The organism is Pseudoflavitalea rhizosphaerae (assembly GCF_003991355.1).
Classification (GTDB): domain Bacteria; phylum Bacteroidota; class Bacteroidia; order Chitinophagales; family Chitinophagaceae; genus Pseudobacter; species Pseudobacter rhizosphaerae.
This window is the reverse complement of the sequence record NZ_RCSU01000002.1, coordinates 115,344-173,014: the sequence shown is the minus strand read 5'-3', so window position 1 is coordinate 173,014 and position 57,671 is coordinate 115,344. Positions and strand designations below refer to the sequence as shown.

Sequence of the window (57,671 nt, the reverse complement as noted above, 5' to 3'; positions counted from 1 at the left end):
TAGCCCGCGAATTGCATGATGGACTGGGCGGGATTCTTGCCGCGGCTCAAATGCATATGAGCAATGCACAGAAATCCGACGCACCATCTGCAAACAAGAGTAATGAAATGGTGGCCGACCTGATTAGTAAGGCTGCTGTGGAAAGCAGACGCATAGCCCATAATCTCTTGCCGGAAACCTTATTGCGATTTGGACTTGAAGAAGCGCTGCAAAAATACTGCGAATCGGTTTCCGGTAGTAAAATGCTGAACCTGGAATTCCAGTCTGTAGGGTTGCAGGAGAGGCTGGAACAATCGGTTGAATTAAGCATTTACAGGATTGTACAGGAATTGGTCAACAATATCATCAGGCATGCAGGAGCTTCTGAGGCGCTGGTTCAGCTACACCGGGATAAAAATCGATTGTCCATCACCGTGGAAGATGACGGAAAAGGTTTTGCTCCTTCCAAAAAAGAAGGCATTGGACTCAGTAATGTAGCATCAAGGGTTTCTTATCTGAATGGATCATTGGATATCCGGTCAGACAATGAAAAAGGAACTTCAGTTTTTATTGAAATACAACTGGAAAAAAATGAAGGCAATGGATAACAGGATTGCGGTACTGGACGATCATTCTTTGATCACGGAAGCCATTAGTAGTATAGTAGGCAGCAATAGTGCCTATTCATTTGCCGGGGGATTCAGTTCATCAGCTGAGTTAGTGTCATATATTGAAGAGCATACCGCACCTTCTTACCTGCTCCTCGATATTCACCTGACAAAGGAAGACGGGATTGTGCTTTGTAAAGAATTCTCCAAACGCTACCCGGAGATGAAAGTGATCATGCTCACAGGCATCAGCGAGCCGGCAGTTATCAAAAATGCAATCAAGAATGGATGTGCAGGCTTTCAGTTGAAGAATATGAAATCAGAGGATCTGTGGGAATGTATAGATAAAATAAAAACAGGAGAACTATATCTTCACAGGGAAGTGGAGCGGATCATGCTGCGAAGCGCTATTGAAAGCAGGAGCCCCTCCACTGATTATATCCCCCGTTTGTCAAAGCGGGAGGCTGAAATATTACAACTGATAGTAAAAGAGCTAACAACCCATGAAATTGCTTCCACGCTTTTTATTTCTGTCAATACCGTAGAGACCCACCGGGCTAGTTTATTGTCAAAGCTCGGAGCACGCAATACTGCAGGCCTGGTAAAAGCTGCACTTGAAAAAGGGTTGGTAAAATAGAATTTTGTTCGAGTATAGTTGAATGTGTTTCATTTTATACATAGCATGAAATATCCGTGACTATGCGAATATTACCGAACTGATATGCAGTGAGTATATTACAAGACCTTGAAAAAGGAAAATATTGAAATAACCAGACATTGCACCCACAGCTTTATTCGCAAACGGACGAAGCCGGGAAACCAGCATTTCGGAATTGGTGGATAATCCCCCCGGATCTGGTCATCTTTAAGCGGTATATATATCCTTCATTAATTTTCAATGGATTATATTTGCTATATGACAAGGAAATATCCCATTGGCTTACAGTCATTTCGAGAAATACGGGAAGGCGGCTTCGTATATATCGATAAAACGGAAATAATTCACCAAATGGTGAATTATGGGAAGTATTATTTCCTCAGTCGTCCACGTCGTTTTGGAAAAAGTCTTTTATTGGACACTATAGCCGAGCTTTTCAGTGGTAGTGAAGAACTTTTTAAAGGATTATGGATCCATGATAAATGGGATTGGGAAAATAATAATCCAGTTATCAGAATTTCTTTTTCAAATATCGGTACAGGTACAATTGGATTACAAAGTGCTATTGAAGGCGCATTACAAGAAAATGCACGCCGTTTGCAGATTGAGCTATCTGATGGTGCATACGATCAGTTATTTAAAGAATTAATAGTCAAAGTTGCTCAAAAAGGCAAGGTTGCTGTCCTGATCGACGAGTACGACAAACCTCTCATCGATTACCTGGATGATATTCCGAGGGCGCAAGAGAATCGGACTATTTTAAAAAATTTGTATTCTATACTAAAAGATGCAGATAAATATATTCGCCTCTTAATACTTACCGGGGTAAGCAGGTTTTCTAAAGTGAGTATTTTTTCTGACCTTAATAATTTGGAGGATATAACCTTAAGCAAGCATTTCAACAACATAGCAGGGATTACCCAGTATGAATTGGAAACAAACTTTACAGATGAACTGGAGTTATTACCGCGGGAGCTGGGATTGAATAAGATTCAATTGCTTGAAAAAATTAAGGACTGGTATAATGGTTATAATTGGGGTGGAACTGAAACGTTGTACAATCCGTTTTCGTTACTCTCATTCATAAAAGAAGAGGCGTTCAGGAATTTCTGGTTTGCCACTGGATCACCCTCTTTTTTAGTGAACCTTCTTAAGAAGAAGAAAGAATATAATTTCGAAAACGTCCGAGAGTCTGATATATCGTTGGGAAGTTTTCAAATTGAGAATCCGGTTTCAGGCCCTCTCTTATTTCAAACAGGTTATCTGACGATCAAAAGCTATAACCCGGATACCCAATTGTATACGCTTGACTACCCAAACCGGGAGGTGAAGGTTAGCTTGCTGGATAATTTGCTCAGTTCCTACCGTGAAGTTTTTCCCGGTACTTCAATGACCGTCACTGCTGATCTCAGGATTGCATTCGAAGAAGGAAACATAAACTGTATTATCAACGAATTAAATGCGGTAATCGGAAGTATTCCGTATGATCTCTGGCGTGCAGATACAGAATCTATTTTTCATGTTATTACCCTTCTGACATTTAAAAATGTTGGTATAGATCTCTCAGCAGAAGTCCATTCCAGTAGCGGCCGGGCTGATGTTGTCGTAAAAACAAAACAGTTCATCTATGTGCTTGAATTGAAACTTGATGTTTCAGCCGATGAAGCACTGGGGCAAATCTTGGAAAAAAAATATTTACAACCATATGCGGCTGATGAGCGTAAAAAAATTGCCATAGGCATTGCGTTTTCCTCTGAACATCGGAACATTGCTGACTACCGCATTAAAGTAGCATAATCGTCACTAAAATGCCTCCTCTTTCTGCAGAACAATATATAAAATCACGGTCACGAACACTAAAAATAGAGCGATGCCTGATAACTGCCGATTGGGAAACGAGCAGGATTGCCCAGGTAATTGTAATTCGCAAACACACAAATGGAAACTTTACTTATGCAGGGTACCTCGTAGATTTATTATGTCTTGGTGTAAAAGATACCTTTTATAGATTCAATGAGGATGAAGATCAAATGGAGGATAAATTAAGCGCTTATGATCAGGAAATAGAAATGATAGAGGTCGATTACCCTCTGGCTCATAACATCATATTTGCCGGGAACGATCTGGCTACGGAGTATAATATTTCACAGCATCCGGATTTCGTTAACATAACCCGTTATTTACTTGAAGAAGATAATGAAAAAACACCTTTGATCGAAATACATACCGGAGATGAAGATGGGTTGCCGCATTTAGTTGTTTATCCTGATAACAAGCAAACATTAGCACTTGCCCGGTTGAAAGAACATGCCGGCGAAGGCAGGTTCCGCTACACGGTAGTTACAGAAAACAAATTCCAGGAAGATAGAGATCATTTGCATGAAGGAAATGATCGGGAAGTCGATCAGGCTCTTTTTTATTTTTGGAATAGAAAAGAATGGGAGTCTTTTATCAGAGGTATTTCCGAGGATAATTTTCATCAGCTTGCCAGAGAAATATCCTATATCTATTTTAATGCTTCGACAAAACCCGAATTAGAGGAGCGTGGCCTTGATTTTGACAAAATGTTTGTAGATGCTCGTAAGGCAGTGAATTGGGAAGACTCTGCCGAAGAACAGGCTTGGATTCACAGCAATGAAGAAAAACTGGAGTTACGGAAACTGTATGATCAATTATTCATGCAAGAAGTTTCTGCAAATCAGATAAATTCAACCATAATCGCGCTTCAGGAAGATATCAGACGATGGCCGCACAATCCCATATTCAGGAATTACCTGTATAACGCCTTTTTACTTTTAGAAGATCATAAAAGCGCAGAGGCTGAAATGTTTGAAACGCTAAGGCTGTTTCCCGATTACCTGTTTGCAAAAACATTATATGTAGAATGGCTGATTAAAAACAACCGGCTTCAGGATGTACCCTCTGTCTTAGACTCGAAAAGAAACTTGTCAGAACTATACAGTCATCGTTCCACTTTTCATGTCAACGAGTTTATGCACTTTAATTCCGCATGGCTCTATTATTATATTTATAAGGCGGATTATTGTATGGCTGATTTTTATGGCAAATTGCTGGAAAGCTTGCCTGATCCGTTACTAAGGGGGCTTCAGCGGAAGTTGTTAGACCTGCTGGTGACCAGACGTATTTTAGATGGACTTAAAATAGTTAGCCTTGCTCAAAACAGCTCCACTGAAATGGATTATTTAACCAGGCTGTTGGTGGATGCCTGAATTATTTAATTACTTAGTATTTTTTAAGGAGAATCTAAAAAACAGTAAACCCGCTCTGAGAGCGGGTTTACTGTTTTTGTCGGGATAATAGGACAATCGTCTAACCTTTTTGCTCCTGAATTATTGGAAATCAGTGTTTATTCAGAATAGATCCAATAGATAAAAGTAAAAATGTTTTTTAAGCCTTAATCATCTTAATACAGTGAATAATCTTTGAATAGATCCAGCAATATTAGCGTACTTTTGATAGTATCAAATGATACTATCAGTTATGCAGCCTCCATACAATATCACCTCTGCCATTCTCCAGCTAGTAGCTACTATATCTGAAAAAATAGGAGAAATAAATGCAACGCATTTACACAAACCTCCTGCAGAATTAAGAAAATCAAACCGAATTAAAACAATTCAGGCTTCGTTAGAAATTGAAGGGAATACACTTTCTATTGAACAAATAACAGCAATTGTAGAGAACAAGAGGGTACTTGGTCCGCAAAAAGATATTCTCGAAGTTAAAAACGCTATTGTAGTTTATGAAAAATTAAATGAATTCAATCCCAATAGTATTCAATCTCTCCTTCATGCTCATAATCTTCTTATGAAGGGGTTAATTGATAAATCAGGAAAGCTCAGAACGAAGTCAGTGGGGATTGTAAAAGGAAGTGATATTACTCACATTGCTCCTCCTGGGGAAATGGTTAAACCTTTAATGAATGATTTATTTGGGTATCTAAAATCTTCCAAGGATCTGGCATTGATAAAAAGTTGTGTGTTTCATTATGAACTGGAATTTATTCACCCGTTCATGGATGGTAATGGACGGATTGGAAGGCTTTGGCAAACAGTAATTTTAAAACACCAGTATCCTGTTTTTGAGTATTTACCTATTGAAACAATTGTTAAGCAGAGACAGCAACAATATTATGAGGCCTTAAGCAAATCTGACAAGTCCGGAAATTCAACAATTTTTATAGAATTCATGTTAGGGATAATTTTAGAATCCCTGGAAGAGCTATTATCCCAACAAAATAGAACATTGCTAAGTTCAGACAGGGTACTGGTGTTTAGTTCAATTGCAGGGAAGAAAGCTTTTACACGGAAAGAATATCTAAGACACTTTAAAGAAATTTCACAAGCTACAGCCAGCCGGGATTTAAAGGAGGCAGTGGAAGAAGGTGTATTGAAAAAAACGGGGGAGAAAAATAAGACAAACTATACTTTTAAATAAAAAGCAAAAGCCCTGGTTAATAACCAAGGCTTTTGTTAGAATTGTCGGGATGGCAAGTCAAAAATCTAACTTATGGCATCATAATATGCATACTTTGTCAGAATTGAGTATGTGATATTATCTTAATACCAGTTTTTGAGGTTGTAATTTTTTTCTAGATTACTAGTAATCAAGAATCATTATTCAAAAATTCCATTGTTTATATGGCTTATTAAGCTTTCATGTGTTTGAATATGCACTACTCTGAGATCCGTCAATAATGGTTAATTTATTCGAAGTGATTTTATATTTACTTGGTAAGTTGCCATATTAACATATCTTAGGTTATACTTAATAAACGAAAATGGCTTTAGAAGAATCCTTCGATCAAGAAAACAAAAAATTGTATGATTTCTTAACTGAAAAGGGAGCTTGTATTTTATTTGAAGAGAACTCAGGAATTCCATGTTGGCGTGTTCAAACTTGTTATAAAATAAGTGCACCTACTAATATTCCAGATCCTGCAGCTATGGCACATGAACTACTTCATGTTAAGTTGAATCTTATGGGATTTACTGACGATATATATACTTATAGTCATTTTAATGTTCGAAACTCTCCATTCAGTATTGAATTTATTGGGCACATGAACAATGATTTAGGTCACTTTAAAATGTTGGACGAGTTTCTCACAATGGGGTATAGTGTTGATGAGTTTTTACAGGATACTCCTAAGGATTATTTTTTAGGTGGAATGTTTATGAAGGTAGTTGTTTTGCAAACGCTAAATAATGCAGGAACTATTGATCTATGCAAGGAGATTTTAGGAATTATTCAGCTAATATCTGGAGCTAAGTTATTTGAGTTGTATAAAATTAAAGATCCCTCAACTGAAAATGGATTACACCCAGATCTAATTTTATCACCCTTGAAAGAAATCAATAATGAGTTAACGTCTGAAATTGAAAATCTATTCCAGCAATGGCAAGTGAGCGATACTTTAAATAATTTATGGTTTTATGCAAACTTGGACGCTATTCTCAAAAAGTACGGTATAGTGAATTTTAATGATTGTTATGGAATTAAATAATCTCGATGTTATTTACTTATAATTAGATTAGCAATGTATGCTACGCATATGATTCCTAAAACATTTTGAAAACCTACCCATATTGCTATCCTGAATTTACCCAACTGTAGTTTCTCTATGTTTAACTTTATTCCAACTTTCCATCAGGAATTACCTACAATTTTAAAAAGAACATTTCTAATAAATAAAGTAAATCCGGATTTCGCCTGTATCGCAGACCTGGCAAGTATTACAGAAGGTCCTAAAAAGAAAATATTATAACAGGATGTAAAACATGCGCATTGCAGAATATGAGATAAGCAACTAGTGAGTGCGCAAAAGGCTTTAGCTAATTATAAAGCCATTAATTCTGAATAAACAGTAGTATCTACTCCTGATGCGAGCACTAGAAATTGAACAATATCTTGTGCGAACTTTCGTGTTAGATCGGGATATTTTTTTAAGGTCGCTGAAGTTATAGATATTTTCTTATCGTAAAAGCAGTTTTCACGAATATCTTGAATAAGGGTAGGTATTTGAGCAGCAGCAAAAGGCGATAGTGCTAACCTGGAAGAAATAGTTACAAAAGCCGACTGCCATTCCGGCTCTAGGCTCAAACTTTCTCCAGTTGCAATATTAACCATATCTGCAATTCTGCGTCGTTCGTGCAGTGACTCAGCACCTCCAAACAATGAAATCACAATGGAATTATCTACATCCGAATAGTTAATCATCATCGCGTTACTAATATTCTTCAACAACGAGAAGCTAAATAGTTCAAGAACATAATAATAAGCGTGCTTAATGCTAACTTCACTGACTTCCTTAGAAAACAGACTCAATTGCGCTTCCTTTCGATGTATTAAATGCACTATATTGTGAATATTCCTCCAGTTTTCCTTGTTCCAGTAGTCTAAGTTAATATAGTCATGTAATTTTTCATTTGCAATTTTGAGAGCTTTCATTGAATCCTGATGCCTCCTAAATTTTGCATGTTCAATTTTGATATTTTTGTCAATGTCAATACTAAATCCTAGAAGCAGCTTTCGCAATTCCGCTTCAGAAAAACACCTAAAATTGTTTTTGGCACTAATTTCTCTGGCATTTTGATGAATTTTGCTTTTCATTAAGTATCCAGTACCAATATTGAAGTAATCCACAATTCCCATAAATTTAAATGCTTCCTCTAACGCGTTAGATTCGCCACTTTTACATTCTGCCCCTACTGTGTTTAGAGAAAGATCACCCAAGAATTTATATCCATAGACATCAATATCAGAAATATCGTGTGTCTTATATGTTTGCACATAGCTTTTACTTCTCAGTTTGACTTCAAAATGAGTGCTAAATCCCATTAGTTCAAATAGAGTTTTCGTAAGCAGCTTTAAGTCTAAATCTTTATTTTCCATATTACTCAATGCCTCTTAATAAGTCATTAATTCTTTTCATTGTTGCTTGCGATTTGGTCGTGGTTACTGCTTTTAAGGTGTGGCTTCTGGTTTGAGTTGGATGTAAAGCCGCTCCCGGAAGCAACAGCTTACCCGCTTCTACTTTAGAGCTGTCAAACCTCGTCGTGTCTCCAAATTTAATCATATCTAATGCCATTCTCGCAACTAATCGATTTTCTTCGTTATCGATGAAATGAACCTCGTACCTATCGGTGTATGATGGAATTATTTTAACTAACCCTAAGTTTCTTGCAGCTTCGTACTGCATCAGACTTTCAGAGTGGGCCTTAAGGAACCCACGGTTCACTAGGAGTGTCATCAACCTCTCTGGATACAAAATCTTGGTTATCCCAGCAAAATTTTCGCCATAACGAACACAAGAAATCAGTACCCTCGCCTTATATAACAAATTCTTTTCTATTGGCCCAACTCCAGTCCTAGGCGTAAAAATAAATTTTTTTAGCCCATTTGTTGAAGTTACAGAAAGAGTAGGTAAACAGCCAATCGTAATAGCAGTATTTAATACCTCATCGTTTTGAAATTTTGAGTCAGGAAGTCCCTGGTACTCTTTAATAGTATCTACGGCTAATAGGAAGTCATTTGTTGAATATTTTTTTAAGAGTTCAAATACTTGTTTTGGGTTATCCTCCCAATACAACGGCGAGAAAATAATTGATTGAGAATCTGTAGGCGAAACATAGGTACCAACCAATGATGCAGTTGTACACACATCTTTAATTTGGTCATATACTCTTGGGTCGATATTAAGTGCTCTAACGATTTCTTGCTCTTTGTGCGGAATATCACTTAATTTTTCAAGGACCTCAATAGTCTTGCCAGCAAGCTCACTTTTATTTTCTGCAAGAAAATATTGACCGAAGTCCGTATATATCTTCTGAGTATCTGGAATTACAATATCAATTCTCGCAATTTCGGATTTACCCGTAGAATATTTTAATCTTACATAGCCTAGCTCCTGAAGCTTTTCAAGTGATTCCTTGGCAAGCGGTCTGGAGATTTTTAGTTCTCCGGCTGCTGCATAGAGAGACTTGGTATCAGAAATCGTCTCATGATCCTTTATCGTGGTGGCTATTTGAATCGCAGAACCTAATGTTTTCAGTTGATCATATTCGGTTTCAATTATGGCTCCGGTGCTTTGAATCAAGCCGTGATGAATATCATGTATACGTACTCCGATTGAGGTATTTGCGTTCATTTTAGCTAGTTTATGTATATCATTCTATTATATATATCAGTTACATTATCCTAATATAATATTTTTTGTCTCTTCCAGCAACCGCTCGCTCAATATCTCAATTGTGTAAAATATACAACATATATCATTGTAGCACACCTGCCGAATGTCAAAAGATGCTACCTCTAGAATTTAAGTACTTGTTCTATTTAGTTATTCAGTAGCGTGGATATCTGTTGGCAACGCATAGTATTTTGTATCTTTAATTGCCTCCAAAGTTTAATCGTGCACTATTTTTCAAGACTTACGCCCTAACTATATATTCCTTCGCTGAAAGATCGGTGAGAAAAAATAGGAAGTTGTCATAGTTTGTTAGAAAATATGTCTCTCAAGGTTTCTATTGCTTTTTCTACAGTTAAATCAACTTCATCTATTTCATGCAATTCTTCTGTGAATGAAGGCATATTATTAGAGATTGTTAAACAAAAAATTGAGTGTTGGCACGGTAACGACTAAAATTATACGTTAGATTCTATCTTGTTAAATGCCTTGATTTCTCCTGATAGTCAATACTCGTTTGAAGGCTACGTTAAATCGTATATGGTTGATTTTCATTAATATAATACAGTAGCGGAATTGGCTTCAAATGATAGCTACTTTTTATACTAAAATGGCTTATATTTGAAAATGTCCCATAACTTCCTGTATACCAAGCTAATTCAAGAATTTAAGTCTCATCCCATACTTACTCGGAAGGAATTACTTACCTTTTTTAGGCAATTTGAACCTCAGCTTAATGAAAACACTTTCACTTGGCGTTTATTCGAATTAAAAAAGCGAAACTTAATCGGTGATATTGGACGCGGAATTTATACAATTAAGAATAAAAGGATGTTTGAGCCTATACTGGACTCTTGTATAACTCATATAAATAGTCTCATAAATTCGAGTCAATTCGAACCGTCTTATTGCATTATGGACACAAATTGGTTATGCTCAATATCGGATGGTAATTTATTAAAAAGTATAATTGTTATCGAGGCAGAAAAAAGCTCATTGGAAGAAGTGTTTACCCTCCTTTTGAAAAACGGGGTAAGGGAATTATTTCTAAAACCAGATAGAAAAACAATATTAAGGTATGTTGCCAATGCAGAGCGTCCAATTATTTTGAAACCCCTCTTAGGGAGATCTCCTTTGCAAATTTTCGATAATGTATATATGCCCAGCTTGGAAAAAATAATTGTTGACTTATGGTGTGACTCTAATGTTTACTTCGGTATTGAAGACAGACTCGCTACTTTTTATAAGAGTATTATCATGAATTACACAATTAACTTTTCTAAACTTATGACCTATGCAAAACGCAGGAATCAAGAAAATGAAATAAAAGAGCAATTACTAAGAGTTGTTGGCCCAGAATTAAAAATGATTATTAAGAAAAACAATTCATTAGTTAATGCTACTCTTTAGCAAGTCAACTGGATGGACCTTCAACAATAAATCTAAGTACAATTATAACTGATAGAATAGATGAGTCTAAGTAACAAGATTACATACATTAGCTTGTTTTCCGGATGTGGAGGATTTGATGCGGGCTTTAATACCAGCGAATTTGAGTGTTTAGGAGCATATGATATTGATCCAGTTGTAACAGATGTACACTCCAAGAACTTAGATGTCCCTACATACATTCATGATTTAAATAATCTAGAATTACCAGGTAATTTACCTAGTAATATTGATTTTGTTATTTCTGGTTCACCCTGCCAGGGGTTCTCAACAATTGGTAAAAGAGTAGTAAATGACCCAAGAAACAGTTTGCTGTTAGTTGGTGGAAAAATTGCTATTCAATACAATGCTAAGGTTTTTGTTTGTGAAAACGTGCCAGGGTCGATTTCAGGTGAACATAGAAAATACTGGATAGAGTTACAAGCCCTACTAAAAAAAAATGGGTATTCTACAAGGATGATCAAATATGAAGTATCCGATTTTGGGGTGCCACAATTAAGAAAGAGAATAATATTATATGCTTGGAAGGGGGAGGATGGAGAAATTGAACTGCTTTCTCCTCCTAAGCAGAAAGTATTATTAAGAGATATACTCAATGATTTGAGTACAAAAAACAATCACAACTTAAATTTTATTGAAAACAAAGACGATTTAATTATCGCTAATAAAATTAAACCAGGGCAAAAGCTATGCAATGTGCGGGGGGGAGAAAGATCAGTTCACACATGGAATATTCCAGAAGTTTTTGGTCGGACAAATAAAAGTGAAATCCAGTTTCTTGTGACATTAATGAAGTTAAGGCGACAAATTAGACGACGTTCTAGTGGAGACGCAGACCCGGTGGAAAAGAAAATACTCAAGCGTCATTTTAATGGGAAGACTGACTCCCTTATTAACTCATTAACAAAAAAGGGGTATATCAAAATAGTGCAAAAAAAATATGTTGAACTTACAAATACCTTCAATGGTAAGTTTAAACGATTGGATTTGTCTACTTTGTCTCCAACAGTTGATACAAGATTTGGGAATTATAAAAATTTCCTACATCCCCTTGAGAATAGGTCTTTGTCTGTTCGTGAGGCAGCAAGAATTCAAGGATTTGGGGATGATTTTATTTTTCATGGCCCTATTCAAAAACAATATGAAATGATTGGGAATGCCGTACCGCCTCCATTATCTCGCTTCATTGCGAAAAATGTTAAAAAAATAATTGCAAATGAGCAATTTAAATGAAGCGTTGATTAGATGGTCGACCGAGGAAGATGGCAATGAGTTAATTGCTATTAATAATTTATTAGAATACCTTGGAGAAAACCTATACCATGATTATGAACCTGCCAGTGGCCCAGCATTAGAATATTATGCGAGGTTAAAAAAGTGGGTTTTTAATATATCGGATGATGCAAGCCAGCAAAATTTGCTGCGCATCGCACAACGTATTTTTTATGTAGGAAGAGAAGAATTTGGTTCACTTTATAGAACCGCGTTTAATAGTATCGTAACGAGATGGATAGTAGACCAAGAAAACATCAGTCTTTTTGATACAGATTGGGAAAGTCGCATTGCAGGAGGGATCAATTATTCTTGGTTTTGCCCTGTAACTGATAGTATGAGAATAAGTCAATTTTACCATGTAAATAACATCAGTTCAACTCATGAGTATCGGCCGGACTGGAGATCGCTTCATCGATTTGGCGATCCTGATAAAATCAAAAGTTATATTAAAAAAAGGAAAATTAAGTATATAGTATTATTAGAGGACTTTGTTGGCTCAGCAACACAGTCATTTGACTCCATTAAATTCGCATGTGGGATTGATGATAATGTTAAGGTGCTTTTTATTCCCTTGATTATTTGTAAGTCAGGAATAAAACGAATTATGGATGGGACTAGTGAGTTTGATCATTTCACAATGACTCCAGTAATGGTATTGGAAGATAGTTGTTTTGTAACCAAAAATCCGATTGCTGGTGAAGATAACCGAAATTCTGATTTTAGGAATTTGATTCAGTCATCAGTTCCTGAATATAAAGGTCAAAAATTCGGATTTGATGAAACTGGAAGCTTGTTGGTAATGTATACGAATACTCCAAACAATACACTTCCGATAATCCATTATGAGGCTGATCAAGTTTGGACTCCATTATTTAACAGACATCATCGTTCGAAGAAATGATCAATAACATTAATCCATTTCACGAATTGTATTTCACAGAGTCGATCGACTCTGATGATTTTGTGAAGCTATTTAGCGACGTATTGGTGGAGCCTGCTCTTCCGCTTTTCAAGCCTGGTAATGTAATTCTGAAAGGCTTACCAGGAAGTGGGAAGTCCATGATGCTAAATTTATTGAGGCCAAGCATAAGATTGGCATACAAAAAAGCTGGAATGAAATTCCCTGTCCCTGCTAGATACAATAAGTTTATTGGAGCAGGAATTAACTTAATTCGAAGCAGCATAAGTGATTTTGGCCAACGTCCTATTAATGGCAATAAAGAAGATGACATCAATGAACTATCCATCTACTTTGGGGATTTCCTAAACTATTGGATCTGCAAAGATATTATCGATTCAATCGAAGAGTTAGCTCCCGATTTATCAGAGGAAATAGGGATCAACTGGAATGCAAATTGCGTTGACTTATTTGTGTCGTCCCTGATCAAAGACGACTGCTGGTTCAATTATTTGGAAGGAGTAAAAGGTATAGCAGAGCTAAAAGACAGACTAAAGAGCAGGACAAATACTTATAGAGCTTATCTAAATTACAACCTTTCCGAATTACCTATAAATGTTCGTGAAACCAAAACTTCAATAGGAATACCTGTCATTTCGCTGGTACAAAAACTAAGAGAGTCAGGTGTTCTTAATAAGGATGTACAAGTATTTGTTAGAATTGATCAATTTGAAGAATTGACATGGCTTGATTATAGTATTGCTGAGTTAGGAAGCATATTTCAATCAGTGATACATAAACTACTTGCAATGAGGGACGCAACAGTGTCTTATAGAATTGGAACGCGTCCTTTTGATTGGCAACAGGGGTCTCAAAAAATCTTTGGAACTTCTGCTCAACTTGAAGCATTAAGAAATTATAAGGAGGTCTCAATAGAAGATATTTTTAGGAGGTCAGAATCCCAGAGAGGATATATATTCCCTGAATTTGCTGAAGATATTTTTGCTCGACGATTAGATTTTTCATTTCTGCCTTTCATTAAACATTCAAATAGTTTAATCCGACAAATTTTCGGACCCGGATTCTCTGCAAAAGAGAAAGCTACTCTTATTGTGAAAACTTCACGAGAGAAAATTATAACCCCTAAAAAAGAGTGGAACAAAAAATGGGTGGACTTTCTTCAAAGATTAGCTGTTGAAGACCCATTTTCTGCTAAGCTTGGAGAAGCTTGGGCTCTTCAACAAGGAAAATCTGAAATCACAAAAAACATCCCAACTAGTAGGCCTTACCCATGGGAGATTAAGCGATACTGGGTAAAGGAGCGTGCTGAGCAGGCAATAATGCAAATAGCCTCCAGAAGTAGGCAGGGTCTAATCTGGAGCGGGAAAGATGATCTACTTAATCTTAGCGGAGGAAATATTCTTGCATTCTTAAGTTTATGTCAACATATTTGGGAAGTATGGATGAGAGACCAAAAGATACAGTTTGAAAATCATATCCCTGAAATTGATTACTCTGTACAGACTCTGGGAGTTTTAGAGGCTAGCAGAAGGTGGTTTGAAAACATTAGTTCAACTAATGACGGAAAAGAAACAAAATTGTTTATCCTATATATCGGCAGCTTATTCTATAAGAACTTAACTGATGATGAAACTATGTCTTATCCTGGCGAGAATGGTTTTTCCATTGTTATCGAAGATCTAGAAAGTAATCATAAGGTTTCTAATTTTTTGAAAAGTGCTGCGGACAAAGGTAATTTGATAGTTCGACCTCATACTTCAAAAACAAAAGGAAAAAATAGAATGAAGTGGTATTTGAACCCAATACTTTCTCCTTACTTTAAAATACCTGCAATTCATACCAAGGAACCAATGTATATTACTATTGATATCCTTAACGAATGGCTCTTAAAATCAAAGGCATTTGAAGCTCCTTTAGTTAAGCAGAGTAGTAGTAGTAGTAGTAGTAGTAGTAGTCCCAAAAAGAACAAAGGAGATAATAACAAAGGTCAGATTAGAATTTTCGATTAATATGGCTAAATCAGTTTTTCGCCCATGGGGAAACCTTAATTGGTTGACCTCTAAATTGTCTGAAACTCAATGGTGTTTATATGGATGTCTTTCCACCGAAGAAAGGTGCCGGGCAGTATTTCAAAGTTTGGTTGAAAACAAAATTTTAGCGAGGGAGTTATTCGTTGAAATTAAAGATCCTGAGGAGACTGAAGAACATGAAATCCGCAGAACTGAAAACAAGGAGTCTTTACAGCAAATCAATCAGGCGTTAGAAATTGAAAGTCATTTTCTATTAGAGCCCTTGAATAAAATTGTAGATAGTATAACATTATTTTTGAAGCGTTCAAATGGTAATATTATTTTGGACATAAGCTGTTTGCCTAAGAGATTCTTTTTCCCCATAATTAAGTTCATTTTAAGGGAAAAGGAATTAAAGAACTTTATTGTGTGTTATACATCACCTGGCACATACCCTGAAACAAACCTTTCAGATAATCCTCAGCCTTGGATGCCTATCCCTAGTTTTAGATCTGATGACGAAGATGGAACTGAGGTCGCCATTATTGGCGTTGGCTTTATGCCTTTGGGCTTGCCAGATGTTCTTGGAAGTGATGGCAATAGAAAGAAGCAAGTCAGTTTGTTATTTCCATTCCCTCCAGGTCCTCCTTATTATCAAAGAACTTGGAACTTTGTTAAGGAAATTAATGAGTATCGTCCAATTCAAGCTAAAGAGTTAGTAAGAATAGATGCCAAAAATATCTCTGAAGTATTTGATAAAATCTGCGCAATTTCAGAAAACGGAAATAAAAAAGTACTGTTTGCTCCATTTGGCCCTAAGACATTTTCTCTTGCAATGTGCTTACATGCATGTCAAAGTAATTCATCAGTATATTACACTCAACCCATGTACTATAATCCTAACTATAGTGAAGGATATGGAGAAACTCTAGGTTATTCGATTGTATTGAATGGACAAAATTTGTATTCGCTTTAGTTCAGCAGCTCAATATTTTGCTTCATACCTTTCGTCTACAAGCTTTTGAAAAGTAGTAAAAAGTGATTGATCAGAAGTTTCGATACTATTCATCATAACCTTAAGTAAATCCGAAACATAATAATATCTCCAGTAATTGACTTTATTCGCTTCTTTAGAAGCATCATACATTTGACTAGTTGCAATCTTTATTAAAGTGTCAAATAGCTTCTCATAAAGTTTTTTGAGTTCTTTTCTCTCTCTTAAATAGGTGTTTCCAAACCCTTTTTGCATGATTCCGGTTATTTGGTAAATGTGGTTTCTTAAACCTTCATTTGCCTCCCCCGCAATACTGTCATCGCCATAAATAAGATGATCAATTAATGCCCCTTTCAAAACTATGATAGGCCTTATGTCTTCAAGAATTGCATAGAGTCTTCTTTTGTCCACTTCTAGCATCAAAATGCTCTCTTTCTGAGAATCAAAATGCTCTGCTAGATTAAGATTTAGTTGGGAATTTACAGCATTTGCAGTATTTGTCGATTGAAGTAAGTCAATCCTCATTAAATGCAGTTGAACTTGTTGAAGAGCTAATAACGAATCTAATTTTTCTAATTCATGTTCATGTTTTATTACAATTTGTCCTATTTGGGATAATACCGAATCTTGCTTTTTGTCATTTCTTGCAGCTTCCCAAGTGGCATCAGCAATCTGGCAGGATTTTATGCTAACCCAAATTCCAATAACAGTAAGTGTAAACATCATTGAATTAGTGCGAAAACAATAACGGACACATGAGTAAGCTTTTTTTCTAAAATGTCTAAGCCTTAGAATATTCTGTGGATTCATTCTTCATACTTAAACCTGCTCAAAATTGAAGCAATTGAAAATAATATTAGGCGACCTATTTCTTTCCCTGAATTATTAGCCTTTCCAAAAGCGAAATTTTTTCTTCCTTCTCCTTCAAAAGAGCTTCATATAACCTTTTATTTTCTTCCATAGCCTCAATCCATTTTTCTATCGGATTGAAATGACATTTATAGTTCTGTACATATGCAGCAGACTCATCCCTAAATGTGTTTGAGATAATACTGATCGTCGCATCCTCATTGAAATTCTTAATCGCATCGACCGGCACTTTCAATGTCTTTGCAATTGTCTCCAGCGTTTCCGGATCTATTGCATTTTTTTGCTCCATTAGTGAAACACTCTGTTGACTTATACCTAATGCCTCCGCAATAGTTTCCTGTTTTACCTGGAGTATCTCACGAAGACGCTTAACTGCCCGACCTTGATGTACTGTCTCTGCCATATTAATACATTGATATTTTTACAAATATAAACTTCTGGGGTAAGAATGAGAAAACCAGAACTACCTGGTAAAGTACAATTTTTTCCTGGTAAAAAACAGGTAAAATTGGTACTATACGGGCATTGTCCTTACTATTTTAGCTTGGTGATTGAAACAGGAAATTGAGGTACGATAGACCAGCCCAATGGATTAACCATCATCAGAAAACTCTTAAAATGACAATAGAGGTAAGGTTTATCAAAGATCAATAACAAATTGTATTTTTGCGATCCTTCATAACGTTGAAGTATCCCTTTACAAGTGTCTTGCTACCGTAAATTAGCACTTTCATGAGACGCAAGGCTTGTAGGATGGGATGCCTGTTTCGATACTGATGCAGGCACTCTCTTACTTGCGTCTTGGGCCGTGCTAAGCCTACGGTAGCGGTAAGTGGAGTGTCCTGCATCAGTATCTTTTTATGCCTGCCTGGACATTACTTACTCCACATTACATTTTTTCAAATTTCATTTCAATTATCCAGTAACGCTGGTTACTCGGTATGGCAAACCATTGCCCGTTGATCACCCTTTTTTAATTTTTTTGGTACATCCCAAAATGTGTCAAAAAAACGTATGTGCCTCGTAGATATTTGCCCTTTATAGGAGCGAAGCTATGAGAAGGAAATCCTTTGCCTGACCTAAAGGCTCTGAATTGTTATCGCCAATTACTGCGGGGGTATTCCTGCCGCCTGCATAGTCTTGATGCAGTTTTATAATAATCCGTACCCGTTTTAACCCTATGCCTATGCAGCGTCCTGTCAACATACTGATTGTGGATGACGTGTTCCAGTACAGAGCCGTCCTCGCCGAGTGCTTGCAGCGTTCCGGCTATCGCGTAACCGGGAGCTGTAGACACGATCAGAAGGCCATCGCAGGGGAGATCAGGAAAGGCATCCCGGTCGTGGCATTTATCAGTTTCAAAACAACTCGACTGAGTACCCTAAATACTTTTGAGTGGATACGAAAACAATACCCTCATCTGTTGCAAGTCATGACAACGCTGTATCCTTCTGCATGCGCTGACCGGGAAGCCAAACGCCTGAAAACAGAGGGGCTTATCGTTAAATCCATTGATACAGATAAAGCGATCAAAGCCTTGCTACAGGCCATTCTCCTATGACTTGCCTCTGAAACTATTTTCCGTTTACCGTTAAATGCTAATGCTATGCCCAAATGTTTGCAGGAAGTAGATGCTCACTTCCTGGCGCGGCTTCGCGCCCGTGAATTACCCGCAATTGGTGAACTGATCGATAATCAGGGAGCAGCCGTATATCAGGTCGTTTCATTATTGGAGAAAGATCCCAGTAAAGCTTATAACATCATGGTCACCACCTTTACCATTGCCCTGAATCTCATGGAAAGCTATTACCCAGGTCAGGGCAGCCTTTTCCGGTGGCTGCTTCAGATTGCCATTCCGCAGATAGAGGCAGAACCGAAAGAGATTATCGAAAAGCTGAATGTCTTAATCCAATCCCACCTGTAGCCTATGTCCCCTGTATTTACCCAATATCCGGCGACACCGGCACCATTTCATGAGGCGGCGTTCATTTACCATATCAATAACCTGCTTCGGATGAAGAAGGAGCTGGACGGCCTTGCCAAAAGGGTGATGTGGACGATTCCTGGAGACAAGCAGACCCGCTATTTCCCATCATCCTATTATTTATCGGCATTTACACTGTCTCACATACTGGACCGGCATTACCATAAAGTGCCGCGACACCCGGATAAGTCCAAATTCACGATCCCTATACCGGAGATCGTCCGATATATCCGGCTGGCCTTTCCGCAGCCAACAGGCCCTTTGATCGGCCATTGCCGGGAACGCATTTTGCCCATTGGGTTTACCATTGGGTGGAATGAAGAACAGGGGCCTTGTCAATCCATTAAAGTTGTCTCTGATTTGTATGGTAATATCCGGACTGCCTACCCAATCTGAGACAATATAAACCTGCTATTCATGAACAACAACTCGATCGGAAATAAGTATCCCTCTCAAGCCCATGCTGCTATCGGCGCTAATCTTCGAATTCTACGTCGTCATAAAAAAATTACTCGGGCAGCGGTCGCTTATGAAGCTCAGATTTCTGTCTCTACTCTGCGTAAACTGGAACTGGGAGATTGTGCATCAGTAAGTATTTTTCTGCTCTTTGACGTTTGCAGCTACTACCAGGTGGAGCCTCATACGATACTGATAGATGGGTACTATGACAACCCCTCTAATCTTCCAATACCGTAATTGGGTATCGTTTAACAGTAAACGGTAAGGAAGCTTTATTTTTTTCGGTAAATTAAGTGCATGAAAACTGCACCCTCATTTGCCCAAAACCGCCTGCAAGTGGTTCCCATCTTAGCCCAAAAGTTCATGCGTGATATGGAAGAGGTAATTGAACCATTTAATCTGTCCGCAAAGGTCCGTATCATTGAACATTTGATGCAAATGGTGCAAGGGTTCAGTGCGAACCCATCTGACGAACTAATCACAGAAAAATGGCAGGCAAATGAAGAGGTTCTCATCAAAGAGTTCGGAAAGACTTTTATGCCTTTTGTGAATAAGCATTTTCATGAATACTTCTATCGGGATTCAGTCATATTGCACAAGGATGTGTATCCCATTGAAGAGTACAATCAGCTCAAGCCAGCAGATACCGTTCTTTCAGAAAGCGAATATCAGAGCCTTTTGCAGATGTGCGGGAACCTATTGTTTAACGCTAAACGGTTTCTGTACCTGAGTATGGAACCAGCACCTACTGTAGTGCCGAATCAGGCGAGCCTCCCAGCGGAAACAGAAACTGAAGAAGCAGACAAGGTGTTTACTAAAGCCCGTCAGCTACTCGCCGTCTATATACTACTCAAGGCAGGGTTTAACGTTGAACACCGGGACGGACAATCGGTTGCTGATGTTGCCAGGCTGGCACATTTGCTGACCGGAACCAAGTTCACCACTATTCAGAACTCTGATATCTACAAGAAGTATCGGCTGATGCCGGAATATAAGCAGGGTGCAGCTTTGCTAAATGATCTGACCTTCATTCGTCCTTTTTTTGAAGCAATCCAGCTTGAATCTGCTTGCGGGTTAATTGATGAAATGAAAGCCTCTACCGAAAAGAAATTGAAAAGGAAATAATTCCCTTCCCATTTACTGCAAACGAAAATATAGGTATCCCTATAGGGCAGACCTATCCAATCCGATTGGGCACCTTTGGCGTATAACGTTAATCGCTACGTCTTATGCAAGCCTCTTCACAACAACAGCACCAATCCAATAGCCAGCAACAGCAACCCAACAATGGCACCAGTGCCAAATCCTGGTGGGATGACCTCGGCAGTAAGCTGAGTGGAGTTCCTCCTGATCCCGGCCATTGGGGAAAATGGCTGACCGTTCCATTTATTCCGGTTATAGGGTTGATTGCGCTGGGATACTTCTTGTATCGTACCAGAAAAGAGCTGATCGAAATTCATAACCAGCAAAAGCAAAGTGCAGGCAGTGAGTTAGCTATCCTCAAGAAGAAAGTGAAGAAGCTCAAAAAGCGAATGAAGCATTCCGAGGCTTCTGCCAAACCAACCCGTGCCATTATTGATTAAATCTACTCACTCATAAACCCACTCTTATGTTATCAAATGCTTTCATGACGCAGGCTACAGCCAGTTCGCACACCATCCCGATAGATCTGTTTCTCGATACCGTGCGTATTCTACTCAAGAATGCCATCGACTGGAAAGTGGAAGGCATCAATGAAAAGGAAAGTAGTCTGCTAATCCAAGTCCGTATTCCCGCCGGGAACAAAAGGCAGCAGCAGGCTTTGAATAATATACAGACGCTTCTAGAAGACTATGCGTATTTCACTAAAGGAGCGGCTGACTACAGCAACAACAGCTTTCTGGATCAAATGGAAGATTAATCCCCATCCTATGAATACAATATGCCAGCATTGCGGATCTACTATGCAATCCCAACGCGCCACAAAGAAATATTGCAGTGAACAGTGTAAGCAACAGGCATTCTATTTGAGAACCGGCTTGCAACTGAATACTGCCGGAAGCGTGCCTGTTCATCCGATTCCACTCGAAGACGATGAGCTGGGGCCAGAACCTTTAGAGTCGGACACAATAGAAGTCCGAAGGCCGCTTCCTGTATCAGAACCCAGTTATCAGCCAGAGTTTTCAGACCTGTTGGAAAGAGTCATTGAATACACCAATACCCATCCAGCCCATGAATTGTTTAGCGAACCTGAAAAGCACTGGACTTACCTCGGCAGGGAAAGTGCAAACTGGGTAAACCTGCGTTGGCGCAGCATTCTGGAAGCTCTATTGCATTACAGTAAGCTGTCTTCAGTAAAAGCTGGACGACTAATCGCTGTCACCGATGCACTGCAAGAGATGCAGCAGTCGTCTGAGTTTCGTTACCTCCCGGCCAGCTATCCCTTTGTTAAGGAGATCAGAGAGCTGTCAAACCGAATGACTTCTATCACTGCCGGTATGAAGTCAAAAGAAAGCGTCCAATACCGCATAACGTTACCTCGTAAAGCCATCATTATCGGAATGCGATTTCTGTTAGCTGGCGTGGTGCCGCTGGTTCCATTCGATCAACTTTCATTTGATCAATAATTATTTCATCAAAAAATATATCACAATGTCTACTACCATTATCACACGAAAGGAAATAAATGTACCTCTCGGCGCACTACTGGATGTTGCAGAACTACTGTTAGACAATGACCTGAACAGTACCATTATCGGCATAGATAGTCCCGCAGATGAAATTACTCTGGAGGTGGAATATGCCAAAAATGAAAAGCCTGTCATTCGCCAGATCCAACAACTGATTGAAGAGTATGAAGAGCAGGACGACGACGATGAATAAGTCTTAATTCTTTTTACCTGCCGTGACCCATTGGTCGCGGCTTTTCTCATTTATCCCATAATCCAAATTCTATATCGTATGAAAGACTTTCCAAAATTGCGCTCCGTCAGAGACTATGCCGCTTATGCTAAATCCATCAACCCAAAGAAAGAACCTCTCACTATTGAAAAACTGAGAACTTTTCCGGGATGTGAAAACTACAGTGATGAAGCAGCAGCAGCGATCCTGCTTACCATTGCGCAGCTCACCCATATCATGTTTGAGCTACAGATGGCCGGTGATATAGTCGAGGAACAACCCGGCATTGTCATTTCCCTGAACCCTAAACAACCTTTTATACCACTTCACACAAATACCAAAGCCGCATGAATACAAGTAATAATTTGGAGCTGTTTCAACAATGGTCAAAACGCCCAGTGCTACAGTACAGGAAAACGACCACCACCAAGCAATGCGTGGTGTATACCCGTGTATCTTCCAAAGAACAATATGATACTAATCTCAGTTTGGATTGGCAACGAAAAGCCATCGAAGAATACGCAAATAGAAACGATTTTCAGGTAGTAAGTTATTTCGGAGGAACATTCGAGAGCGCGAAAACCGACGGTCGGAAAGAGTTCCAAAGTATGATGGAGTTCATCAGGAAGAACAAAGAAAAGATCACCCATATCTTGGTGTATCTGCTGGATCGTTTCAGCCGCACAGGAGATGGCGCCATGAGGTTGGCGAAGGAGCTTCGGGAGAAATATGGTGTAACCATCATTGCTGTTACGCAGCCCATCGACACCAGCAACCCCGGCGGAGTATTTCAGCAGAATCTACAATTCCTGTTCAGTCAGTACGACAATGAACTACGCCGACAAAGAGCAATGGCAGGTATTCGGGAAAACCTCGAAAGAGGAATTTGGTGCAAGAGGCCACCGATGGGATATACTATTGTCAAAGAAGGCAAAGAACGAAAGATCATTGTTAATGCCATTGGCAAGAAATTACGCAAAGCATTTGAATGGAAAATCTCCGGAATGAAGAATGACGAGATCCTAAGCAAGCTACAAGCGATGGGGTTGAAGATGTACAAGCAGAAGCTCAGCGCTGTATTCTCCAATCCATTCTACTGCGGCATACTGGCGGATAAGATGCTCAATGGTAAATTGGTGGAGGGACAACAGGAGAAACTTATCTCGCATGAAACCTTCTTGTTGGTTAACAATATCCGCGCTGCCGCCAAAGGTAAATACGGCGTTACGCACAAGAAGGAGAATGAAGAATATCCATTGAAAGTCTTCATGCAATGTGATGGCTGTGGCCGCGGCTACACCGGCTATGTGGTCAAGAAAAAGAACAAGCGTAACGAAAGAGAATATCATTTCCATTATTATAAATGCCGGTCAAGAGGCTGTTGCTGCAACCGACAAACCCAACTTGTCAACGATCAGTTCAAAGCATACCTGGAAGGCTATATGATCAAACCTGAAATGATTGCGCCCATCCTGTACCAGATGAACTATGCCTTTGATCAGTATTTCGACAACCAGGAAAAGAACCTGCAAACACTCGAAGATAGAATAGGAGAGGTCGATAAAAAGATCGCTAATCTCGAAGACGAACACTACATCGAAAAGAAAATACCGGAAGCAACCTTCCACAGATTACTCACTAAACTCGAAGAAGAGAAGAAGCAAATCCGGGAGGAAATGGTGCCAGCCAACTTTGACAGTTCTAACCTAAAAAAGTACTTTGAAGTCGGCCTCAAACTCTCCACGAAACTCGCGCCCACATGGCATTCCAGCCCAGTCGCCATAAAAGAGAAGATTCAAAAAGCCATCTTTCCGAAAGGAATAGTATACAATTTCAAAAAAGGAACATTTCTAACAAATGAAGTAAATCCGGTCTTCGCCTGTATCGCAGACCTGGCGGCCATTACAGCAGATCCTAAAAACAAACAAGGCAGCATTTCTGCTGCCTTGTCTCGTTTGGTCGGGTGGACTGGATTCGAACCAGCGACCCCTTGCACCCCATACAAGTGCGCTACCGGGCTGCGCCACCACCCGAACGATGATTAATCGGGGTGCAAATATAGGGGTATTCTCATTATTAAACTATACCTCAACCATTTAGTTGAAATTTTTTTTCTAATTCCTACATTATCAAAACAAAAAAAGTGCACCAGTTTCCTGATGCACTTCTATTCAAAATATTATCAATCTTATCTTACCACTGATTCCACCACTTCCACAATTGCCGCAATCAATCCTGCATCCAGCCTTTTCGCATCCGGGTGATCAGGATCCACCAGCATCGCACGATAATTCTTTTCTTCATCGGGTTCCAGCACTATTTCAACACCATCAACATCCACCAATATCCTGTGCGTATAACCGGTCTGCTGCAACCGGGCAGGGAAGGAGAGTTCTTTACCTTTCCAGGTAACGGGGATCTCAATTTCACTCATACAAACTAATTAGCTACCCCTGGTGCCGCCGGTCTTGGTAACCTTCTTATTGAATCCGCCGCCAACTTTACCACCAGGTTTGCTGATGAACTTGGAGCCGGAACCGCCCACCATATTATTATTGTTGTTCTTTTTTCCTTTTTTGTCGTTCTTCTTATTGTTGTTTGACGTAAGGGACATACTGTTACAATTTTTGTTCGTAACAAATATAATAGTTCCCTGTTAATTCGGAAGGTCTCCGGTATATCCGGATTACGTTTTAACGTTCTTTCTCTGTAATTTGCTGAAAATACAGGTTTATGAAATCATCCGGACTGGCAGTATTGTTAACCCTCGGCTCGCTCTTTTCCTTTGCCCAGGCGCCCAAAACCACCGCAAAGCCCAAACCCGTAACCAAAACTGCCACAAAACCTAACGCCACCCCCAAAACCCTCCTCTGGGAGATCTCCGGTAACGGAATGGCCAAGCCTTCCTACCTTTTCGGCACTATGCATATCCTCTGCGAAGCAGACGCCACCCTCAGCGAAAACCTCAAAAAGATCATCCAAAGCAGCGACCTTATCTGTTTTGAGCTGGACATGGATAACCTGGAGGAATTGATGGGCTTCATGAAATATGCCCGCATGAACGATAACCAGAAACTGCAGGACTTCCTCACCGAAGCTGAGTTTGCGCGCATCGAAAAATATTTTTCAGAGAATAAGATGATGCTGCCCTTCAGCATGCTCACCACATTGAAGCCCTACTTCGTTTCCGGCCTCATTTCCGAAAGGATCATGGACTGCCCCAAAAAGAAATCCATGGAAGAGATGATCATGACCGAAGGCAAGAAACACAACAAAGAGATCAAAGGTATCGAGACCGTTGCCTACCAGGCCGGCCTGTTCGACAGCATCCCTTATCAAAAACAGGCAAAAGACCTCCTGTCTTATATCGATAGCATCGACACCTATAAAAAGACCACCCTCAAACTGGCCGAAGTTTATAAAAAGCAGGACCTCTCCCAGATGGATTCCCTCATCGTCAAAAGCGATCCCGGCATGGAGCAATTCATGGACATCTTGCTCTATAACCGCAATATCAACTGGAGCCACGATATCTTCAATATCTCCCAGGATGGCCGCCAGACCGTGCTTTTCGCTGTAGGAGCGGGGCACCTGGCAGGAGATAAGGGCGTGCTGGCACTACTCCGCAAAAAAGGGTACAAACTGAAGCCGCTGCCCAACTGATAAGCCCGTCAGGCCGCAAATCCTGCGGATACTTCCCGTCAAAAGGATATTCCTTTTGGCCGTTGGACTTTATTTCCGCAAATTTGCCTCCGTTTTATGTTACCTATCCAAGATTTATACCCGCTGCTCACCACACCACGCAAAGTGGTGATCACCATGCATCAGAAGCCTGATGCAGACGCCATGGGATCCGCCCTGGGACTTTATCATTTCCTGGTTCAACTGGGCCACCACGTTACTGTGGTCTCCCCAACCAACTGGGCCAAATGGCTCAACTGGATGCCGGGCTGCAATAAAGTAGTGGACTTCGAGCTCACCAGGGAGAAGGCCAATGATATTCTCAAAGAAGCTGAATGGATCTTCTGCCTGGATTTCAACATCCTCCTTCGCACCAAGAACATGGCGCCCATCATCAAAGCGCTCGATGTTACACGCATCCTCATAGATCACCACGCACAGCCCGATACGCCCACATTCGCGTATGGTATCTCCGATACCACCAAGAGCTCAACCAGTGAAATGATCTACGACTTCATCGTGGAAGCAGGATACAAACATCTCGTGAACAACGAAGTGGCCCAATGCCTCTACGCAGGCGTAATGACCGATACCGGATCATTTCGCTTCCCTGCAGCAAGCGCAGCGGTACACCGTATGATCGCAGATTTTAAAGACCAGGGACTTGACCATACCAAAGTTCATGAGCATATTTATGATAACTATCTCGAGAACAGGTTGCGATTCATAGGCCATGTACTCCTGCACCGCATGGAAGTGTTCTATGAATACAATACTGCACTCATCGCTATCCCCAAAAAAGACCTCCTGCGCTATGAGATCAAAACCGGCGATACCGAAGGTCTGGTGAACTATCCGCTCAGCATCCAGGGAATTCGGCTGGCCGCGATCGTTATAGACAGGGATGAAGAAAGAAAATGGAGCTTCCGCAGCAAAGGCGACTTTGATGTGAACACATTCGCCAGGAAATATTTCGAAGGCGGTGGTCACTTCAACGCAGCCGGCGGAAGAAGCAGCGCATCACTGGATGAAACCGTGGAGCATTTCATGCAGGCCATCCAGGAAAATGAAGCCGCTCTCCAGGAAGAAAGAACATCATCTAACAAAAAACAATAAAGAAGTAATTAATAATTTTCCAGCATGAAAAAAACAACCATTCTTCTCAGTGGCCTGGCAATCGCCCTTGGTTTCGCTGCCTGTTCAGGCGGTGGCTCTTTCAAGAAGACCAGGAGCGGTCTGATGTACAAGATCCAGTCTGACGACAAGAACCAGCCTGTGGTTAAACGTGGTAATATCCTCAAATTATACTTCCAGCAAAAATCTGGTGACACAACTTTTGGCGACAACTACGGTAAAATGCCTTTGTATGCACCGGTTGATTCTGTAGGCTCCACTTACAACCCCGCTGAGATCTTCGTTCTCCTACGTAAAGGCGACAGCGCTACTGTAGTGCTGGTGCCCGATACGCTCCTGAAGAAAGGAGCACAACTGCCTCCCTTCATCAAACGTAAAGACAAGATCGTTCTCAGTTTCCGCGTAGCCGACGTATTCACCAGCGACAGCCTGGCTGAAGTAGACCGCAACGCTGAAATGATGAAAGAACAGGCACGCGTGAAAACAGAAGCGGAAGGACAAAAAGTGAAAGATGCTGCCGGCCTGGATGCATACGTGAAGAAGAACAACCTCACTGTACAGAAAACTCCCAACGGCGTTTACTATCATATCACTTCCACTCAGAATGGTGCAGCTATCGATACCGGTGATATGGTGTCTATCAAATACACTGGTTATACCACTGAAGGAAAATATTTCGATTCCAACATGGACAGCACCAAACAAACCCAGCCTCACAGCATGGAGCCATTCAGCTTCCAGGCCGCTGGTCAGGGCGCTATCCCCGGTATGACTGAAGCTATCCTCTTCTTCAAGAAAGGAGACAAAGGCCGCATGCTCATCCCATCTGTTCTGGCTTACGGCGCCAACCCACAACCAGGCGGCCCCATCAAGCCTAACGAAAACCTGATCTTCGATATCGAAGTGGTGGACGTGAAGAAACGTTCTGAAGCTCCGGCTCCAGGCGCAGCCCCTCACGCAGGACACTAATCATTATTAAATTCATAAAGCAAAAGGTTGCATCTTTCATGGTGCAACCTTTTCTTTTGCTGCTGGCAGTCGCTCGCCTCCGGCGAGTGACTTTTGTTTAGTCGCCTCCGGCGACGCGGTGTTCGCCGGAGGCGAACCATTAGAAGTCACTCGCCGGAGGCGAGCGACTGGGCACACCCTGAGTAATTTCGTCAGCCGGAATACGCCTCAAATAGTTTCACCGCTTCCACCGCTTCCTTCACATCATGCACCCGCAAAATATGCGCACCGTTCATTAGTCCTATGGTGTTAAGTACTGTTGTGCCATTCAACGCCTCAGCAGCTTTGACCTCCAGCGTTCTGTTGATCAGTCCTTTTCTTGAAATGCCGAGCAATACCGGCTTGCCCAGCTCGCCAAATATTTTCAGGTTTCGTATCAGTTCAAAATTATGTGCATCCGTCTTACCGAAACCGATACCGGGATCCAGGATGATATCATTAATTCCCGCTTTCCGGCAGAATTCCATTTTCTGAATGAAATAATCCAGCACTTCGCGGGTCACATCTTCGTATACTGGATCCTGTTGCATATTATCCGGCGTTCCCTGCATATGCATCGCGATATATGGAACACGTAACTGACCAACAGTTGTGATCATCTCATCGTCCATATCACCGCTGCTGATATCATTCACAATGGCCGCGCCAGCTTTTACAGCGGCTTCCGCCACTTTCGCATAATAGGTGTCGATGGAAATGATGGTATCAGGGAAAGCTTTTACAATAGCTTCAATTGCTGGCGCCACGCGGTCGGTTTCTTCCTGGGCAGAGATCCGTTCGCTGCCCGGACGGGTTGATTGTCCACCTATATCCAGCATCCCCGCGCCATCCTGTAACATGCGCTCCGCCTGCTGTACAGCCGTATCTGCCATAACACGGCTGCCGCTATAAAAGGAATCCGGCGTTACATTGATGATGCCCATCACCACTGGTTTATTCATTTCCAATATCCTGCCCGAACAATTCAGTGTAAACATTTGTACTTTGTTACTTATTTTTAGGCCCTAAAGGTACCATCATTCTTACTATGACGAATCAGCAATACGACGAGGTAGTTCAATCCTGCAAAGATATCTTTCTGAAAAAGGCCAGCGATTACGGCACCAGCTGGCGCGTGCTGCGGCCCATCAGCATCATGGACCAGATCTTCATCAAGGCACAGCGCATCCGCACCATCCAGGAAACAAAGACCAACAAAGTAGGAGAGGACATCACCGGCGAATTCATGGCCATGGTGAATTACGGCATCATCGGGCTGATCCAGATGGATAAGAAAGACGCCACCGTGGAAGACCTGCCCGTTGCTGAAGTGGAAAGACTGTACAACCAGAAGATCGGTTTCGTGAAGAATGTAATGGAAGCCAAGAACCACGATTACGGCGAAGCATGGCGCTCTCTCAGCCAGGAAAGCCTGGTAGACCTCATTCTCGTGAAGCTCATCCGCATCCGCCAGATCCTGCAGAACGATGGCAAAACCATCATCAGCGAAGGCATCGATGCCAATTATGTAGACATTATCAACTATTCCATCTTTGCGCTTATCCTCATCAGAGAGGGTAAGCACCAGGGATAAATCCAAATAATCCGGCCTCTATCACTGAAAATATTCACAGCAATGAAAACCTTCCTGAACATTTCGCGCATTATCGTAGGCGTTCTATTTATTTTCTCAGGACTTGTGAAAGCCAATGATCCCCTCGGTCTCAGCTATAAGATGCAGGAGTTCTTCGAGATCTGGAACATGCACTGGCTCAACGATTACACCCTCACATTCTCCATCCTCATGATCACTTTCGAGATCATCGCTGGCGTGGCAGTACTGGTGGGCTACAAAATGCGACTCTTCAGCTGGTTGCTCCTGCTGCTGATCATCTTCTTTACTTTCCTTACCGGTTATGCGCTTTTCTCCGGGAAAGTGCGAGAATGCGGCTGCTTCGGCGATTGCATTCCTCTCACAGCAGACCAGAGTTTCATGAAAGACCTCTTCCTGCTGGTGCTCATCATTCCCATCTTCCTTCATAGTAATCGTATCAAACCCTCGCTCAGCGTGCGGAACAGCATACTGGTCCTTTTCTTCTCCACCGTGCTCACCATCGCCCTGCAATGGTTTGTACTGCTGCATTTACCCGTGGTTGATTGTCTGCCTTATAAGATCGGCAACAATATCCCTGAAGGCATGAAACCGCCTGCCGGCTCCATTCCGGACAGCACAGTGATCAATTTTGTATATAAGAAAGATGGAAAAGAAGTGGAATTCACCGCCGAATCATTCCCCGATGATTTCGACGACAGCATCTATACATTCGTGAAACGATACGATAAAGTGGTGCGCAAAGGAAATGCTTCACCAAAGATCAAAGACTTCGCCCTCAAAACTTATTGGGGTAACGACACCACCGATGCCCTGATGTCGGAAGACAAGTACCAGCTCTATCTCTTTGTGAAGAATGATTACAAACATGGTAACTGGCCCGGCATCATGAATATTGTGATCAGCACTGCCAGAGGCAAAAAAATAGAACCCTTCCTGGTTACCAGTATTCCTTTCGAAACACTGAAAGAGAACCCGCTGAAAGTGTTCACCCAAATGACGCCGCTGGCCTGCGATGCAGTTGCCATCAAAACCGCCGCCAGGGCCAATCCAACACTGATGCTGGTGAAGAATGGAAACATCCTCGGCAAATGGGCTTATTCAGACCTGGAACGCGCCGTGAAAGTATTGCAGGAACTGCCCGCTCAACCCGGGGAGCCTGCAGACACACAAACCTATGAGCCCATCCCGGACAGCCTGCAGCAGAGCAGCAGTCCGAAATTCTCTGCGTCTGAATAGGCCAGGTTTTGCAGATCAGTTCGTATTGCTTAGCTTCAACCATCAACTGCAAACATGATCAAGTACATTACCAGGCGGATCTTCTATGGCATCCTCGTGATGCTGGGCGTGGTAGTGGTGGTATTCTTCCTGTTCCAGGGCTTCGGTGATCCCAGTCGGTTGATCATGGGACAACGCGCCGATGCCGCCACGCAGGAAAATATTCGCAAGGAACTGTACCTGGATCAACCCAAATACAAACAATTCTTTTTATACCTCAATGATATTTCGCCCATTGCTATTCATACAAAGGCGGATATAGAAAAGAAACAGCTCAAAGGCTTTTTCTTGGGGGGTGATACGAAATTTGGCGTGAAAGTGCCGTACCTGCGCCGCTCTTATCAAACCAAAAAAGATGTGTGGACGGTATTGATGGAAGCCTTGCCGGGAACCATCATCCTCGCGATAGCAGCTATGTTCATCGCGATTGCATTAGGCATTCCTCTGGGCATACTTGCCGCCGTGAAGAAAAACACATGGATGGACACAAGCGCTGTGTTCACCAGTGTGCTCGGTATTTCCGCGCCATCATTTTTTATGGGGATCGTTGTGGCGTATCTCTTCGGTTTCTTATTAAGCGATATAACCGGTCTGCACATGACCGGAAGCTGGTTCGATATCGATGAAACAACAGGGGAGCGATACTGGAGTATGCAGAACCTGATACTGCCGGCGTTTACACTGGGAATCCGCCCGCTGGCTATCATTACACAACTTACCCGTAGCTCCATGCTGGACGTACTTACGCAGGACTATATCCGAACTGCTTGCGCAAAGGGATTGAGCAAAAGGGTAGTTATCTGGCGTCATGCCCTGCGCAATGCGCTCAATCCTGTTATTACTGCTATTACCGGCTGGTTTGCGGAATTGCTGGCCGGTGCTTTTTTTGTGGAGTATATCTTCGGTTGGAAAGGGATCGGGAAAGTAACAGTGGATGCACTGGAAAAACTTGACTTTCCGGTGGTAATGGGATCAGTATTGATTTCTTCTTTTTTCTTTATTGTGATTGGGATACTGGCAGACCTGCTTTATGGAATTGTGGACCCGCGGGTGAAGACCCAATAATTCGTTATTACCAGGTGTTTACATTGATACCTATATGATTCGAAATGAATAAGTTCCTTTTGATATTATTTTATTCTTTTATTAGCTGTGCGTCTTTAGGGCAGTCTGGTGTAAATGAATACAAAAAAATGATTGACTCTGCTATTATAATGCAGCCGGCTCAGTTAGAAGGAAATGTCTATTTGATCGATCAAAATAATCAACCTTACATTTTAGAATCTGACAAAAGTGAACAAAAATTTAAGTCAATTTCAATTGAAGCAAAAGAAAATAGAAAGTTGATAAAGCGTGGGATTAGAATATGGAAAATTTTGCCAGTCTTAAATAAGAATCAATTGATGATTACCATAGTAGACTTTTACGTTTCATATCGAAGAAAAAACTATAATTTCTTAAACGGTGGTGGGGCCAATATCAAGTTTGAATACTCTTGTGAAGAGAAGCAATGGATTTTAATTGAATCTAATTGGTTGGGCATATGAAGTTTATGAAACTTTTAATCTTCAATAATAATTATCCCGACAATCCGCCAACCGACCAGTTGACTGCAGCAGTCTGCGGAAGAGAATTCATGAGGCAGGTGGATCACCTGATCACCACCTCCCGCACGGTATTATCACCGAGCAATTCATTCACCCTTGTTTTAATCTGGTCTTTTTGGTAAAGTAATTCCTGTTTGAGGGGAGCAACAGTTGTATTAATATAAAGCGTGGTTCCGTGGATCTCGATCTTCTCAGTGTATTTAGCGATGGTCTTGCCCATGATCTGTTCCCATACATCTTCTATCTGTAATGCCTGAATGGAGCCTTTGATCCTGCTGCGGTTCAGGAAATGTTTCATGGCATCGCCCAGAGAATATTCACCCATACGTATAACTTATGATCCAAAGGTAAACAACTTATTCTGCTTCCTGTAATGAAATTACCTGGTATTGCTGCTTCAACGCATCGAAGTGATTGCGGATGCGTTCTTCATGTGTATCTGTGAGAAAAATTTGTCCATCATTCTGCACACATACCCAGGCGAGTAAATTGTGCATGCGGTGTTCATCCAGTTTCTCAAACACATCGTCCAGCAGCAGGAGGGGAGTGAAGCCCTTGTGTTTTTTCAATAACTCGAATTCCGCCAGTTTCATCGCGAACAATAAACTCTTGCGCTGTCCCTGTGATGCCAGGTTCTTGAATGCCTGTTGCTTCAGCATGATATCGAGATCATCTTTATGCACTCCGGCGTTTGTCCGTTGCAGTAATATATCTTTTTGCCGCATGCGCTGCAATAACTGCGGGAAAGATTCTTTCAGCAGCTGGCTTTCATATTCCAGATCCAGTTCTTCATCAGTAGCCGCGATCTGTTTATAGAAATTCTTTATAGACGGGATCAGCTCAGCCAGGAATTCCTTTCGTTTACTGAAAACATATTCTCCGAACTGAATGAGTTGCTGATCATAAACATCCAGCAGACCAGTATCGCGTATATTCTTTTCCGCCATGGATTTGAGGAAACCATTGCGTTGCTGGAGTACACGGTTATAATCGATGAGTTGTGTGAGATAAAAACCATCCAGCTGGGAGAGGAGGGCGTCTGTGAACCGCCTTCTTTCTTCGCTTCCTTCCATGATGATGCGGATATCATCGGGAGCGATGATCACGCAGGGATACCGGCCCACGTGGCGGGCGAATTTTTCGTAGAGCTCCCCTTCGAGATAAAATTCCTTTTTTCCATTTTCCCGGAGTATGCAGACGGCCTCTTCCTTACGCCCCTGCAATTCCATATTGGCCACAAGGCGGAAACCCGAGCTCCCATGTTGTACATGGGAATTGTCTGACCTTCCAAAATAGCTTTTGGTAAAGCAGCAATAATAGATGGCGTCCAGGAGGTTGGTCTTGCCCACGCCGTTCCGGCCGCAGATGCCTACGATCCTTTCGGAGAAGTCAAACTCTCTGTGGGTATAGTTCTTGAACTGTACCAGCGATATGGAGTGGAGAAACAACAATGGATCAAAATTACTGTACAGGTTATCAACCTTTAAGCGTTTTCTGCGAAGGATTAAACCGAATTGCAAATATTGCCCTTTTTTCCCTTTATCCCCTTATCTTTGCCCCTCAAATTTTTGAACTGTGGCCACTAAATTCTCAAAAGAAACTTACCTGTACTGGTACGAGCTGATGCAACTGATCCGTCAGTTTGAGCTGACTGCCGAGGAAAAATACAAGATGGAAGGCAAGATCCGTGGTTTTTTCCATGCCTATGTAGGCCAGGAAGCCATTGCAGCCGGCTGTATGACCGCTACCCGCCAGGAAGACCCCTTCGTTACCGCTTACCGTGATCATGGACTGGGCCTTGCCAAAGGTATAAGCCCTGAGTCCTGCATGGCTGAACTCTATGGAAAAGCTACCGGATGCTCTAAAGGTAAAGGTGGCAGTATGCACTTCTTCGGAAAGAACGAGTACTTTTTCGGCGGTCACGGTATCGTGGGCGCACAGATCGGTACAGGTGCAGGACTCGCTTTTGCTGAAAAATACAAGGGCACAGACAATGTTTGCCTGACCTATTTTGGCGACGGCGCCGCCCGTCAGGGTATGCTCCATGAAGTGTTCAACATGGCCATGACCTGGAAACTTCCCGTGATCTTCATTTGTGAGAACAACCACTATGCGATGGGTACCTCTGTTGAGCGTACCTCCAACATCGTGGACATCTATAAACTGGCAGACGCTTATGAAATGCCCGCTGATTCAGTGGATGGCATGAGCGCCGAAGCCGTACATGAAGCCGTTTCCCGCGCCGTGAAAAGAGCACGCGAAGGAGATGGCCCAACCCTGCTGGAGATCAAGACCTACCGTTATAAAGGTCACTCTATCTCTGACCCTCAGAAATACCGCACCAAGGAAGAAGTGGAAGAATACAAACAGCGCGATCCTATCAGCCTGGTAAAAGCCACCATCCTGCAGAATAAATTCTCTACTGAAGCAGACCTGGAAGCCATCGATAAACGCGTGGCCGAGAAAGTGGAAGCATCCGTTAAATTTGCCGAGGAATCTCCCTGGCCGGATGACAGCGAAGTACTGAAAGATATCGTAATGCAACCCGATTATCCATTTATCATGGACTAATCTGCTTAATTAAACAACCTTAAACACAACTCTTGCCAAATGGCTACAGAAGTAAAGCAAACCGAACAAACAACAGCGCCAGTACAAAAATCTGCTGAAGACAGATTTGCCAATACCTTCGAAGGGTTCTGGCAGAAGAACGGCAAAAAAGTATCCATCGGAATACTGGCCGTGGTGCTGCTTGTAGCCGGGTATTTTGCTTACAATAATTTCGTGAAAGCACCTGAGAACGTGAAAGCCGGCAATGCCATGTGGAAAGCCGAGTCAAACTTCAGGAACGATTCTTTCGCACTCGCTCTCAATGGCGACGGTTCCGCTGCCAATCCTGGTTTCCTCAAAGTGATCAGCAAATACGGTGGCACCAAAACTGCCAACCTCGCTAAATTCTATGCAGGCGCCTGCTATCTCCAGATCGGGGATTTCAACAACGCCGTTAAATACCTGAACGATTATTCTTCCACTTCAGAAGTACTCAACGTAAGAGTGTATGGCCTTCTCGGCGATGCTTACTCTGAACTGGGCAAGAAAGATCAGGCTGTAGAGAATTACAAAAAAGCAGGCAAGGCTTTTGCAGATGATACTTTCAATTCATCTGAATACCTTTACCGTGCAGCCGTACTGCTGGCCGATCAGAACAAGACAGCAGATGCCATCGCGCTCCTGAAGGAGATCAAAAAGAACTTCCCGATGACGCCGCGCGGTGTAGAGGCCGACAAGCTCATGGCTAAACTCGGTGAGACAAAATAGAACCATTCAATATGGCAGAAGTTAGTAACAGCAAGTTATTTCAAATAGATACGGGCATTCTTCAAAAGGATGCCTGTATTGTTATTGTGAAAACCGAATGGAATGCTACTGTTGTGGATGAGCTGGAAAAGGGCGCCATCCGCATACTGAATGAACAGGGCATTACTGATATCCGTACCGTTGTAGTGCCCGGCGCTTTCGAGATCCCTTTCGGCGTAAAAGCGTACTGGGATGCCAACAAACACAAGAGCAACCGCCCCTGCGCCATTATCACATTCGGTTGTGTGCTCCGCGGGGATACGCCACATTTCGAATATGTTTGCCGCGCCGTTACCGATGGCGTGCTGCAACTCAATCTGCAACTGCCCGTTCCCGTTATCTTCGGCGTACTCACGGTAGACAACCAGCTGCAGGCCGATGAACGAATCGGAGGCCGCCATGGCCACAAAGGAGAAGAAGCGGCCATCACCGCCGTGAAAATGATAGCGCTGAACAACTCTTTCAAACAGTAAAATGAAGGTTCAACTCTTTATACCCTGCTTCATAGATCAGCTCTACCCCCAAACCGCTTTCAATATGGTGAAGGTTTTGGAGAAAGCAGGTTGTACTGTTGAATACAATTCCAACCAGACCTGTTGCGGCCAGCCAGCCTTCAATGCAGGTTTCTGGGACGATGCCAAGGAGGTCTGCACCAAATTCCTCAAAGACTTCGACGGATCAGATTACATAGTGGCGCCCAGCGCTTCCTGTACAGGCTTCGTTCGTAATTATTACCCGAAACTCTTCGATAATTCCTCCCATCACAATGATGTGAAACACCTCCGGGACCGGACTTTCGAGTTTTCAGAATTCCTCGTGAACGTGCTGAAGATCGAAAACCTGGGAGCGAAGCTGGACCTCAAAGCCACTTATCACGATTCCTGCGCCGGACTCCGCGAATGCAAGATCAAGGAAGAGCCCCGCAAATTATTGGGAAATGTCAAAGGACTGGAACTGGTAGAGATGAAAGATGTGGAAACCTGCTGCGGATTCGGCGGAACTTTCGCAGTGAAATTCGAGCCCATCTCCATCGGAATGGCAGACCAGAAAATTAGCAATGCCCGCGAAAGCGGCGCCCAGTGCATCATTTCAACCGACCATAGCTGTCTCATGCACCTGGACGGATACATCCGTCACAAAGGTCTCCCCATGAAGACCATGCATATCGCCGACGTACTCGCCAGCGGCTGGTAATTCCGTTTAGCCATTTATCAAATTGTTCCTCCTGCTTGAGGTTATGTTTGTATATTCAGTGGCACTAAAACGGCATTTATCATGAAAAAACTCCTACTATTATTTCTGTTATCGGGACCAGTGCTGCTTGTGAGCTATGCGCAGAAGAAGAACAAGAACAAAGAAAAAGACAAAGCACCTGTTCCCGCTGCGGTGGCAGACACCGCCAAACCCAAAAAACCGGCCGGGATCAAAGATAAAGTGAAGACCAGCCGTAAGGTAGATGGCCTCTTCACCATCTACCAGGATACTGCCACCGGCAGTGTGCAGTTGTATATCAAAAAAAGCCAGCTCGGAAAAGATTATATCTACCAGAGTTTCTCCGTAAATGGACCTACCACACTCTTCCTGAACCAGGGCATGCACCGCACCACCTTCGTGTTCAAAGTGGAGAAAGCATTTGATAAACTGGAGTTCTCACAGGTGAATACAAACTTCTACTATAATCCTGCTGATGCTGTGAGCAAAACCTGGAACGTAGACAAACCCGAAGCCATATTCCATGTAGAGAAGATAAGCGCCCAGGATGATGACGGCTTCCTGGTAAGCGCAGACGGACTTTTCATCAGTGAAAAAATGGACAATGTGAAACCAAATTTCGGGCCCAGTCCATTTGCCGCAATGATGTTCAACCTTGGTGGTCTGAATCCCGCCAAATCGAAATACCATGCCATCCGCTCTTTCCCTAATAACACAGATATCGTAGTGGATATGGCATACGACAATCCGAATATCACTGCGCAGTCTGGTCCGGACATTACGGATGGCCGTTATGTGCGCGTTCGTATGCAGCACACGCTCATCGAAATGCCGCAGAACGATTACAAACCAAGGCTGGACGATCCGCGCGTTGGTTATTTCACCGAGAACGTTACCAATCTCACTACTATCAGTCCAACCCCCTACAAGGACCTGATCCATCGCTGGAACCTGAAGAAGAAAGATCCCAATGCAGCCGTGAGCGAGCCGGTTCAACCACTCGTTTACTGGGTAGAGAATACTACGCCTGTTGAATACCGCGACGCTATCGTTGAAGCTGGACATAAATGGAACGAGGCTTTCGAGAAAGCAGGTTTCAAAAATGCCGTGCAGATGAAGATCATGCCAGACGATGCCACCTGGAACCCTGATGATATCCGTTATAACGTGATCCGCTGGGTAGCCAGTGCACAACCGAGTTATGGCGCTATCGGGCCCAGCTTCGTGAATCCGAGAACAGGGGAGATCCTGGGTGCGGACATCACCATCGAATGGGCCTCCGGAAGCGGCACCATCAACCAGGATGAGCTTTTCAAAGCTGGTCCATCCATGCAGATGATCAAAGATCTCTTCACCAAAGAAGAAGAAGTGGAAATGCATGTGCCTGGTATGAAACACAGTCATCTCGCTACCTGTACACTGGCGCAGGAACTGAAAGCACAGTTCGTTGCCGGCACTACCATGCTGGACGCTGCCGATGCTTCTCCCGCTGAATTGCGCGAGATGCACAAACAGTTCCTCACTTACCTGGTGATGCACGAAATGGGCCACACACTCGGCCTCAACCACAACATGAAAGCATCACAGATGCTGAGCCCCGCTGAGATCAACAATACTGCCATCACACACAAGATCGGAACAATGGGTTCCGTGATGGATTATCCCGCCGTGAACATCGCAGCAGACAAATCCAAACAGGGCGACTACTATACAACAAAAGCAGGCCCTTATGATATCTGGGCTATCGAATATGGTTATGCGGAATTCTCACCTGCCGAAGAAGCAGAAGGACTGAAGAAGATCCTGAGCCGCAGCACCGATCCCCAGCTCACTTTCGGTAATGATGGTGACGATATGCGCGCTCCCGGTAAAGCCATCGATCCCCGCGTGAACATCATGGACCATACCAATGATGCCATCGCATATGCCGAAGACCGCTTCAGGATCGTGAACAATACCATCCCGAAGCTGGTGGGCAAATACAGTAAAAATGGACAATCCTATGCTGAGCTGAGAGCCCGTTATGGCAACCTCATCGCACAAAGGATGAACATGTTCTCTGCTGTGAGCCGCTATATTGGTGGTGTGTATGTAGACAGGAGTTTCCCTGAGCAGAAATCTGCCACCAAACCATTCACGCCTGTACCACTGGCCACTCAGAAAAAAGCGATGGAAGTGCTGACCAAATATGCGTTTGCACCCAATGCATTCGATGCCGATGCACAGGTGTATCCTTACCTGCAGATGCAGCGTCGTGGATTCAACCAACCCCAGGCTGGTGAAGACTTCCGTGCAACAGCCAATGTGCTGCAAATGCAGGCCAACGGCGCCCTGGCGCATATCCTGCACCCGAACACTTTGCAGCGTATCACCAACAGCCGCCTGTACGGAAACCAGTACAGCGTTGCAGATGTTATGAATGATCTTCAAAAAGGGATCTTCGCTGCTGATCTCGGCACTAACGTGAACGTATACCGTCAATACCTGCAGGGTATCTTTGTACGTGGACTGGGCAGCATGCTGGATGCGAAAGAATTTGACGATGTGTCAAAAGCGGCAGCCCTCAATACACTGAAGAAGATCAAGACCCAGTTGTCAACAGCCGTTTCTACCAACGAAGAAACTAAAGCGCACAGGGCTGCGTTGCTGTTCAATATCAACAAGGCGCTTGATCCGAAATAAGAGCAGTTTGATTTTTTATATTGATGAAGAGAAGGTCGCAGTAATGCGGCCTTTTCGATTTTTTTGGGGGCTGGCAGTCGCTCGCCTCCGGCGACGCGGTGTTCGCCGGAGGCGAACAATTAGAAGTCACTCGCCGGAGGCGAGCGACTGGGCACACGCTGAGTAATATCAGATGAACACCCTCTTCTCATACGTATAATTCTCCCTGAACTCCTTCGGGGTACATCCTTTCTTTTTCTTGAACAGCCTGTTGAAATTGGAAATATTATTGAAGCCACAATGATAGGCTACTTCAGCAATCGATCTGTTTGTATCTATTAGCAGCCTGGAAGCATGGCCCAGCCTGATCTCCAGCAGGCTGTCGATAAAATTCATGCCTGTCTGCGCCTTGAAGAACCTGCTGAAGGAAACCTTTGTCATATTGGCGAGTTTGGCTGCATCAGATAACTGCACTGATTTATCGAAGTTCTGATTGATATACTCGATCACTCTTTCAACTCTTCTGCTGTTATGGCTGGGCTGGATCTGCGCGAAGGCGGCATCCGAGATCAGGCGGGCATTGCGCGATACAGACAGATCATGTAAGATACTCATCAGTTCCATCACGGAGTCGAAGCCCTGCCGCGTTTGAAGGTCTTTCAACCTGCCGCTCAGGGCCTTTGCTGTTTCGCGGGAAAAGAGGATGCCGCATTTGGAACGTTCGAACATCTCGCGGATAAAATGCAGCTGGTTCCTGCGTAACATCTTTTCATCGAAGAGGTCTTTATGGAATTGTACCGTGATCTCATGGATCTCTTTACTCTCACACTTGTGGTTCTTCCAGGCATGCGGCAGGTTGGAACCTACCAGTACAAGATCGATATCATCTATTTCCTCCATAACGCTCCCGACTATACGACGCGCGCCTTTAGCGTTGATCACCAGGTTGAGTTCCAGTTCTTCGTGGTAATGAAGGGGGAAGTTGAACTCGGATTTGGTCCGGGTAAAGATGGTGAAGCAATCGCTGGAGGTGAGAGGGGTTATCTCCTTGAGCATATCCTACTTAAAATGAGTTAAATAAATACAATTTTACTTGCGGGAACCCGCATCAATCCAAATCAATATTACACAATCTTATTCATAGCTATACGCATTATCTGATATTTCGCCGGGAGAACAAGCTCTGATAAAGTATAAAAGGAGGATAATAAAGTACTATTCGTATGAGGGTATAAGATATACTTTTGGTCAAACGATATTGCTTTATGAGAAAAAAGTTTTTCTTTAACCTCCTCTTGCTTGTTCTTGCCGGGGTCCAGTGCCTGGCGCAGGCAAAACCCATTGCCGGCACCGTTACCAACGAAACCGGGGAACCGCTTTCCAATGCTACGGTCAGCATCAGAAAAACCAGTGTTGTTACCAAAACCAATGCACAGGGCAAGTTCTTCCTCGACGTTCCTGCAGGCGCCACCACGCTGGTAGTTACTTACGTGGGGATGGACAGTGCAGTAGTTCCGATCACCAGCGCCGCTGCATACACGATAAAACTAAAGCCGCTGGCCTCCTCGCTCTCCGACGTGATTGTTGTGGGGTACGGCTCCGTTAAGAAATCCGATCTCACCGGATCTGTGCAGAGGATCAGCAGGGAAGACCTGATCCGCGATAACCCCGGCAATGTGCTGCAGGCCATGCAGGGTAAGCTGGCCGGTGTGAATGTAACGCAGAATGATGGCGCCCCCGGTGCAGGACTTAGTATCCGCATACGCGGCAGCAATTCCGTTCTCGGTGGCACCGAACCGCTCTACGTGATAGATGGCGTTCCTTTCAATAACAGCAGCAGCGGCTCTACGCCTTCAGCGATAGGGGAAGATGAAAAGCAAAGTCTCAATGCACTGGCATTCCTCAATCCGGCGGATATTGAAACGATCGATGTATTGAAAGATGCTTCCGCAACCGCCATCTACGGTTCCCGCGGCGCCAATGGCGTAGTGCTGATCACCACCCGAAAAGGGAAAGTGGGAAGGGATAAAGTGGAACTGCTCGCCAATGTAGGCGTGGCTGAAGTGACCAAAAAACTGAAAATGTTATCGCCGCTCGAATATGCGAAATTTCAAAACCTGTCTTATGCCAATGCCAGGAAATACGATGGCGCTACTTTCAACGATCCCTATCCCGATCTTTCAAAGTTCGAGAATGATCATACGGACTGGCAGAACTCGATCTTCAGAAAAGGCTTCCAGCAACAATACACCGCCAATATTTCCGGCGCCAATGAGAACGGCAATCATAGCATCTCCTTCAATTATATCGACCAGGATGGAATCATTCAGAATTCAGGCTTCAAAAAAATGGGCCTGAGCCTGAACCTGAACAGGAACCTGGGCAGGATCTTCCGTATCGGTACCAGCACTGCCGTATCCAATAGCATTACGCGTGGTGTGAAAACGGGCACGGACAAATCCGACGCCGCCAGCGCCGGTGTGATCAGGGCCGCACTGACTTATCCGACCACCATTTCCACTATTGAAGAATATGATGGATCAGGGGAGGGGTATTTCATCACTAACCCTGTCATATACACGAATGATGTACTCAATAAGGTAAATGCCCTGAACATCTTCTCTTCCAATTTCCTCGAGATCAACCTCACCAAAGGCCTGAAGTTCCGCCAGAACCTGGGTTTCAACTATGGCGGCAATTCCAGGGACCAGTACTATCCCCGTACTGTATACGAAGGTTTCAGCGCCAGGGGATGGGGATTGAAGTCGGATAATCTCTGGACCAGCGTGATCACCGAAAGCATCATCAGTTATGCGGAAACTTTCGGTGAACATTCTCTGAACTTCATGGGCGCTGCCACTTATGAAAAAACAGCAGGACAATGGAAGCGCGCGGAAGCGAAAGATTTCCCCAATGATCAGCTGCAGAATGAGAACTTCAAAGCTGCAGCACTGGTGATGCCGGTTACGAACAATCGCTACAGTTCCGCACTGGTGTCTTTCCTCGGCAGGGTCAATTATTCACTGCACGACAAATACCTGCTCACTGCCTCCATCCGCCGTGACGGTTCCAGTAAATTTGGTAAGACGAACAAATGGGCCAATTTCCCATCCGCGGCATTTGCCTGGAAAATACACAAGGAAGATTTCATGAAAGAGGTTTCATGGATCAATGAACTCGGGCTCCGCGCCAGTTATGGACAAACGGGCAACCAGGGCATCGGCGCTTATTCTTCGCTCGCCAAACTGGCTGTGTACAATTATCCTTTCGACGGAACACAGTATACCGGTCTTGCTGACGATGTATATGCAGGCCCGGCCAATGATTCACTTATCTGGGAAACCACTACTGCCTACAACCTCGGTGTGGACCTCGGTCTGTTCGATGGAAGGGTCAATTTCCATGTAGACGCTTATTATAAAAAAACAAAAGATCTTCTCCAATACATCACTACCGCACCTTCCACCAGTTTCGAAAGACAACTGCGCAACTCAGGCACGGTAGAGAACAAGGGTATTGAACTGGCGCTGGACGCAAGGCTGGTGAGCAATAAGCAATTCGAATGGAAGGCCGCCGCCAATATCGCTTTCAACAGGAACAAGATCCTGGAACTGGGCAGCAATCTCAAGGAACAATATGCCGGCAATATCTCCACCGGCGATGCGCCATTCCTGCAACGTGCGGGCCTGCCCATCGGCGCATTGTATGGCTACGTGGAAGACGGTTACTTCGATAATGAAGCCGAAGTGCGCAACTCGCCACTTTACACCGGGAATACAGATGCATACATCAAAAGAATGATCGGTGAGGTGAAATACCGCAACCTCGATAAAGACCCCAGTTCTATCTCGGTGTCCGACAGGACCGTTATCGGTGATGTAAATCCCAATTACACTTTCGGTATCACCAACAATTTCCGCTATCAGCATTTCGATTTGTCCATTTTCGTGAATGGCGTTCAGGGCAACGATGTCATCAATATGAACACCCGCTTCAATGATAATTTCGGAGCAGGAAAAAATGTAACGGAAGATATGCTGAATGGCGCCTGGGCAGAAGGGAAAGACAATTCCAAAGCTACCGGTCCCAAGGCCATGCGCCAGTTCTGGAGGAATATGCTCTTTACCCGCAGGTTCATTGAAGACGGTAGTTTCGTTCGCATCAAGAACGTGACCATCGGGTACAATTTCCCGCAAAACATGATCAGGAATATCCGCAATATCCGTCTTGCTTTCGGCGTGAACAATCTTTTCACATTCACCGATTACAGCGGCTTCGATCCTGAAGTGAACAGCTATGGCGATAATCCCGCCATGTTTGGTGTAGACCTCGGCGGTTATCCCAACTCCCGTACTTATTCACTCAGTCTGCGTTGCAGTTTCTAAAACATTACTATCATGAACAACAATATTTCTCATTATATCAATAAAGTCTGCAGGACCCTGGTAGTTCCGGCCGCCCTGCTTTCTCTGGGCTCCTGCACCAAAGCGCTGGAAGAAACACCCTATTCATTCTATTCTCCCGAAAACTTTTATAAGAACGAAAGCGATGCGAAGATTGCGATGAACGGCGTATACAGTGCGCTCTACACCTGGGAAATGTACCAGCAGCCTTTCTGGAACCTGACTGTGCTGGATGATGATCATGTTTCCGGGGCCGACTGGTTCCTGGGTACATCAGGAGCCGGAAACCCGCAGGGATACTGGGGTGTGGACGGACCCTGGGTTGGTTGTTATACCATCATCGGTAGGGCCAATACCGTTCTCGAAAATGTTGGAAAACTGGAAACTGAAATCGATGCCGAGATCAAACAACGCATCCTCGGTGAATGCTATTTTCTGCGTGGCTGGGCTTATTTCCAACTGGTACAGCTCTATGGCGGAGTGCCCATCAGAACAAAGACACTATCTGAAGACCCTGAGCGGAACAGACCGCGTTCATCTGTAGAAGAAGTATACGCCGCCATCATCGAAGATTTCAAAAAAGCGGAGACCATGTTATTTCCTGCCGGCCACGCCAAAGCAGGGGAACCAGGCCGGGTTACGCGCGGACTGGCCAAAGGCATGCTGGCCAAAACCTATCTCACCATGGCATCCGGTGCAGCAACAGGCAATGTGAGCGTTCGCGGCGGGCAGGATAATGGCTACTATACTTACCCGAAAAACATTGTTGCCGGTTATGAGAATATCGATAGCAAACATTACGCAGCACTGGCCAGGGATAAGGCGATGGAGCTGATCCAGGATAATGAATACTCGCTCTACGACAGCTGGAAAGAATTATGGGCGAAGGGTAGCCGCAACAGGCGCGAGCATATGTGGGAAGTACAATCCATGACAGGTACTCCTTTCATGAACAATCTTCATAATTATTTCTCTGCGTTGTCCACTTTCGGTCGTGGCGCTACCTGGTTCACCAACCATCACTACCTGGATTATGAAGATGCCGATCTTCGCGTACTCGATGGCGTTGTACACAACTATGCCACCAATACCGGCACTAAATATTTCTATCCTTCCTGGCAGGCGGCCATCTACAAGAACATCAATGGGGTGGTCTACAACAATAACGGCACTACAGACGATCGCGCCTATGTGATCAAATACGCAGATGTTTCAGATCCTACACTGGCCAACAGCGATGCTTATTTCCCGCTGATGCGCTATTCAGAGATCTACCTGATCTATGCCGAAGCTGCCAATGAAGCCAATGACGGACCTACCGCTGAAGCCTATACGTACCTGAAGAAAGTGAGGGACAGGGCCCATGCCACAGAAGCCCCCGCGAATATGGACAAAGAGCAGTTCCGCAGCTTCGTGATCGCAGAACGTGCGCGCGAGTTTGCGCTGGAAGGGGTGCGCCGCTTCGATCTCATGCGCTGGGGCATCTACCTCCAGGTGATGAACAAGATCGGTACCGGGCAGAACAATATCTCCAAAGTGAGGGCGTCGAGAAACCTGCTGCTGCCCATTCCGCTTAGTGAGATCAATTCAAATCAGTCGATCCCCGACAACAATCCCGGCTGGTAATTCATTCTTCATTTCAAATTGCCTCATATGAAAAAGCATTTCAAAACTATATACCTGCTGACCATTCCGGTACTGCTGTTGCTGGCGGCATCCTGCAAAAAGACCAAAACTGCAGGTGGACTGCCGCCGAAGATCACAGGCGTTACCAATCTTACAGACAGGAACAATCAATTGCCTGCCACGGATTACGGCACCTGGATCATGATCAAGGGACAACATCTGGCCGGCACGGAATCGGTTGTGTTCAATACCATAGCTGCCGCCGACTCACTGATATGGGCAGACGATACCAGTGTAACCGTGAAGATTCCGGCAATACTGCCACATCCTTCCGAGAATCCCATCACCGTTACCACACCTTTTGGCTCGGATACATACCAGTATACTATTCTTCAACCAGCACCGGTGATCTATTCCTTCAATCCGGTAGGAGGGGTGGCCGATGATGAAGTGACCATCAAAGGCGACTATTTTGGAGGCGTATCAGAAGTGAGGTTCGATAATACACCTGCGCAGATCCTTTCATCCACCAAAAGCGAGATCACTGTGAAAGTGCCTGCAGGCGTGCAGTTGGGCTATATCTATGTAACTACGGCCAGCGGTACCGTCAAATCAGGACTGATCTTCGGCTATGCCTATATGGTATTTGATGAGGCGGTGGCAGCCACCTGGTACAACAGTTCTTTCGGCGGCACTTTCGTACTGGATAATGCCACACCAGTAAGAAGCGGAAGCAATTCCGTCAAATGTACCTGGAATGGATGGGGCGCTTTCCGCATCTCCAAAAATGCGCCCACGCTCAGCACCGCAGGCTACACAGGGATCAAGTTCTCCATTTACGTTGGACAAAATTCCATCGGTAAAAAAGTGAAACTATCCGCCAGCGGCAACGAAGCAGCGGGCTATACCATTATCATCAATGAAGCAGACAAATGGCTGGATTTCCAGGTGCCATTCACCAATCTTGGAAACCCCGCCACTCTGACCAATATCATCATCAAAGAGTTCTCCGGTCAGGCCCGGGAAGTATACCTGGATGATATCGGCTTGTATTAAAAAAAATAGAAAAGAATAACAGATGAATTTCGATTTGAGATTGAAGCGCTTGAAGGAGGAACATGCATCACTTATCAAAAGGCCCAATATACCTGAAGAAACCGGGAATGGTATTTTCATTCGATACAGGCATCCTGTGCTTACAGCGGCGCATACGCCACTGTTCTGGCGGTATGATCTTGATCCAAACACCAATCCCTTTCTCATGGAAAGGTTTGGCATCAATGCTGTATTCAATGCAGGAGCCATCAAATTCAATAATAAATATGCACTGGTGGCGAGAGTGGAAGGTGCCGACAGGAAATCGTTTTTCGCCGTGGCGGAAAGCGAAAACGGAACAGACAATTTTGTATTCCGTCAATATCCCATCCAGATGCCATCCTTACCGGACGGAGACACCAATCTCTACGATATACGCCTGGTGCAACATGAAGACGGCTGGATCTACGGCATCTTCTGCACGGAAAAGCGTGATCCCAATGCAGCCCCCGGCGATCAGAGCAGCGCCATTGCGCAATGTGGTATCGCCCGGACAAAGGACATGACGGATTGGGAGCGGCTGCCCAACCTGGAAACAGGGTCCCCGCAACAACGGAATGTGGTGTTGCATCCTGAATTCGTGAACGGACAATATGCATTTTATACAAGGCCGCAGGACGGATTCATTGAAGCAGGCAGTGGCGGCGGGATCGGTTTTGGTTTGTGCAGCAATATCGAAAAAGCAGTGATCACGGAAGAATGGGTGATAGATCCGAAAAGATACCATACCATTTATGAAGCGAAGAACGGCCTGGGGCCCGCACCGATCAAAACAGACAAGGGATGGCTTCACATGGCGCATGGTGTGAGGAACACGGCTGCTGGTCTCCGTTATACGCTCTATCTTTTCCTCACGGATCTGCATGATCTTACGAAAGTGATCGCTAAGCCCGCCGGTTATTTTATGGCGCCGGAAGGGGATGAGCGCACCGGCGATGTATCGAATGTTTTGTTCTGTAATGGCTGGGTAGCCGACGATGATGGAAAAGTGCTCATTTATTATGCGTCTTCCGATACGCGCATGCACGTAGCAGTTAGCTCAGTGGAGCAGTTGCTGGATTATGTGCTGCACACGGCTCCCGATGAATTCAGCTCGGCGGCCTCAGCCGCCAGGGTAAAGCAGATCGCGGAAGTGAATCTTGCCACAGTTACACAGTTACAATAAATCAGCGCGCCGGCAGTCGCTCGCCTCCGGCGAGTGACTTTTGTTTAGTCGCCTCCGGCGACGCGGTGTTCGCCGGAGGCGAACCAATACAAGTCACTCGCCGGAGGCGAGCGACTGCCGGCGCGCTGATAAACCCCAAAAAAAGGGTGTTGTTTGCACAACACCCCTCAAATGATTTTTTCAGCTAAACTTAGAAGGTATACCTGATGGCCAGGCCAAACCATCCGCCTTCAAAATAGGAATAACCTACAAGATTGAACGAAGGCTGCCAGTCGAGGCTCAGGTTGATCGGAGCTTCCCTGATCTTGTAATCCAGGCCCAGTACACCATCAACACCGAACTGAACGCCATTGTCGCGGTTCGGGTATCGGTCTTTCCACTCATTATTCCAGGCGCCGATATGCGCACCGCCACCCACATACCATTTCAGTCCGGGTGCATTGTTGATATCACCGTGGTATTCGTACAAACCGGTAAGACGAAAACCATATCTCCAGAATGAGAGCAATCCTTCGATGGCAGCATCGTCCTTGATAAAATGTTTCAATGTAATGGCGCCGGGATAGAACTTAACACCCAATGCCGTCTTGTAATCTGAACCAAGTGCCTGCGCCTTTGCAGAAGAACCCATTCCCACCACAAACGCCAGCGCTAACACAACCGATAACTTTTTCATACTTTGATTGTTTAATGATGAATGCTTCTAAAAAATTATGCCAAACCTGCCTGAAACCGTCAATCATCAGTTAAATCCATAAAAGTCAATAATATGGACCCACAAAAATCCGCGTAAATATAATAGGTTCGGTGCATATTTTAAATGTAGTTACCTTTGCGCCCACAGGTATGAAAACAAGAACAAGAAAACAGGACAAGGTAAATATCATTACCCTCGGCTGCAGCAAGAACATGGTAGACAGTGAAGTACTGAGCGGCCAGCTGCTGGCTAACGAGATCGATGTGGTGCACGAGAACCAGAAAAAGGACCACAATATCGTGATCGTGAATACCTGTGGCTTTATAGATAAGGCCAAGGAAGAATCCATCAATACCATCCTTGACCAGGTAGAGCTCAAGCGTAAAGGAAAACTTGATAAGGTTTATGTAACCGGCTGCCTGAGTGAGCGTTACAAGAACAATCTTGAGACTGAAATCCCTGAAGTGGACGCTTATTTCGGCACTATGGAGCTGCCCCTGATCCTGAAACAATTCGAGGCCGACTATAAAGCCGAGCTGATCGGTGAACGCCTCCTGGCCACTCCCAAACATTACGCTTACCTCAAAATATCCGAAGGCTGCAACCGCACCTGCAGTTTCTGCGCCATCCCGCTCATGCGCGGCAAACACGTGAGCCGCACCATGGAAGACCTGGTGAAGGAAGCTGAGAAGCTCGTGAGCATGGGCGTGAAAGAGATCATGCTGATAGCACAGGAACTCACTTATTACGGACTTGATATTTATAAGAAGCGCAGTCTCAATGATCTTTTACATCGACTCGCTGATGTAAAGGGACTGGAATGGATCCGCCTTCATTACGCATATCCCTCCAGGTTCCCCCTGGAGATCCTGGATGCGATGCGTCAGCGCGATAATATCTGTAATTACCTCGACATGCCCCTGCAGCATGCGAGCGACAATATGCTCAAAGCCATGCGCCGCCAGATCAGCAAAGCGGAAATGGACGAGCTGATCCACGCGATCCGCGAAACAGTTCCCGGCATTCACCTTCGCACCACGCTTATTACCGGCTTCCCCGGCGAAACACGTGATGACGTTGAAACCGTGAAATCATTCCTGCAACAACACCGGTTCGACAGGGTAGGCATCTTCACCTATTCCCATGAAGAGAACACTACGGCTTACGATCTGGAAGACACGATCCCCGCTGAAGAGAAAGAAGCACGCGCACAGGAGATCATGGAAGTACAACAGGAGATCAGCTATGAAAAGAACCAGGAAAAGATCGGACAAACCTTCAAGACGCTCATCGATAAAAAAGAATCAGGGCGCTATCTCGGCAGAACTGAATTCGACAGTGTGGAAGTGGACAATGAAGTGATCATCCAGACGAATAAGAAACTGGCGATCGGCGAGTTTGTGAATGTGAAGATCACGAAGGCGTATGATTATGATCTGGAAGGAGAGATTGTATCTTGATAATTGCATTATATTTTGTGAAAGCCCGGCTGAGCAGCCGGGCTTTTTTTATGGCTGTGCTTCGCAAAGGGAAATGAAACGCCGGCTGTAAAACATACCGCCGCGGGAGAATATTTATTGGGCTGTGGATGGGAGAGATGGGGCTCAGGAAATTCTATTGAACTTTTGCGCTTATGTTTTGAAGGCCGGCTTGTTCATTTCACCTTTGCTCAGAATGGCCGATGTGGCGTACATTGCAGGTACATTTTTTCATTTTTCAATTTCTTTGTATGCCATATCCTGATGCCTCACTGGAAGCTATCGATACAATTTGCAACAATGCCTGGCAAGCCTTTCATGAATACCGTTTGCTGAGTTTGAAGCAGCGTGCTGATTTTATGCGCGCTATTGCTAAGCGATTGGATAATGCAGATGCGGCATTGGTGAAAACAGCCATGAAGGAAACACATCTGCCCGAAGCGCGACTGAGATCAGAAAAGTCTCGTACCGTATTCCAGCTCACCAGTTATGCGGCGGCCTGTGAGCGCGGCGCATGGCTGGATGCAAGGATAGATACTGCCAGGAGCGAGAAGAATACAGTGTCTCCCGATCTGCGGAAAACGCTTACGCCGCTGGGGCCGGTGGTGGTTTTCGGAGCCAGTAATTTTCCTTTCGCGTATAGTACTGCGGGTGGGGATACCGCCTGTGCATTCGCTGCCGGTTGTCCGGTGATAGTGAAAGGTCATCCGGCGCATGCCGCCACTTCACAGATGGTGGCCGATATCATTCTTGAAGCAGCCCGCGAAACCAATATGCCTGAATATGTATTTGCGCATGTGCATGGCAGTTCTTTCGAAGTGGGGAAGGCCCTGGTGGAACATCCGCGTGTGAAAGCTGTTGGCTTCACCGGATCTTTTGCCGGTGGCAAGCAGCTTTGGGACTGGGCCAATGCAAGACCGGAGCCCATTCCTGTTTTCTCGGAAATGGGAAGCATCAATCCTGTTTTTCTTTTTCCTGAAAAACTGAAAAACGCAACAAAGGAGATCGCGGAGATGTATGCGGCTTCCGTAACTACCAGTGTTGGACAATTCTGCACCAATCCGGGACTGATCGTGGGAGTGGAGAGCAAAGAACTGGACCAGTTCATCGAAATACTCGGCGAAGGCATCGCGCAAACAGCTCCTGCAGACATGCTGCATCCAGGCATTGCCAAAGCCTATGCAGAAAAACGTCAGACATCGCTCTCGCAGCAATCAGTAACCGAAGTGGCAGAAAGCCGCAATGCTGCTGAAGGCGCACAGGGCATTGCCACCATCGCTACGGCGCCGGCATCTGCCTTTCTCAGCAATCCCGTACTGCATCAGGAAGTTTTTGGCCCTTATTCGATCGTGGTCAGATGCGCCGGTCTAACGGAGATGCACCAGCTGGTTTTGAAACTGGAAGGGCAGTTAACTGCATCGTTGATGGCAACTGAGCAGGACATCCTGCAAAATCCCGCATTGGTGGAATCCATAAAAAATATTGCAGGGAGATTCATCATGAATGGCGTGCCAACCGGCGTTACTGTTGCACTTAGTATGCAGCATGGCGGGCCTTTTCCCGCCACCACCGATAGCCGCTTTTCCGCTGTGGGCGCGGATGGTATCAAAAGATTCGCTAGACCTGTATGCTACCAGGGATGGCCTGACAGCCTGCTGCCCGATGAGCTGAAGAATGCCAACCCACTCGGTATCTGGAGGACCGTGAACGATGTTCTTACCAGGGACGCCATTCAATAGTCCACTTTTTTTGTATATTGTTGGGACTATCCCTTTCTTCCATGACCCAACAAGTAACAATTGCAGGCGGTGGTGTGATCGGTTTATGCTGCGCCTGGTATCTTCAGAAAAAAGGACTACAGGTGACCGTTATAGAGCGTAACGATATTACCAAAGGAACTTCGTTTGGCAATGCAGGTTATGTTTCTCCCAGTCATATCATTCCGCTATCATCGCCCGGTATCATCTCCAAAGGGCTTCGCTGGATGCTCAGTTCCACCAGCCCATTCTACATCAAACCAAGATTGAATGCAGACCTGATCAGGTGGTGCCTTGCTTTCTGGCGAAATGCCAATCAGAGTACCATGAACAGGAATATCCCGCCGCTCTTCGATATCCTGATGCTGAGCCGCCAGCTCACCAGTGAAATGAAAGAAGAACTGGGAAACCATTTTCGAATGGAGGAAAAAGGCATCTTCATGATGTACAAAAGTCCTGCAACCGAGAAACATGAACATGAACTGGCGAAGCAGGCCAATGCACTCGGACTGGAAACCATCATCTGCAATGGTAAAGAAGTGCAGGACATGGAAACCGAAGTGGAGATCGATGTGAGAGGAGGAGTATTGTATCCCATCGATTGTCATTTGCATCCCGGTGATTTCATGCGCACACTGCATGAGGCGCTGGTAAAGGCGGGTGTGCAATTCCAGCTCAATACCAATATCACAGGCTTTGAAAAGCAGGGCGGCAAGGTAACGGCGGTGATCACAGACAAAGGGAAATTCGATTGCGATGAACTGGTGCTGGCGCCGGGCTCATGGTTGCCCATCCTCAATAAAGAACTCGGTATACATTTGTTATTGCAAGCCGGCAAGGGCTACAGTATGACTTTCGAAAAAGTGGAACGCAACTTACAATATCCCGCCATCCTGGTAGACCACCGCACCGCTATGACACCGATGGGGGCAGACCTCCGGATGGGCGGCACCATGGAGATCAGCGGACTTGGTTCGCCCACACTGGTGAAACGTGCGCAGGCCATTTACAATGCCGCCAAACTCTATTATCCCGATCTGCCTGTTCAATGGGTGTCCTCCGAAAAAATATGGCATGGTTACCGCCCGTTGTCGCCGGATGGACTTCCTTTTATCGGGCGGCATAGCCGGTACAGTAACCTGGTGATCGCCTGCGGTCATGCCATGCTGGGGCTCTCACTGGCTGCAGGAACAGGTAAGCTGGTGGAAGAGATCATCACAGGAGCCACGCCCAGTATCAATTACAGCGCTTTTAACGTAGAAAGGAAATAAGCGGCCGAACAAAATTCTCTTAGTCTTTGTTAAATATGGCCAAAGGATTTTTTTAAGATAGGCAAGTCGTACTTTTATGTCCGCTTATGAATTGTAGCACTACACAACTACCTTATAGCAATACGGGATATTTCTCCAAAGTGGTGATCGATTATCTGGATGGATCGCCGGAATTACGCCCGTTCTACGAGCATCTGCCCGATATCGAAGGCATCAAAGCGTCCATCGGGCAGCGTCAGCAATTCATCCAGGAAAGGAAACTGCTGGTGGAAGGACTACAGGAGCAATACAAATTAGTGTCGCCTGCAGGTAAAGTGCAACAAAATATTCAATCCCTTCTTCAGGACAATACATTTACCGTAACCACGGCGCATCAGCCCGCCATCTTTACTGGTCATCTTTATTTCATTTATAAGATCGTTCACACCATCCGGCTGGCAGACCAGCTCAAAAAGGAAATGCCCGAAAACAATTTTGTGCCTGTATTCTGGATGGGCAGTGAAGATGCCGACCTGGACGAGCTCGGAAATATCTGGCTGAGTGGCGACAAACTCGTTTGGAATACACGCCAGACCGGCGCCGTTGGTCGCATGAACACTAAGGGCCTCGACCAGATGATCCACCGCATTTCCGGTGAGCTCTCTGTATTACCACACGGGGAGGAACTGATCAAAATGATCAGGGAAGCTTATCTAAACAGTCCTGATATCCAGACGGCCACGTTCAAGCTGATCCATGAACTGTTTGCCGAATATGGACTGATCACCATCATTCCTGATACCGCCCTGCTGAAAAAGCTGATGGTATCTGTATTTGAAGATGATCTCTATCACCAGACGCCCGGCGCCATCGTTGAAAAAACGATCGCCAAACTGGGTGAACAATATAAAGTGCAGGCCAATCCCCGCGCCATCAATCTTTTTTACCTGAAAGATGGTATTCGTGAACTGATCGAATGGAAAGATGATCATTACGAAGTGCGCAATACGCAGCTCCGTTTCACGAAGGCTGAACTGGCCGTTGAGCTGAATGATCATCCCGATCGTTTCAGTCCGAATGTGATCCTGCGTGGCCTCTACCAGGAAATGTTGCTACCCAATATCGCCTTCATTGGCGGTGGCGGGGAAACCAGTTACTGGCTGGAACTGAAAGATCTTTTCCATCATTACAAAGTGCCATATCCCGTACTGGTGGTTCGCAATTCCTTTTTGATAGTGGAGAAGAAATGGGAAGAGAAGATCGAAAGGATGGGCTTGCAGATCAGTGATTTTTTCCAGGACGAGCAGCAGCTGCTAACGTCGCTGGTTACCCGCCAGTCGAACGGACACCTGAAACTCACGAAAGAACTGGAAGCCACCACACAGCTCTACGAAGAGATCCGTGTTAAAGCAACCCGCATCGACGAAACTTTACTTGCACATATCGAAGCCCTGAAAGCCCGTACTGTAAAGCCTTTGCAGGAGCTGGAGAAGAAAATGCTTCGTGCTGAAAAGAAGAAATACGAAGCCGAGCAACAACAGATCCGGCAGATCAGACAGGCATTATTCCCAACCGGCGGATTGCAGGAGCGCGTGGAGAATTTCATGCCCTATTATGCAAAATGGGGAAGACAATTCATTGACTGCATCTACAAAAGCAGCCTGGCATTGGAGCAGGAGTTTGTGATCATCAGGGAAAGCTAAACTTCGGCTACCACCCGTACTTCCACATTCGGATGTGCTTCTGAATAGGCTTTTGCTACGGTCTCCGCTTCTTGTTCGGAATCGTAGGGGCCGGCATCTTCAGGGATTCGTTTCCATTTTCCATTCGGCCTTTTTTCCTCAATGTAAAAATGTTCATCAGCTCCACCTTTGAGGGTTTTCTTGCGGGCTCTGTATATTGTCAGAACTCTTTTACTCATTGTTTGTCAATTTTATTTGAAGAAGACTTTGTTGAAGGGAACTGAAGTACTGATACCGATCAGTTTGTTCTGCCATACTGATTTACCGGACATTCCCACATCGCTCATATCATTGAATTCGATAAAGAATTCCAGGTTCAGTTTGGAACTGCTCTTTTTGTCTGCCGGATCATAATTATTGTTTACGAATCTCAACAATACACCCAGGTGTGCATTGTATACAGGAGACATGAGGTCGGAAGGGATCCATTCACCACGGAGGTTTACGCCAGTGTTTTGCTTTTCTCCCAGCATGGCTGTAAAAGTAGACCTGACTTTATGTTGCCACCCGCTTTCGTAGGCTTTGCCGGTTATATTTTTTGCTTTTTTGGTAGATTGAAAACTGTAAACCGTGTCTGCCGGAGAAGCCGACCTGAGTATGATACTGGTAATATCCTTGTTCTTCAGAACGATATAGTTATTGGTAGTCCTGGGTTCATAACCGATATTGAAATAGGAGGATCCGATGAAGCCCGGTTCATTCATCCGTTCCCTGAACCAGTGTGCAGTAAAGTTCAATCCTATTTCATCAAAGATGTCTGAATCGAATCTCTTGGCCAGGGATTGTTTTTCATCGTAGGTATCATATGACTGCCGTGTATAGATAATACCGCCACTGAACCAGTGGAACTTTACCCATAGCCAGGATTCGGTTTCCGTTTCAAGATCGTATTTCCTGTTTTCATATTCCTTTTTCATTGCGCCTGCCAGTTTGGAGGCGGATTGTTTCAGCAGTCCTGCATCGCTAAGCTGTTTCTCAACATCATCTTTTATTTTGTTAAGCATAACCGTGTCGTCTCCTGGTTTCAGGTTATTCAATTGATCAGAGACAGCTTCCCATCTGTTGATCAATGCCTGGTATTTTTCCGAGTACCCTTTGGAAGCGTACCTGCAGAACTGTTGGGCATGCAACTGGCGGTCCCGTTTCATTTGTTTGTAAGGGCCTGGGATTTCCCTTCCGTTCAGGAACCTGGAAACTTCGATCTTGATATTCTTTCTGTAGCGGGTACGGGAGGGTAGGAAAGCAAAGTTGCCGAACAGGGTAGTACCCGTGTTCAGGTTGCTTCCACTGAACAATTGGGAAATACCATCACTGATGCTGGCTTTGATTCCACCGGTAAGAATGGTCATTGGTCCGGAAGGGGACCTGGGTTCTATTTTTTTAGAGAGGCTCAGATTGATCAGCGTGGAATTATTGGTCAGTTCCAATGCTGCTGAGTTGCCTGTGGGCAGGCTTCCCCGGTTATAGCTGAGATAAGTGAAATACTGATCGATATATTTTTTGTAAGATGAGAGCGTAACCACTTTCCTGAATTCGCCTGATGTATTATTGGTATCAACAACAAGCAATTCATTGGCGCAGAAAGGGCTTACCAGTTTCTGTACGTCTTCGATCTTCTTTCTGATCCTGTCCGGGGAAATCTGTGCTTTTGCCTGGAGGCAAAGCAATGCAAACAGGAAAATGGTAATGTTTTTCACAAGCAAAGTTTTAGCGGAATATTAATTCCACTAAAGTTCATTACTTCATACCAATTCAAAAACCGTTTTTACACCTGCATTTGTTAGGGGAAAACCCGGAGCTGTAATTGATTACCATTTCAATCTTACCTTGAAGAGATAACTCTTCCCGGTATCATTATCGGCCACCAAATGTAATTTCATCCTGTTAGATTTCTCGGACTGGATACAAACAGACTCGATCTTGAATCCTTTGAAGAGCTCATGCACTTCTCCGAGATTGATCAGTTCATTTACCTTGAGGCTTTTTCTTCCGATCTTACGGGATGCGTTTTCGATGATGCCGAGATAGCTGTCGCCGATGGAGCCGTCGTCAACCGCGTTATCTGTTTGTTCTGTGGAGGCTGTGAAGATAAGTGTGTCGTTGAGGAGGGAGTAAGCGAGGCCGGAGATGCCGATGCCTTTGCTGTCTTTTATTGGCAGTTCGAGGTCTACAAGAGTGATCTCGGCCTGTGCCTGGTGTTTCCAGAAAGCGTTGCGGGTGATGATCAGTTGGTTCACGGGGTTCTTGCGATTGCCGCGGTTACCCAGGATGATATGATCTTCTACCAGGGCAGCCGCTTCGATATTCATATTCTTAACGCCTGCTTTCGCAATTCGGTTATAGAAAGGAGTGAGATCGAATTCGTCTTTGAGATAGCTGTCGAGGTTAAAGAGGATGGCTTTGTTACGGTTCTTTTCGAGTGATCCTGAACCGAGGATGAGGAGGCGCGGGATCCGGTTGACCGTAACTACCGTAGTGGCTTCGAGATCGGATTTCACGGCCTTGGGTACGCGCGTTTCCGTACCCGGGAGCAGGGGTACGCGTTCAATTTCCTTCCACCTTTTGTTCAGCACCATCACTTCCCTGGAATCATCTCCTACAAGAAAAACCTTGTCGTCATAAAACTCAATACCAGA

Annotated in this window: 56 protein-coding genes, 1 tRNA gene and 1 pseudogene (2 of these 58 cut by a window edge); 42 read left to right on the top strand and 16 right to left on the bottom strand. The window is 44.3% G+C overall.

The window, feature by feature from the left end; all coding sequences use genetic code 11:
- From D9Y29_RS03560 to D9Y29_RS03535, 6 genes are all read left to right on the top strand, one after another.
- Nucleotides 1-587, top strand: the final stretch of a protein-coding gene (locus tag D9Y29_RS03560) for a sensor histidine kinase (protein WP_164735241.1). 1,303 nt of this gene lie to the left of the window's left edge; 587 of the gene's 1,890 nt are visible here — the last part of the coding sequence; its start codon lies beyond the left edge, outside the window; the stop codon is at nt 585-587.
- The gene (locus D9Y29_RS03555) at nt 580-1,224 is read left to right on the top strand and encodes a LuxR C-terminal-related transcriptional regulator (protein WP_164735240.1); all 645 of its coding nucleotides are present in this window, start codon (nt 580-582) and stop codon (nt 1,222-1,224) included. The genes D9Y29_RS03560 and D9Y29_RS03555 overlap by 8 nt, the downstream gene beginning before the upstream one ends.
- Nucleotides 1,225-1,503: 279 nt before the next feature.
- Nucleotides 1,504-3,042, top strand: a complete 1,539-nt coding sequence (locus D9Y29_RS03550; RefSeq protein ID WP_127125079.1) for an ATP-binding protein — start codon at nt 1,504-1,506, stop codon at nt 3,040-3,042.
- Nucleotides 3,043-3,053: 11 nt separating this feature from the next.
- Nucleotides 3,054-4,475: a hypothetical protein gene (locus tag D9Y29_RS03545; RefSeq protein ID WP_127125078.1), complete on the top strand. Its 1,422-nt coding sequence runs from the start codon at nt 3,054-3,056 to the stop codon at nt 4,473-4,475.
- A gap of 271 nt (nt 4,476-4,746) precedes the next feature.
- Entirely contained in the window at nt 4,747-5,703 is a 957-nt protein-coding gene (locus tag D9Y29_RS03540; RefSeq protein ID WP_206513705.1) for a Fic family protein, read from the top strand.
- A gap of 343 nt (nt 5,704-6,046) precedes the next feature.
- Nucleotides 6,047-6,772 carry a hypothetical protein gene (locus tag D9Y29_RS03535; protein ID WP_127125076.1) on the top strand — a complete coding sequence of 242 codons (726 nt, stop codon included), beginning with the start codon at nt 6,047-6,049 and terminating at the stop codon, nt 6,770-6,772.
- Nucleotides 6,773-7,104: 332 nt separating this feature from the next.
- On the opposite strand, the gene D9Y29_RS03530 is transcribed toward D9Y29_RS03535, so the two are convergent.
- Together D9Y29_RS03530 and D9Y29_RS03525 are read right to left on the bottom strand one after the other, a co-directional pair.
- Nucleotides 7,105-8,160 (bottom strand): hypothetical protein, encoded by a 1,056-nt coding sequence (locus tag D9Y29_RS03530; protein ID WP_127125075.1) that lies wholly within the window; start codon nt 8,158-8,160, stop codon nt 7,105-7,107.
- Between the two features lies 1 nt (nt 8,161).
- The gene (locus tag D9Y29_RS03525) at nt 8,162-9,415 is read right to left on the bottom strand and encodes a hypothetical protein (protein ID WP_127125074.1); all 1,254 of its coding nucleotides are present in this window, start codon (nt 9,413-9,415) and stop codon (nt 8,162-8,164) included.
- Nucleotides 9,416-10,081: 666 nt separating this feature from the next.
- Here D9Y29_RS03525 and D9Y29_RS26975 point away from each other — a divergent pair.
- The 5 genes from D9Y29_RS26975 to D9Y29_RS03500 are packed head-to-tail and all read left to right on the top strand — an operon-like array spanning nt 10,082 to nt 16,082.
- Nucleotides 10,082-10,864 (top strand): DUF6577 family protein, encoded by a 783-nt coding sequence (locus D9Y29_RS26975; RefSeq protein ID WP_338143003.1) that lies wholly within the window; start codon nt 10,082-10,084, stop codon nt 10,862-10,864.
- A 60-nt stretch (nt 10,865-10,924) separates the two neighbouring features.
- Nucleotides 10,925-12,136, top strand: a complete 1,212-nt coding sequence (locus D9Y29_RS03515; protein ID WP_127125072.1) for a DNA cytosine methyltransferase — start codon at nt 10,925-10,927, stop codon at nt 12,134-12,136.
- Nucleotides 12,120-13,079, top strand: coding sequence for a phosphoribosyltransferase-like protein (locus tag D9Y29_RS03510; RefSeq protein WP_127125071.1), 960 nt, complete (start codon nt 12,120-12,122; stop codon nt 13,077-13,079). Before D9Y29_RS03515 ends, D9Y29_RS03510 begins: the two co-directional genes overlap by 17 nt.
- Nucleotides 13,076-15,106, top strand: a complete 2,031-nt coding sequence (locus D9Y29_RS03505) for an ORC-CDC6 family AAA ATPase (RefSeq protein ID WP_127125070.1) — start codon at nt 13,076-13,078, stop codon at nt 15,104-15,106. The genes D9Y29_RS03510 and D9Y29_RS03505 overlap by 4 nt, the downstream gene beginning before the upstream one ends.
- 1 nt (nt 15,107) lies before the next feature.
- On the top strand, nt 15,108-16,082 hold the full coding sequence (locus D9Y29_RS03500; protein ID WP_127125069.1) for a hypothetical protein: 975 nt from the start codon (nt 15,108-15,110) through the stop codon (nt 16,080-16,082).
- Between the two features lie 9 nt (nt 16,083-16,091).
- On the opposite strand, the gene D9Y29_RS03495 is transcribed toward D9Y29_RS03500, so the two are convergent.
- Together D9Y29_RS03495 and D9Y29_RS03490 are read right to left on the bottom strand one after the other, a co-directional pair.
- Nucleotides 16,092-16,910, bottom strand: coding sequence for a hypothetical protein (locus D9Y29_RS03495; protein ID WP_127125068.1), 819 nt, complete (start codon nt 16,908-16,910; stop codon nt 16,092-16,094).
- 55 nt (nt 16,911-16,965) lie between these two features.
- Entirely contained in the window at nt 16,966-17,373 is a 408-nt protein-coding gene (locus tag D9Y29_RS03490) for a helix-turn-helix domain-containing protein (RefSeq protein ID WP_127125067.1), read from the bottom strand.
- 783 nt (nt 17,374-18,156) lie between these two features.
- Here D9Y29_RS03490 and D9Y29_RS03485 point away from each other — a divergent pair.
- The 11 genes and pseudogenes from D9Y29_RS03485 to D9Y29_RS26995 all read left to right on the top strand — a co-directional run.
- On the top strand, nt 18,157-18,531 hold the full coding sequence (locus D9Y29_RS03485) for a DNA-binding transcriptional response regulator (protein ID WP_164735239.1): 375 nt from the start codon (nt 18,157-18,159) through the stop codon (nt 18,529-18,531).
- A 45-nt stretch (nt 18,532-18,576) separates the two neighbouring features.
- Nucleotides 18,577-18,894, top strand: a complete 318-nt coding sequence (locus D9Y29_RS03480) for an RNA polymerase sigma factor (protein WP_127125065.1) — start codon at nt 18,577-18,579, stop codon at nt 18,892-18,894.
- 3 nt (nt 18,895-18,897) lie between these two features.
- Nucleotides 18,898-19,350 (top strand): hypothetical protein, encoded by a 453-nt coding sequence (locus D9Y29_RS03475; RefSeq protein ID WP_127125064.1) that lies wholly within the window; start codon nt 18,898-18,900, stop codon nt 19,348-19,350.
- 21 nt (nt 19,351-19,371) lie between these two features.
- Nucleotides 19,372-19,650: a helix-turn-helix domain-containing protein gene (locus tag D9Y29_RS27000; RefSeq protein ID WP_127125063.1), complete on the top strand. Its 279-nt coding sequence runs from the start codon at nt 19,372-19,374 to the stop codon at nt 19,648-19,650.
- Between the two features lie 60 nt (nt 19,651-19,710).
- Nucleotides 19,711-20,538, top strand: coding sequence for a hypothetical protein (locus D9Y29_RS03465; protein WP_127125062.1), 828 nt, complete (start codon nt 19,711-19,713; stop codon nt 20,536-20,538).
- Between the two features lie 104 nt (nt 20,539-20,642).
- Nucleotides 20,643-20,996, top strand: coding sequence for a hypothetical protein (locus D9Y29_RS03460; protein WP_127125061.1), 354 nt, complete (start codon nt 20,643-20,645; stop codon nt 20,994-20,996).
- A gap of 26 nt (nt 20,997-21,022) precedes the next feature.
- A complete protein-coding gene (locus D9Y29_RS03455; RefSeq protein WP_127125060.1) occupies nt 21,023-21,313 on the top strand; it encodes a hypothetical protein in 291 nt (96 codons plus the stop codon).
- 10 nt (nt 21,314-21,323) lie between these two features.
- Nucleotides 21,324-22,019, top strand: a complete 696-nt coding sequence (locus D9Y29_RS03450) for a hypothetical protein (protein WP_127125059.1) — start codon at nt 21,324-21,326, stop codon at nt 22,017-22,019.
- A 25-nt stretch (nt 22,020-22,044) separates the two neighbouring features.
- Nucleotides 22,045-22,275: a hypothetical protein gene (locus D9Y29_RS03445; protein ID WP_127125058.1), complete on the top strand. Its 231-nt coding sequence runs from the start codon at nt 22,045-22,047 to the stop codon at nt 22,273-22,275.
- A gap of 78 nt (nt 22,276-22,353) precedes the next feature.
- A complete protein-coding gene (locus D9Y29_RS03440) occupies nt 22,354-22,644 on the top strand; it encodes a hypothetical protein (RefSeq protein WP_127125057.1) in 291 nt (96 codons plus the stop codon).
- A pseudogene (locus tag D9Y29_RS26995) lies at nt 22,641-23,432 on the top strand (recombinase family protein); the annotation flags it as partial. The gene D9Y29_RS03440 and the pseudogene D9Y29_RS26995, both read left to right, overlap by 4 nt.
- On the opposite strand, the gene D9Y29_RS03430 reads toward D9Y29_RS26995, so the two are convergent.
- The 4 genes from D9Y29_RS03430 to D9Y29_RS26470 form a co-directional block, all read right to left on the bottom strand.
- Nucleotides 23,325-23,648, bottom strand: a complete 324-nt coding sequence (locus D9Y29_RS03430) for a hypothetical protein (protein ID WP_127125056.1) — start codon at nt 23,646-23,648, stop codon at nt 23,325-23,327. The pseudogene D9Y29_RS26995 and the gene D9Y29_RS03430 sit on opposite strands and share 108 nt — an antisense overlap.
- A gap of 601 nt (nt 23,649-24,249) precedes the next feature.
- Nucleotides 24,250-24,326 (bottom strand) — tRNA-Pro (locus D9Y29_RS03425).
- 155 nt (nt 24,327-24,481) lie between these two features.
- Nucleotides 24,482-24,727, bottom strand: coding sequence for a hypothetical protein (locus D9Y29_RS03420; RefSeq protein ID WP_127125055.1), 246 nt, complete (start codon nt 24,725-24,727; stop codon nt 24,482-24,484).
- Nucleotides 24,728-24,736: 9 nt separating this feature from the next.
- Complete coding sequence (locus tag D9Y29_RS26470) at nt 24,737-24,907, bottom strand: hypothetical protein (RefSeq protein WP_164735238.1); 171 nt, start codon at nt 24,905-24,907, stop codon at nt 24,737-24,739.
- A gap of 119 nt (nt 24,908-25,026) precedes the next feature.
- Between D9Y29_RS26470 and D9Y29_RS03415 the strand changes: the two genes are divergently transcribed.
- The 3 genes from D9Y29_RS03415 (at nt 25,027) to D9Y29_RS03405 (ending at nt 28,077) form a co-directional block, all read left to right on the top strand.
- Nucleotides 25,027-25,956 carry a TraB/GumN family protein gene (locus D9Y29_RS03415; protein WP_127125054.1) on the top strand — a complete coding sequence of 310 codons (930 nt, stop codon included), beginning with the start codon at nt 25,027-25,029 and terminating at the stop codon, nt 25,954-25,956.
- A 96-nt stretch (nt 25,957-26,052) separates the two neighbouring features.
- Complete coding sequence (locus tag D9Y29_RS03410) at nt 26,053-27,090, top strand: DHH family phosphoesterase (protein ID WP_127125053.1); 1,038 nt, start codon at nt 26,053-26,055, stop codon at nt 27,088-27,090.
- A 24-nt stretch (nt 27,091-27,114) separates the two neighbouring features.
- On the top strand, nt 27,115-28,077 hold the full coding sequence (locus D9Y29_RS03405; protein WP_127125052.1) for an FKBP-type peptidyl-prolyl cis-trans isomerase: 963 nt from the start codon (nt 27,115-27,117) through the stop codon (nt 28,075-28,077).
- 191 nt (nt 28,078-28,268) lie between these two features.
- On the opposite strand, the gene folP is transcribed toward D9Y29_RS03405, so the two are convergent.
- Nucleotides 28,269-29,093: a dihydropteroate synthase gene (gene folP, locus D9Y29_RS03400; protein WP_127125051.1), complete on the bottom strand. Its 825-nt coding sequence runs from the start codon at nt 29,091-29,093 to the stop codon at nt 28,269-28,271.
- A 50-nt stretch (nt 29,094-29,143) separates the two neighbouring features.
- Here folP and D9Y29_RS03395 point away from each other — a divergent pair, with 50 nt between their 5' ends.
- The 4 genes from D9Y29_RS03395 to D9Y29_RS03380 are packed head-to-tail and all read left to right on the top strand — an operon-like array spanning nt 29,144 to nt 32,532.
- On the top strand, nt 29,144-29,689 hold the full coding sequence (locus tag D9Y29_RS03395; RefSeq protein ID WP_127125050.1) for a DUF1599 domain-containing protein: 546 nt from the start codon (nt 29,144-29,146) through the stop codon (nt 29,687-29,689).
- A gap of 42 nt (nt 29,690-29,731) precedes the next feature.
- Nucleotides 29,732-30,946 (top strand): BT_3928 family protein, encoded by a 1,215-nt coding sequence (locus D9Y29_RS03390; RefSeq protein ID WP_127125049.1) that lies wholly within the window; start codon nt 29,732-29,734, stop codon nt 30,944-30,946.
- A gap of 54 nt (nt 30,947-31,000) precedes the next feature.
- Nucleotides 31,001-32,050 carry an ABC transporter permease gene (locus D9Y29_RS03385; RefSeq protein ID WP_127125048.1) on the top strand — a complete coding sequence of 350 codons (1,050 nt, stop codon included), beginning with the start codon at nt 31,001-31,003 and terminating at the stop codon, nt 32,048-32,050.
- Between the two features lie 44 nt (nt 32,051-32,094).
- On the top strand, nt 32,095-32,532 hold the full coding sequence (locus tag D9Y29_RS03380; RefSeq protein WP_127125047.1) for a hypothetical protein: 438 nt from the start codon (nt 32,095-32,097) through the stop codon (nt 32,530-32,532).
- Nucleotides 32,533-32,635: 103 nt separating this feature from the next.
- Here D9Y29_RS03380 and D9Y29_RS03375 read toward each other — a convergent pair whose 3' ends face one another.
- Nucleotides 32,636-32,917, bottom strand: coding sequence for a DciA family protein (locus tag D9Y29_RS03375; RefSeq protein WP_127125046.1), 282 nt, complete (start codon nt 32,915-32,917; stop codon nt 32,636-32,638).
- A gap of 31 nt (nt 32,918-32,948) precedes the next feature.
- On the bottom strand, nt 32,949-34,112 hold the full coding sequence (gene recF / locus D9Y29_RS03370) for a DNA replication/repair protein RecF (RefSeq protein ID WP_241237842.1): 1,164 nt from the start codon (nt 34,110-34,112) through the stop codon (nt 32,949-32,951).
- 55 nt (nt 34,113-34,167) lie between these two features.
- On the opposite strand from recF, the gene pdhA reads away from it, so the two are divergent.
- The 5 genes from pdhA (at nt 34,168) to D9Y29_RS03345 (ending at nt 39,843) form a co-directional block, all read left to right on the top strand.
- Complete coding sequence (gene pdhA, locus D9Y29_RS03365; RefSeq protein ID WP_127125045.1) at nt 34,168-35,163, top strand: pyruvate dehydrogenase (acetyl-transferring) E1 component subunit alpha; 996 nt, start codon at nt 34,168-34,170, stop codon at nt 35,161-35,163.
- A 39-nt stretch (nt 35,164-35,202) separates the two neighbouring features.
- Nucleotides 35,203-35,910 carry a tetratricopeptide repeat protein gene (locus D9Y29_RS03360; RefSeq protein ID WP_127125044.1) on the top strand — a complete coding sequence of 236 codons (708 nt, stop codon included), beginning with the start codon at nt 35,203-35,205 and terminating at the stop codon, nt 35,908-35,910.
- 11 nt (nt 35,911-35,921) lie between these two features.
- On the top strand, nt 35,922-36,422 hold the full coding sequence (gene ribH, locus D9Y29_RS03355; protein ID WP_127125043.1) for a 6,7-dimethyl-8-ribityllumazine synthase: 501 nt from the start codon (nt 35,922-35,924) through the stop codon (nt 36,420-36,422).
- Between the two features lies 1 nt (nt 36,423).
- On the top strand, nt 36,424-37,143 hold the full coding sequence (locus D9Y29_RS03350; protein ID WP_127125042.1) for a (Fe-S)-binding protein: 720 nt from the start codon (nt 36,424-36,426) through the stop codon (nt 37,141-37,143).
- Between the two features lie 81 nt (nt 37,144-37,224).
- Nucleotides 37,225-39,843: a zinc-dependent metalloprotease gene (locus D9Y29_RS03345; protein WP_127125041.1), complete on the top strand. Its 2,619-nt coding sequence runs from the start codon at nt 37,225-37,227 to the stop codon at nt 39,841-39,843.
- A 168-nt stretch (nt 39,844-40,011) separates the two neighbouring features.
- Here D9Y29_RS03345 and D9Y29_RS03340 read toward each other — a convergent pair whose 3' ends face one another.
- The gene (locus tag D9Y29_RS03340) at nt 40,012-40,878 is read right to left on the bottom strand and encodes a helix-turn-helix domain-containing protein (protein WP_127125040.1); all 867 of its coding nucleotides are present in this window, start codon (nt 40,876-40,878) and stop codon (nt 40,012-40,014) included.
- A gap of 209 nt (nt 40,879-41,087) precedes the next feature.
- Between D9Y29_RS03340 and D9Y29_RS03335 the strand changes: the two genes are divergently transcribed.
- The 4 genes from D9Y29_RS03335 to D9Y29_RS03320 are packed head-to-tail and all read left to right on the top strand — an operon-like array spanning nt 41,088 to nt 48,111.
- Nucleotides 41,088-44,207 (top strand): SusC/RagA family TonB-linked outer membrane protein, encoded by a 3,120-nt coding sequence (locus tag D9Y29_RS03335; protein ID WP_127125039.1) that lies wholly within the window; start codon nt 41,088-41,090, stop codon nt 44,205-44,207.
- Nucleotides 44,208-44,219: 12 nt separating this feature from the next.
- A complete protein-coding gene (locus tag D9Y29_RS03330) occupies nt 44,220-45,851 on the top strand; it encodes a RagB/SusD family nutrient uptake outer membrane protein (RefSeq protein ID WP_127125038.1) in 1,632 nt (543 codons plus the stop codon).
- 27 nt (nt 45,852-45,878) lie between these two features.
- Nucleotides 45,879-46,907, top strand: coding sequence for an IPT/TIG domain-containing protein (locus D9Y29_RS03325; RefSeq protein WP_127125037.1), 1,029 nt, complete (start codon nt 45,879-45,881; stop codon nt 46,905-46,907).
- A 22-nt stretch (nt 46,908-46,929) separates the two neighbouring features.
- Complete coding sequence (locus D9Y29_RS03320; RefSeq protein WP_127125036.1) at nt 46,930-48,111, top strand: glycoside hydrolase family 130 protein; 1,182 nt, start codon at nt 46,930-46,932, stop codon at nt 48,109-48,111.
- Nucleotides 48,112-48,301: 190 nt separating this feature from the next.
- Here the strand turns inward: D9Y29_RS03320 and D9Y29_RS03315 are convergent, their stop codons facing one another.
- Complete coding sequence (locus tag D9Y29_RS03315; RefSeq protein WP_127125035.1) at nt 48,302-48,787, bottom strand: hypothetical protein; 486 nt, start codon at nt 48,785-48,787, stop codon at nt 48,302-48,304.
- A 170-nt stretch (nt 48,788-48,957) separates the two neighbouring features.
- Between D9Y29_RS03315 and rimO the strand changes: the two genes are divergently transcribed.
- The 4 genes from rimO (at nt 48,958) to bshC (ending at nt 54,996) form a co-directional block, all read left to right on the top strand.
- Nucleotides 48,958-50,268 (top strand): 30S ribosomal protein S12 methylthiotransferase RimO, encoded by a 1,311-nt coding sequence (gene rimO, locus D9Y29_RS03310; protein ID WP_127125034.1) that lies wholly within the window; start codon nt 48,958-48,960, stop codon nt 50,266-50,268.
- A 269-nt stretch (nt 50,269-50,537) separates the two neighbouring features.
- Nucleotides 50,538-52,025, top strand: coding sequence for an aldehyde dehydrogenase (NADP(+)) (locus D9Y29_RS03305; RefSeq protein WP_127125033.1), 1,488 nt, complete (start codon nt 50,538-50,540; stop codon nt 52,023-52,025).
- 17 nt (nt 52,026-52,042) lie between these two features.
- Nucleotides 52,043-53,314, top strand: a complete 1,272-nt coding sequence (locus D9Y29_RS03300; protein WP_338143002.1) for an NAD(P)/FAD-dependent oxidoreductase — start codon at nt 52,043-52,045, stop codon at nt 53,312-53,314.
- A gap of 86 nt (nt 53,315-53,400) precedes the next feature.
- Nucleotides 53,401-54,996 carry a bacillithiol biosynthesis cysteine-adding enzyme BshC gene (bshC, locus tag D9Y29_RS03295; protein WP_127125031.1) on the top strand — a complete coding sequence of 532 codons (1,596 nt, stop codon included), beginning with the start codon at nt 53,401-53,403 and terminating at the stop codon, nt 54,994-54,996.
- On the opposite strand, the gene D9Y29_RS03290 is transcribed toward bshC, so the two are convergent.
- From D9Y29_RS03290 to D9Y29_RS03280, 3 genes are all read right to left on the bottom strand, one after another.
- Nucleotides 54,993-55,214 (bottom strand): hypothetical protein, encoded by a 222-nt coding sequence (locus D9Y29_RS03290; protein ID WP_127125030.1) that lies wholly within the window; start codon nt 55,212-55,214, stop codon nt 54,993-54,995. The genes bshC and D9Y29_RS03290 overlap by 4 nt on opposite strands.
- 12 nt (nt 55,215-55,226) lie before the next feature.
- A complete protein-coding gene (locus D9Y29_RS03285) occupies nt 55,227-56,732 on the bottom strand; it encodes a hypothetical protein (protein WP_127125029.1) in 1,506 nt (501 codons plus the stop codon).
- A 111-nt stretch (nt 56,733-56,843) separates the two neighbouring features.
- On the bottom strand, nt 56,844-57,671 hold the 3' portion of the coding sequence (locus tag D9Y29_RS03280) for a DUF6929 family protein (RefSeq protein WP_127125028.1). It continues 51 nt past the right edge of the window; only the last 828 of its 879 coding nucleotides appear in the window; the start codon falls outside the window, past its right edge — the gene reads right to left on this strand; the stop codon is at nt 56,844-56,846.

Excerpts from the sequence above, each read along its gene's own strand:
- D9Y29_RS03430 (WP_127125056.1), bottom strand. The coding sequence starts at position 23,648 with ATGGAAATGATATTCTCTTTCGTTACGCTTGTTCTTTTTCTTGACCAC.
- bshC (WP_127125031.1), top strand. The coding sequence starts at position 53,401 with ATGAATTGTAGCACTACACAACTACCTTATAGCAATACGGGATATTTC.
- D9Y29_RS03380 (WP_127125047.1), top strand. The coding sequence starts at position 32,095 with ATGAATAAGTTCCTTTTGATATTATTTTATTCTTTTATTAGCTGTGCG.
- D9Y29_RS03550 (WP_127125079.1), top strand. The coding sequence starts at position 1,504 with ATGACAAGGAAATATCCCATTGGCTTACAGTCATTTCGAGAAATACGG.
- D9Y29_RS03340 (WP_127125040.1), bottom strand. The coding sequence starts at position 40,878 with ATGCTCAAGGAGATAACCCCTCTCACCTCCAGCGATTGCTTCACCATC.
- D9Y29_RS03375 (WP_127125046.1), bottom strand. The coding sequence starts at position 32,917 with ATGGGTGAATATTCTCTGGGCGATGCCATGAAACATTTCCTGAACCGC.
- D9Y29_RS03485 (WP_164735239.1), top strand. The coding sequence starts at position 18,157 with ATGCAGCGTCCTGTCAACATACTGATTGTGGATGACGTGTTCCAGTAC.
- D9Y29_RS03555 (WP_164735240.1), top strand. The coding sequence starts at position 580 with ATGGATAACAGGATTGCGGTACTGGACGATCATTCTTTGATCACGGAA.
- D9Y29_RS03320 (WP_127125036.1), top strand. The coding sequence starts at position 46,930 with ATGAATTTCGATTTGAGATTGAAGCGCTTGAAGGAGGAACATGCATCA.
- D9Y29_RS03420 (WP_127125055.1), bottom strand. The coding sequence starts at position 24,727 with ATGAGTGAAATTGAGATCCCCGTTACCTGGAAAGGTAAAGAACTCTCC.
- D9Y29_RS03410 (WP_127125053.1), top strand. The coding sequence starts at position 26,053 with ATGTTACCTATCCAAGATTTATACCCGCTGCTCACCACACCACGCAAA.
- D9Y29_RS03335 (WP_127125039.1), top strand. The coding sequence starts at position 41,088 with ATGAGAAAAAAGTTTTTCTTTAACCTCCTCTTGCTTGTTCTTGCCGGG.
- folP (WP_127125051.1), bottom strand. The coding sequence starts at position 29,093 with ATGTTTACACTGAATTGTTCGGGCAGGATATTGGAAATGAATAAACCA.
- D9Y29_RS03455 (WP_127125060.1), top strand. The coding sequence starts at position 21,023 with ATGTTATCAAATGCTTTCATGACGCAGGCTACAGCCAGTTCGCACACC.
- D9Y29_RS03510 (WP_127125071.1), top strand. The coding sequence starts at position 12,120 with ATGAGCAATTTAAATGAAGCGTTGATTAGATGGTCGACCGAGGAAGAT.
- D9Y29_RS03540 (WP_206513705.1), top strand. The coding sequence starts at position 4,747 with ATGCAGCCTCCATACAATATCACCTCTGCCATTCTCCAGCTAGTAGCT.
- D9Y29_RS03305 (WP_127125033.1), top strand. The coding sequence starts at position 50,538 with ATGCCATATCCTGATGCCTCACTGGAAGCTATCGATACAATTTGCAAC.
- D9Y29_RS03500 (WP_127125069.1), top strand. The coding sequence starts at position 15,108 with ATGGCTAAATCAGTTTTTCGCCCATGGGGAAACCTTAATTGGTTGACC.
- D9Y29_RS03395 (WP_127125050.1), top strand. The coding sequence starts at position 29,144 with ATGACGAATCAGCAATACGACGAGGTAGTTCAATCCTGCAAAGATATC.
- D9Y29_RS03385 (WP_127125048.1), top strand. The coding sequence starts at position 31,001 with ATGATCAAGTACATTACCAGGCGGATCTTCTATGGCATCCTCGTGATG.
- D9Y29_RS03460 (WP_127125061.1), top strand. The coding sequence starts at position 20,643 with ATGCAAGCCTCTTCACAACAACAGCACCAATCCAATAGCCAGCAACAG.
- D9Y29_RS03405 (WP_127125052.1), top strand. The coding sequence starts at position 27,115 with ATGAAAAAAACAACCATTCTTCTCAGTGGCCTGGCAATCGCCCTTGGT.
- D9Y29_RS03480 (WP_127125065.1), top strand. The coding sequence starts at position 18,577 with ATGCCCAAATGTTTGCAGGAAGTAGATGCTCACTTCCTGGCGCGGCTT.
- D9Y29_RS03415 (WP_127125054.1), top strand. The coding sequence starts at position 25,027 with ATGAAATCATCCGGACTGGCAGTATTGTTAACCCTCGGCTCGCTCTTT.
- D9Y29_RS03360 (WP_127125044.1), top strand. The coding sequence starts at position 35,203 with ATGGCTACAGAAGTAAAGCAAACCGAACAAACAACAGCGCCAGTACAA.
- D9Y29_RS03345 (WP_127125041.1), top strand. The coding sequence starts at position 37,225 with ATGAAAAAACTCCTACTATTATTTCTGTTATCGGGACCAGTGCTGCTT.
- D9Y29_RS26975 (WP_338143003.1), top strand. The coding sequence starts at position 10,082 with ATGTCCCATAACTTCCTGTATACCAAGCTAATTCAAGAATTTAAGTCT.
- D9Y29_RS03315 (WP_127125035.1), bottom strand. The coding sequence starts at position 48,787 with ATGAAAAAGTTATCGGTTGTGTTAGCGCTGGCGTTTGTGGTGGGAATG.
- D9Y29_RS03325 (WP_127125037.1), top strand. The coding sequence starts at position 45,879 with ATGAAAAAGCATTTCAAAACTATATACCTGCTGACCATTCCGGTACTG.
- D9Y29_RS03465 (WP_127125062.1), top strand. The coding sequence starts at position 19,711 with ATGAAAACTGCACCCTCATTTGCCCAAAACCGCCTGCAAGTGGTTCCC.
- D9Y29_RS03445 (WP_127125058.1), top strand. The coding sequence starts at position 22,045 with ATGTCTACTACCATTATCACACGAAAGGAAATAAATGTACCTCTCGGC.
- D9Y29_RS03490 (WP_127125067.1), bottom strand. The coding sequence starts at position 17,373 with ATGGCAGAGACAGTACATCAAGGTCGGGCAGTTAAGCGTCTTCGTGAG.
- D9Y29_RS03390 (WP_127125049.1), top strand. The coding sequence starts at position 29,732 with ATGAAAACCTTCCTGAACATTTCGCGCATTATCGTAGGCGTTCTATTT.
- D9Y29_RS03525 (WP_127125074.1), bottom strand. The coding sequence starts at position 9,415 with ATGAACGCAAATACCTCAATCGGAGTACGTATACATGATATTCATCAC.
- D9Y29_RS27000 (WP_127125063.1), top strand. The coding sequence starts at position 19,372 with ATGAACAACAACTCGATCGGAAATAAGTATCCCTCTCAAGCCCATGCT.
- D9Y29_RS03545 (WP_127125078.1), top strand. The coding sequence starts at position 3,054 with ATGCCTCCTCTTTCTGCAGAACAATATATAAAATCACGGTCACGAACA.
- D9Y29_RS03515 (WP_127125072.1), top strand. The coding sequence starts at position 10,925 with ATGAGTCTAAGTAACAAGATTACATACATTAGCTTGTTTTCCGGATGT.
- D9Y29_RS03330 (WP_127125038.1), top strand. The coding sequence starts at position 44,220 with ATGAACAACAATATTTCTCATTATATCAATAAAGTCTGCAGGACCCTG.
- D9Y29_RS03450 (WP_127125059.1), top strand. The coding sequence starts at position 21,324 with ATGAATACAATATGCCAGCATTGCGGATCTACTATGCAATCCCAACGC.
- rimO (WP_127125034.1), top strand. The coding sequence starts at position 48,958 with ATGAAAACAAGAACAAGAAAACAGGACAAGGTAAATATCATTACCCTC.
- D9Y29_RS03530 (WP_127125075.1), bottom strand. The coding sequence starts at position 8,160 with ATGGAAAATAAAGATTTAGACTTAAAGCTGCTTACGAAAACTCTATTT.
- D9Y29_RS03350 (WP_127125042.1), top strand. The coding sequence starts at position 36,424 with ATGAAGGTTCAACTCTTTATACCCTGCTTCATAGATCAGCTCTACCCC.
- D9Y29_RS03505 (WP_127125070.1), top strand. The coding sequence starts at position 13,076 with ATGATCAATAACATTAATCCATTTCACGAATTGTATTTCACAGAGTCG.
- D9Y29_RS03535 (WP_127125076.1), top strand. The coding sequence starts at position 6,047 with ATGGCTTTAGAAGAATCCTTCGATCAAGAAAACAAAAAATTGTATGAT.
- D9Y29_RS03440 (WP_127125057.1), top strand. The coding sequence starts at position 22,354 with ATGAAAGACTTTCCAAAATTGCGCTCCGTCAGAGACTATGCCGCTTAT.
- D9Y29_RS03290 (WP_127125030.1), bottom strand. The coding sequence starts at position 55,214 with ATGAGTAAAAGAGTTCTGACAATATACAGAGCCCGCAAGAAAACCCTC.
- D9Y29_RS26470 (WP_164735238.1), bottom strand. The coding sequence starts at position 24,907 with ATGTCCCTTACGTCAAACAACAATAAGAAGAACGACAAAAAAGGAAAA.
- D9Y29_RS03475 (WP_127125064.1), top strand. The coding sequence starts at position 18,898 with ATGTCCCCTGTATTTACCCAATATCCGGCGACACCGGCACCATTTCAT.
- ribH (WP_127125043.1), top strand. The coding sequence starts at position 35,922 with ATGGCAGAAGTTAGTAACAGCAAGTTATTTCAAATAGATACGGGCATT.
- D9Y29_RS03495 (WP_127125068.1), bottom strand. The coding sequence starts at position 16,910 with ATGAATCCACAGAATATTCTAAGGCTTAGACATTTTAGAAAAAAAGCT.